Origin of the sequence: Micromonospora mangrovicola (assembly GCF_047200535.1) — a bacterium.
GTDB lineage: Bacteria > Actinomycetota > Actinomycetes > Mycobacteriales > Micromonosporaceae > Micromonospora.
The window spans coordinates 1-54,627 of the sequence record NZ_JBJZOG010000027.1 but is presented as its reverse complement, the minus strand read 5'-3'; the positions used below and the strand labels follow the sequence as shown (position 1 = coordinate 54,627).

Here is a 54,627-nt window from a genome sequence, read left to right as displayed (position 1 = left end):
CGGCTGGTGAATCGTTTGCGACATCAGCTTGAAAGGGGGGCGACGAGCGGATGCCGGCCACACCGACTCGGCGTCAAAGGGCAGCCGTCCGCGCGGTAGCGTGCGACGGAGGACGTGTTCCGCCCGGGGCGAACCGGAATGCGGGAGGATGCCGGAGTGACTGACGAGGTGGACGAGCGGGTCACCACGCCCCTGGTTGACGAGGCGGTGAAGAAGGCCGCCGTCTGCTGGGTGAGCGTCGGCGGCGGACCGGCGTACGCGCTGTGGTGCCTGCCGGCCGACGGTGCGCTCCTGGTGGTCACCGGCCCCGGCGAGCAGTCCGCGCCCGGACTGGCCGACACGGAGGCGGCGGACGTGACCCTGCGCGGCGACCACGGCGGCCGGATCGTCACCTGGCCGGCCCGGGTGACCCGGCTGCGACCGGGCACCGAGGAGTGGGAGACCGCCGCGCCGCTGGTCGCGGCGAAGCGGCTGAACGCTCACGGCCCGGCCGCCGACCTGGTCGCCCGCTGGGTCGCCGAGGGCTGCGCGGTCAACCGGCTGGCCCCGGCCGGTACCCCCGTCGCCGGCACCGGGCTGCCGGCGGAGTCGCTGGCCGAGTCGCCCCGGGAGGCCCCGGTGGTGCGGGCCACCCGCAGGCCGTTCCGCCTGCACAAGGTCCGTCGCCGCTGAGCGGACCCGGCGGGCCAGGCGGCGGCGAGCGGTGCGGCGGCGACCGGATCGACCAGGTCGAGCACCCCGGCCAGTGAGGCCAGCAGCGGGCCGTCCCAGGACCGGTCCGCGTTGAAGACCATGTGGTCGGTCAGATCCGGCGCGGCGAGCCGGACCGCTGTCATGCCCGCCCGTTCCGCGCCGGTCAGCTCCTGGCTGCCGCCGTCGCCGACGTAGAGGCAGTCGGCCGGGGCGAGGTCGAGCCGACGGCAGGCGGCCAGGTAGAGCGCGCGGTCCGGCTTGCAGCGGCCCACCTGCACGGAAAAGACGCGTACGTCGAGCAGCGGCGCGATCGCGAGCTGGGGCAGGAACGCCGGCAGTTCGTGGGTGCAGTCGCTGATCAGCCCGGTGCGTACGCCCAGGTGGCGCAGCGCGGCCAGCACCGGCACCGCCTCGTCGCGCAGCCGCGTGTCGGCGCGAACCGCCCGGTGGCGGGAGGCGACGGCGGCGCGTACCGCCCCGTCGGACGGACGCACGCCGGCCTGCTCGCAGACCCAGCGCAGGGTCGCCTCGGCATTGCCCAGCCGGCCGCTGGCGCGCTGGTAGTAGGTGCGGTCGAGCACCTCGGTCAGGGTGTCGGGTGGACAGCCGAGCAGCTCGGCGGTGGCGTGATGGGCGGAGCCCCGCTGGACGCAACGGGTCAGCGTGCCGAAGAAGTCGAACAGCACCGCCTGGTACCTGGACATGCGGGCGCCTCCGGACGTCGAGGCGAGGGGTCGCCGGGACGGGCATGATCGTAACCGGGTGCTGACGTTCCGTGCTGTCCCCCGGTCGTGTGAGGATTGCTCTCCGTGTCGTCCACTCCGCCCCGGCCGCTCGACCCGCTGACCGTCGGCGCGCTCGTGCTGGCCGTCGCCGCCGTGTCCTCGTCGGCCCCGCTGGTCGCGTTCGCCGCCGCGCCGGCGCTCGCCATCGCGTTCTGGCGCAACCTGCTCTCGGTCGCCGTGCTCGGCCCGTTCTCGCTGGCCCGCCGACGGGCGGAGTTCCGCGCGCTGACCGTGGGCGCCGGCCGTCGAGAGGGGCTGTACTGCGTGCTGTCCGGGCTGGCGCTGGCCGCGCACTTCGCCACCTGGATGCCGAGCGTGCGGCTCACCACCGTCGCCGCCGCCACCGCGCTGGTCGCCACCCAGCCGGTCTGGCAGGGGCTGATCGCCCGGTGGCAGGGGCGGCGGCTGCCGGTGGCGGTCTGGGCCGGCATCGGGGTCGCCGTGCTCGGCGCGGCGCTGGCCACCGGCGCCGACTTCACCGTGTCCGGCCGGGCCTTCGCCGGTGACCTGCTCGCCGTGGCCGGCGGCATGTGCGCCGCCGTCTACACCGCCTTCGGCGAGCGGGCCCGGGCCACCATCAGCACCACCACGTACACCACGATCTGCTACGGGGTCTGCGCGGCGGTCCTGCTGGTGGTCTGCCTGCTCGGCGGGGTGCGCCTGCACGGCTACGACCTGCGTACCTGGCTGGCCGTCCTCGGCCTGGTGGCCGGTGCCCAGCTGCTCGGCCACTCGATGTTCAACTACGCCCTGCACCGCGTCTCGGCGACCACGGTCAGCGTGCTGATCCTGTTGGAGGCGCCGGGGGCGGCCCTGATCGCCTGGGTCTGGCTCGGCCAGCTGCCCCGCCCGCTCGCCCTGCCCGGGCTGGCGCTGCTGCTGGCCGGCGTCGCGGTCGTCATCCTGGGCGGCGCCCGCGCCGGCCGCCGTACCCCGCCGGTCGCCGTGCCCGCCGACCCGGCGCCGCTCAGCGACTGAACCGCCCCGCTCTCACGCAGAGCGCAGCCCCGGATGCGGGCGTGCAGGGCGGATACGGCCGGTGTGTACGCGGTCACCTTGGCGCTGCCGGCGCCGGCCCCGGCCACCGTCCCGCTCGACGTGCTGCTGACAGAGATTCGAAGGCGGGCGCCGTCATCGGCGCCGATCGGGTGACCGTGCGGGAGTTCATGGCGTCGACGGGCAGGATGTTGTCGTCGGCCCACCGCCAGCGGAGCCCGTACGCGCAGCGCCCGTCGGGTTTGTGGACGTCCACCACGTACTCGACCGAGCCGTCCGGGCCGGGCACCTTCTGGAACGGCACCTCACCGGTCTCCTGCCGGCTGCTGCGGGACCGCGCGCTCCACCGCACCCCGACCACCTCCAACGGCACCCGGTCCCAGGTGAACCGGAGCCGGACGATGAGCCGGTCGACCCGTTGTTCCTCCCCGCTTTCCCGGTAGTAGGGCTGCATTCGTCCACCGTCGTCGGAAAAGGTGTGGCGAAGGCCGACCCACACCCGGTATCCCCTGCCGATCGGCCGGTGCAGGTAGATCCAGCGACGAATCCGGCCGTCCTCTTCCGGCGTCCGGCCGTCCAGCAACAACTGATCTGCGTAAAGGCATTCCGGCGTGCTCGGACAGCGGCTACGGGCGCTCCAGTGGGAGCGGATCGGTACGAGGCGGAATCCGTTCCGGCCAGCGCGGATCCGCTGTCGGCGGACATAGTCGTACCGCTGATGGTCGCTCACCCCACTGACCGTCAGTAGCCCTTCCAGTTGTTCGATCACGAAGTCGCCTCGCTCGGTTCGTCGCCTCCGCCGCCCAGCCAGGTAACCGAAGGCGCCGGAACTCAGGGCACCCCCGCCGGCCACTGCCCATCCGGTGGCGTCAACGTCGCCCCCGGCATGACTCAGCCAAGCCCACGCGACGCTGCCCGCAGTGATCGAGACGGTGGCAAAGAACAACATCGCCTGCACCGCCTCCACCGCGGCCCGCAGCATCCGAAATTGCAGCCTGTCCAGTGCTTCTTCCGGTCGCATGGCCACCCCGATCGGTCGAAGATGAGGTACCGGATTTTGAAGCGTAGAGCCATGCGTCTGCGAATTGCATTTCTCTCATCGATTTTCACGATGAATGAGTTCGCGGTCATCATTCATTCCCGCCGTCAGATCCCACTCGATGCCGGCCAGCCGGACAGTCAGACGTCGCGGACCTCCAGGACCTGGGTGGTGGGGGCGGCATCGCCGAGCCCGGCACGGAGCGCGACGCGCTCGGGGTCGGCCATGAATCCGTCGTAGCCGGCCCGTGCGGCGAACCGGATCACGTGCACCTCGGTCCGGCCGTCGCCGGTACGCAGTCGCCGCTCCAGCCGGCCGCCGTGCCGCCCGAGCAGGGCCAGCACCGCGTCCTCGTACCGTCGACCGGCCTCGGCGTCGGCGCTCAGGTCCACCAGCGCGACCAGCCGGACCACACCCGCCGGGTCGTCGACCAGCGATTTCCAGAAGTGGTGGTCGACGTGGCCGCCCGGGACACCGTCCCGGATGCCGGTGTCGGTGTAGCCGTGCCGACGGTAGAACGCGGGCGCCTGGAACGAGAACGACGCCACCGAGATCTCGGTGCAGCCACGCTGCCGGGCCTCCTCCTCGGCGGCCCGCAGCAGCCGGCCGCCCCAGCCCGCGCGGCGACGGTCGTCCCGCACCCAGACGGTGTTGATCCCGGCTCGGCCGCCCCACGTCCAGCCGGTCAGTCCGGCCACCAGCTCGCCGTCGGGGTCGACCACCCGTACCGTCAGATCGGCCTCGTCGTCGGCGCCGGTGGCGGCGTTGTTGAACGCGGTCAGCTCCCGGTCGATCCGGGCGGCCAGGTCGTCGTCCGCGCCGCCGATGTGCAGCCGCGCTCCCTCGTGCTCGGTCATGTGGCGGAGTATCCCAGCGGCGTCGCCCGCCGGTGGGGCCGGCGCAGCGCTCAGGCGTCGACGCCGACGGCCTGCGCGCTGGCCGTCCAGAGCCGGGCGGCCAGTTGCGGGTCGCGGGCCTTGGCGAGCGGCCGGCGCGGGCGGCGGTCGTAGTAGTAGCCACCCGAGGTGAGCCGGGACGGATCCTGGTTGGCCAGCCAGACCAGCGTCTCCGCGCCCTTCTCCGGGCTGCGGAAGGGCAGCAGCCGCATGCCCAGCGAGACCAGCGGACTGTCCGCGCCGAACCGGGTGCGCACCACCCCCGGGTGGAACGAGTACGCCGGCACGTCGGGCCAGCGGCGGGCGGCTTCGGCGGTGAACAGGATGTTCGCCTGCTTGCTGGTGCCGTACGCCCGGTACGCCCGGAAGTCGCGCAGCGTCGCGTTCAGGTCGGCGGGGTCGAGGACGCCGCTGCGGTGGGCGCCCGAGGCGGTCACCACCATCCGGCCGATCCGGTCCCGCAGCAGGTTGCTGAGCAGGAAGGGAGCGAGGTGGTTGGCCTGGATGCTGAGTTCGAAGCCGTCCACCGTGGTGACCGGCTGGAGCACGATCGCCCCCGCGTTGTTGGCCAGCACGTCGATCCGGTCGTACGCGGCGCGCAGCTTCTCGGCGAGCCGGCGGACGTCGTCCAGCACGGCGAAGTCGGCGCGGAACAGTTCCGGGCGCTCGCCGCTGGCCTCCCGGACCCGGTCCCCGGCGGCCTGCAGCCGGGCCGGGTCCCGCCCGACCAGGACCACCTGGTCACCCCGGGTGGCCAGGTCGACCGCCGCGGCCAGCCCGATGCCCGAGCTGGCCCCGGTCACCACCACGATCCGACGCTCAGTGAGATCTTCCACAGGTCCATTCACCCCGGTCACGGCACGAGGTTACCGTGGCGTCACAACGCCCTTTGGGATCGTTAAGTTCTCGATTTCTGAAACTTTTCGCGCCGGCCCCGCCGGACGCTGGAAGGAGCGCACCATGACCGCTGTCGGTCGCCCCCGCCGGTCCTGCCTCGCGGTACCCGGCTCCAGCGTCAAGATGCTCGGCAAGGCCCAGGGCCTCCCCGCCGACCAGGTCTTCCTCGACCTGGAGGACGCCGTCGCCCCGCTGGCGAAGCCGGACGCCCGCAAGAACATCGTCGCCGCGCTGAACGAGGGCGGCTGGGCCGGCAAGACCCGCGTGGTCCGGGTCAACGACCTGACCACGCCGTGGACCTACCGGGACGTGATCGAGGTCGTCGAGGGCGCCGGGGCCAACCTGGACTGCATCATGCTGCCGAAGGTGCAGAACGCCGCGCAGGTGCAGTGGCTCGACCTGACGCTCACGCAGATCGAGAAAACCCTCGGCCTGGAGATCGGCCGAATCGGCATCGAGGCGCAGATCGAGAACGCGGCCGGCCTGGTGAACGTCGACGCGATCGCGGGCGCCTCGCCGCGGGTCGAGACGATCATCTTCGGCCCGGCCGACTTCATGGCCTCGATCAACATGAAGTCGCTGGTGGTCGGCGCGCTGATCCCGGACTACCCGGGCGACCCGTACCACTACATCCTGATGCGCATCCTGATGGCCGCCCGGATGCACGACAAGCAGGCCATCGACGGCCCGTTCCTGCAGATCCGGGACGTGGACGCGTTCCGTGAGGTGGCCAAGCGCTCGGCGGCGCTGGGCTTCGACGGCAAGTGGGTGCTGCACCCCGGCCAGATCGACGCGGCCAACGAGGTCTACTCCCCGGCCCAGGCCGACTACGACCACGCCGAGCTGATCCTGGACGCGTACGACTGGTACACCTCCGAGGCGGGCGGGAAGCTCGGCGCGGTGATGCTCGGCGACGAGATGATCGACGAGGCGTCCCGCAAGATGGCGCTGGTGATCGCGGCCAAGGGCCGGGCGGCCGGGATGACCCGTACCTCGACCTTCACCCCGCCGTCGGAGTGAGTGCTGCCGGACGGGCCGCCCCGGGACGATCGGGGCGGCCCGTCCGCGTCAGTAGCTGCTGGAGCTGTCGGCGATCGCGGCGACGACGATCGCCGCGATGAACAGGACCATCAGGGCGGTGAGGATCCAGCCGATGATGATGCCGGCCTTCGCCATGCCCTCGCCCTGCTCGCCCCGTTCCCGGATCTGCTTCAGCGCGACGTGGCCGAGGATCGCGCCGATCGGGGCGGTGATGCACGAGGTGATGCCGATCAGCGAGAGCGCCAGCGCCGCGATGGCCATCCCGTTGGTCCTGGTCGGTGGTGGGCCGTACGCCGGGTAGGCCGGCGGGTAGCCGCCCGGCGCGTACGGGTCGCCCGTCGGGTAGGCCGGCGTGGCGTACGGGTCGGACGACTGCATCCCGGCGTACGGGTTCGCCGAGGTCGGCTGGGTCGGGATCGGGTTGCCGCCCATCGGCAGCGTCGGGTCGGCCGGCGGGCTCGACGGTTGGGAGGGGTCGTGCCAGCCGCCGGACTGCGGGGGGTAGCTCATCTGCTCATCTCCGTAGCTCTTCGGGTGCCGTCAGGGTAGCCAGCGGCAGGCAAACCGGAGGACCACCTTTCCGGGTGCCGCGTTGCCCGCAACGTCCACAGCGGGCAGGATCTCGGCATGGCACTTGACGCGCGCGGCGGTCGGTCGCGACGGGACGTGAGCCGTCCGGGCCTGGTGCGGCGCAGCCGTCCCGGCATCCCGGCCGGGTCCGCCGACCAGGACCAGCCGGCGCCGCTCGGCGAGCCGGTCACCATGCGACTCGACGGCCGGGTCGCGCTGGTCACCGGCGCCGGCAGTCCGGACGGCATCGGGTACGCGACCGCGCGTCGCCTCGCCGACCTGGGGGCCCGGGTGGCGATCGTCTCCACCACCCGGCGGATCCACGAGCGCGCGGGCGAGCTCGGGATGACCGGCTTCGTCGCCGACCTCACCGACGAGTCCGAGGTCGGTGCCCTCGCCGACGCGGTGGCCGAGCAGCTGGGCGACGTCGAGGTGCTGGTCAACAACGCGGGGCTGGCCAGCCGGGCCAGCCCGGAGGTGCTGCGGCCGGTGGCCCAGTTGAGTTACGACGAGTGGCGCGGTGAGATCGACCGCAACCTCACCACAGCGTTCCTGTGCAGCCGCGCCTTCATCGGCGGGATGGCCGAGCGCGGCTGGGGTCGCATCGTCAACCTGGCCGCCACCGCCGGGGCGGTCAACGCGTTGCCCACCGAGGCCGCGTACGCCGCGGCGAAGGCGGGTGTGGTGGGGCTGACCCGGGCCCTGGCCATGGAGATGATCGCCGACGGCGTGACGGTGAACGCGGTCGCGCCGGGCACCATCTACACCGCCGCCTCGACCGTCGCCGAGATCAAGCAGGGGCTGGGCACCCCGGTCGGCCGCCCCGGGACCCCGGACGAGGTGGCCGCGGCGATCGCCTTCCTCTGCTCGCCGGCCGCGTCGTACATCACCGGGCAGATGCTGGTGGTCGACGGTGGCAACAGCGTGCGGGAGGCGGAGTTCCGCTGACGGGGCCGGTCAGCGGTAGCTGCCGTTGTCGGAGTTCGCCCACCAGGCCAGGCCGATCCAGCCGCAGCAGGCGAGCAGTCCGAGGGCGGTGAAGACGTAGCTGAGGATCAACCCCCAGGTGGCGAGCTGGTCGCCCTCCTCGCCGGTCTGCCGGATCTGGCGCTTCGCCAGATGGCCGAGGACGATGCCGGCGGGGGCGAAGACGAAGGCGAAGACCAGCGAGAGGATGGCCAGCACGTTCGGCCCGCCGCGCGGTCGCGGCCCTCCGCCGGTCGGCGGGCCGTACTGGCCGTACGGGGGCTGCGGAGGGTACGGCGGCGGCGTGCCGCCGGGGGGCTGCTGCCCCCAGGGCGGCTGCTGCGGTTGCCCGTACGGCTGGCCGTAGGACGGCGGCTCGTACGGCGACGGCGGCTCGTACGGCGACGGCGGCTGCTCCGGCTCACCGGGTGGTTGGCTCACGCCGCCGCCTCGCTTCGCTCCCGGCGGCGAGGCGCCACGCTGCTGAGCCGAATGGTTCGTCCGCCCCGCTCGCTCACGGCGCTCGCCCCCTCCGTCGCAGGTCATCGGGCTTCTCTCTTGCGGACGCTACCCGCAGCGGTGAACCTTTTCACAGCGGTTGTGTGGACTGGTCACCTTGGCCTCGCCGGTCGCGGGGCCGATACTGACCGAACGTTCAGTTACCCACGAGTAATGCGCCGATCCCCCGGAGGCTGAGATGGCCCGACTCGCCCAGACGCCCGGCCTGACCGACGTGCAGCGGTCGATCCTGGAAACCGTCCGGGAGTTCGCCGACAAGGAGATCATTCCGCACGCCCAGCGGCTGGAGCACGCCGACGAATACCCCACCGACATCCTCGACGGGATGCGCGAGATGGGGCTGTTCGGCCTGACCATCGACGAGGAGTACGGCGGCCTCGGCGAGTCCCTGCTCACCTACGCGCTGGTGGTGGAGGAGCTGTCCCGGGGCTGGATGTCGATCTCCGGCATCGTGAACACCCACTTCATCGTGGCGTACCTGATCTCGCAGCACGGCTCGGCCGAGCAGAAGGCCCGGCTGCTGCCCCGGATGGCCACCGGCGAGGTGCGCGGCGCCTTCTCGATGTCCGAGCCGGAGTGCGGCTCCGACGTCTCGGCGATCAAGTCGAAGGCCGTCCGCGACGGCGACAACTACGTCATCAACGGGCAGAAGATGTGGCTGACCAACGGGGCGTACTCCTCGGTGGTGGCCACCCTGGTGAAGACCGACACCGGCGCCGACTCGGTGTACGGCAACATGAGCACCTTCCTGCTGGAGAAGGAGCCCGGCTTCGGCGAGACCGCGCCCGGCCTGACCATCCCCGGCAAGATCGACAAGATGGGCTACAAGGGCGTCGAGACCACCGAGATGGTCCTCGACGGCGTCACCGTCCCCGCCTCCGCCGTGCTCGGCGGCGCGGAGAAGGTCGGCCGCGGCTTCTACCAGATGATGGACGGCATCGAGGTCGGCCGGGTCAACGTGGCCGCCCGCGCCTGCGGCATCTCCATCCGGGCGTTCGAGCTGGCCGTCGCGTACGCCCAGCAGCGCCGCACCTTCGGCCAGCCGCTCGCCAAGCACCAGGCCGTCGCCTTCAAGCTGGCCGAGATGGGTACGAAGATCGAGGCGGCGCACGCCCTCATGGTCAACGCGGCCCGGCTCAAGGACGCCGGCCAGCGCAACGACGTCGAGGCCGGCATGGCCAAGCTGCTCGCCTCCGAGTACTGCGCCGAGGTGGTCCAGGAGGCGTTCCGCATCCACGGCGGTTACGGCTACTCCAAGGAGTACGAGATCGAGCGGCTGATGCGGGAGGCACCGTTCCTGCTCATCGGCGAGGGCACCTCGGAGATCCAGAAGACCATCATCTCCCGGGGCCTGCTCAAGGAGTACAAGCTCTGACGTACGCGTCGTTCACTCCGCCGGAACCGGCTTCGGGGCCGGTTCCGGCGGGGTGACCGGCAGCCCCACCGCCAGCATCTCCGGCCGGACCCGGACGTGCTCGATCGCGGCCAGCAGCCGCTCATCCGACACGGTCACGCCGCGCCCGCCGATCACCTGAGGCCAGACCCTGCCAGGGCTCAGGTGCAGCCGCACCCCGTCCTGCCGGTCCCGGGAGCCCGGCCGGGCCTCCCTGACCTCGGACCAGGGATACCAGTCCGCACCGTCCCGGATCCCGCTCGCGGTCAGCGCCAGCCGGCCGGTGAACCGGACCTCCCGGTAGCCGAACCAGCCCAGTCCCAGTGCCCCGGCGGCCAGCAGCACCGGCCGGCCCGCCGCCACCCAGGCCCAGCGGTCGGGCAGGGTCGAGATCACGCCGACCGTCAGCGTCGACCCCGCGGCCAGGCCGGCGACCAGCCCCACCCAGCCGGCGAGGGATCGCCGGGCCACCAGCCCCGGCTCCGTCCCGTGTCGGCCGGCCACCCGGGCGCGCCAGACCAGCCGGCCGGTGCGCCGGGGCCGCCAGTGCCGCTGCGCCAGGTCCACCCCCGTGGCCAGCCACGCCAGACCGCGGACGGCGTCCAGGTCGGACGCCGTCGTCGGCAGCAGCACCCGGGCGGCGGCCGCGGCCACCGCACCGCCGACTACGAGGGAGAACAGCCGCCGGGACCAGAGCCCGTCGCGGCCGGGCTGCGTTGACGCGCGCGCCGGCCCGGAAATCGACACGCCAGCAGGGTATGCGGCACCCGCCAGCCCGCCAGCCCGCCAGCCCGCCAGCCCGCCAGCCCGCGACAGGACAGCGAAGATGGCGGCCGGGCCGCGCCGCCCGTCGGGCAGCGTCCTCGTTCAGCCCTGCCGGCTCAGGCCCGCGGCGGCCCGCTCGATGATCAGGCACCGGTCCTCGACGTAGTCGATCCCCGCCTCCTCGGCGATCCGTCGCGCCTCGGCGGAGAAGATCCCGAGCTGCAACCACACCGCCGGGGCGCCGATTGCCACCGCCTGCCGGACCACCTCCACCGCGTCCCGGGCCGGACGGAACACGTCCACCAGGTCCACCGGGTGCGGGATGTCGGCCAGCGACGGGTACGCCCGCTCACCGAAGAGTTCGTCCACCGTCGGGTTCACCGGGATGATCCGCCAGCCGTGGCGCTGCATCTCCTGCGGCACCCGGTGCGCGGCCTTGCCCGGGTCGCGGGACGCGCCCACGACGGCGATCACGGCGGACTCGGCGAGGATCTGCTGGGCGGAGCGCATCGTTCGAGCCTAACGTCGCCGTCGGCCGCCGTCCCGCTGACGGCCCAGCCAGCCGGACCGTGGCCGGCGCGGCGCGGCGAGTTGCCGGCGCCGGTCGCCGGCCCGGACCCTAGACCTGGCCGGGCAGCCGGTCACCGGCGAGCGCGTGCCGGAGCCGGGCGTACTCCTCACGGGTGCCGACGGCGGCCCAATGCTCAGGATGGGCGGTGTGGTACGCGATCACGGCGGCCGGGAGGGCCGGCGCGACCGTCAGCTCCCGGACGGGAAGGTTGATCTGGTTTCGTCCCCGCCTACGGGACCTGATCAGCTCCGGCCGGACAACGGGCAGTCGCAGGCTGCGGTACCCGGCCGAGGCCGGCGCGGAAGGGCCGAGACCCTCCCACGGGACGACGACCGCGGGCGGTGCGCCCGTGGTGACGCCCTCCGCCGTGACCGTGACCAGCGGCACCCGCCGCCAGTAGACGGCCACTAGTGCCAGGGCGCGCCCGGTGCGGGGCGGCGCGACGAACGCCCGGACGGTCTCGTCGACCTGCAGCTCCGCGGTGCCCGGCGGTCGAACCAGCTCACGGACGGCGACGACGATTACGACCAGCGGCGGCATCAGGCCCAGCAGGGAGAGCAGCGGATGGACCGAGTCGACCCAGCGGGAGAACAGCCCGGCGGCCCCGCCGATCGCCAGCGCGGCGAGGATGATGGTGCGTGACGGCGTAGCGCCGCGTCGACGATCTCCTGCACGGGCCGAAGCGTAAGCCACTGCCGCCCGCCGCGATGTCCTTGTCGTCCCTACAGGAGGGAGAGCTGCTCCGCCCCAGGTGGCGACGGTGGCGCAGCGGGCAGTCGGCGGTTGTCGCCGTCCTCGCCCCGGTGCAGCCCGTGCCGGCGGGCGGCCATCCGCACCCGCGCGGTGACCTCCCGCTGGTACGCCTGCGGCGCGTACGCCCCGGCGTGGTAGAGCTGCCGGTAGCCGGGGACCAGGTGCGGGAACTCGCGGGCCAGCCAGTGCGCGTACCACTCGCGGGCACCGGGGCGCAGGTGCAGCGGCAGCGGGGTGACGCTGGTGGCCCCGGCCGCCGCGATCGCCGCCACGGTGGCGTCGATCGACTCGTCGTCGTCGCTCAACCCGGGCAGTACCGGTGCCATCAGCACCCCCACCGGGAAACCGGCGTCGGTGAACTGGCGGACCGCGTCCAACCGGCGGCGTGGGCTCGGTGTGCCCGGCTCGACCGCCCGCCACAACGCCTCGTCGACGAACCCGACCGAGTACGACAGCCCGACCCGGGTCACCTCGGCCGCCTGGCGCAGCAGCGGCAGGTCACGCAGGATCAGCGTGCCCTTGGTGAGAATGGAGAACGGGTTGGCGAAGTCGCGCAGCGCCTCGATGATCGGCGGCATCAGCCGGTAGCGGCCCTCCGCCCGCTGGTAGCAGTCCACGTTGGTGCCCATCGCGAGGTGCGCGCCGCGCCAGCGCGGGGCGGCCAGCTCGCGGCGGACCAGCTCGCCGGCGTTGACCTTGACGATCACCTTCCGATCGAAGTCCGCCCCGGCGTCCAGGTCGAGGTAGGTGTGCGTGTTGCGGGCGAAGCAGTTGTGGCTGACCACCCCGTTGGCGATGAAGTCGCCGGTGCCGGTGCTGATGTCCCACAGTGGCAGTTCCAGGCCGAGGTCCTCGATCTCGACCACCCCGAGCCGGCCCCGGCACTTGAGCGCGGCGCCTTCGATGGAACGCTTGCGGGTGATCGCCGGGTCGGTCAGGTGGAAGAAGCGCAGCCGCTCGGGCAGGCCACCGGTCAGCCGGAGCTGGCGTAGCCGGTTGGAGCGGCCGGGATCGTCGAGGACCCAGCGGAAGTCGAAGCTGTCCAGAGCGCGGGCGGCGTGCTCGAGCTCCTCGTCACCGGCGCTGATCCGGAAGACGCCCCGGCTGCAACTGCCACCCGCGTCGAAGAGGCCGGCGAGGAAACCCAGTCGCCAGTCGTCCGTCGGCCCGTCCGGCCAGCGGACCAACTCGGTGATCGCCGCCACGTCCCGCTGCCGGCTCGTGCGGAGCACGGTGGCCGCCCGCCGGGCGCCGCGGATCGCGGCGAGGGAGGAACGCCGCGGCTCGACGCCGGCCTCGGCGAGGAACCGGGCCGTGCGGTCGAGCGCCTCCTCATCGGCCAGGGCCAGCCGGAACCGGCTGCCGAGGTGCGCGTCGCCGCGGACCATGCCGCACAGGTAGCCCCGCCGGTAGTCGGTCGACTCCTTGGGCCCGGCGGCGAACCGGCCGGTCCCGATCAGGCGGTTACGGGTGGTCAGGTACGGCCGTTTCCCGGCGCCACCCATCGCGCCGGTGACGTACTTCCAGCCGCGTTCGGTGAGGAACCGGTGGTCGCCGCTGGCGACCAGCGTGGTGCCGTCCTCCAGGGTGACCCGGTACGCCCGCTTCACGGTCGACCAGACGTCGCGGACCGTGGTCACCACGTACCGGCGGTAGGTGCCCTGCCGCTCGGTGCCGTAGATCCGGTCACCCGGGGTCAGCTCACTGATCGGCTTGGTGCGGCCGTCGGCCGTCAGGATCGGCGTGTCTCCGGCGACGCAGTACACACAGGCATGACTGCAGCCGCGGTACGGGTTGATCGTCCACTCGAACGGGACGCGGGACTGGCCGGGCACCCGGTTGATGACCGACTTCGCGCGCACCTCGTAGAAGGTCATGCCGGCGAAGCCGGGGGTGTCGAAGGTGCGGACGATCGCGCCGGGGAGCGCCAGCGGCAGGGGTGGAGTCGCTGGCGCTGCCCCGTCGGGAGTCCCCTCGTCCGGGGGAGCGGAGAGGTTGTCCCAGCGCATGACCCACATTCGAACATGCGTACGAACGAAGCGCAAGTGACGCGCCGGACACCGGGCACCGGAGCGGCCCCCGCCGGGTGCAGGATGGACGCATGGAGACGTCGACCTTCGTCTACGACGGGGACTGCGCGTTCTGCACCAGCTGCGCCCGGTTCGTCGAGCGCCGGATCCCCACCGGCGCCCGGGTGGTGCCCTGGCAGTTCGCCGACCTGGCGGCGCTCGGGCTGACCGAGGCCGAGTGCGAGGAGGCGGTGCAGTGGGTGGGTGCCGACGGCTCCCGTGCCGCCGGCCCGGACGCCATCGCGCAACTGCTCGGGGGCAGCGGCCCGCTCTGGCGGGTGGCCGGTGCCGGCCTGCGCTTCCCGCCGGTCGGGGCGGTGGCCTGGCCGGCGTACCGGTGGGTGGCCCGCAACCGCCACCGGATGCCCGGTGGCACCGCCGCGTGCTCGCTACCCCAGGAGGCCCGCGAACGCCTCTACGGCCCCACCGGCCGCCCCGCCGCCGACGCCTGACCCACCCACCACCCCCGACCCCGGCCACGCACGGTCCGGCCTCTGTTTCACGGAAAGCGGCCTGATCCGTAGCCGAATGGCCACTCTTTCCGTGAATCAGCGCGGGCGAGGGGCGGGGCGAGGCGAGGTGAGGGGCGGGGTTGGGGGTGGGGTCAGCTGGTGGGGGTGGGGCCGATCGCCGGCTCGGGTGCGGTGCGGGGCGGGGGCGGATCGGCGTCGGGGGTGCTGGCCCGGCGGCGGGTGCGGAGCCGGCGCGCCCAGCAGACCGGACGGACCTTCTCCAGCGGCAGGAAGCTGGTCATCGCCACCAGGTGCGGCGCGAACGAGATGGTGATCGTCGCGAACGTCGCCAGGTGGAAGGAGTAGAAGAAGCCCACCGTGGCGAGCCGCCACCGTTCGGGCAGGACGAAGACCAGCGGACTGAGCAGCTCGAAGGCGAGGATGCCGAACTGGGCGACGATCAGCAGGTGCGGCACCTGGGCGATCAGGTCGGCCAGGTCGGTGCCGCGCCGGATGATCGCCCGGGCCAGCACCGACCCGGTCGCCCAGTCGAGGCCGCCGAACCGGAACTTGGCCCAGGCCGCCAGGAAGTACGTGCAGATCACCGCGATCTGGGTGACCCGCAGCGCCCAGCCGCCGGCCTCCGTGCGGGTGGGATCACCGTGCCGGGCCCGTCCGGCGGTGGGTAGCACGGCCAGTGCGACGAGGAGCCCGAACCGGTCGTGGTCGACCTTGCCGTAGCTCATCGCGACGATCATCCACTCCAGGTAGAGGGCGAAGACCGCCCAGCCGAGCAGCCGGGGCGCCCGTCCGGTCGCCGCGAGCAGCGCGAGCACCAGCAGCGCCCAGAAGATCACGCCGACCACCGCCGGGGTGGGGGTGGGCAGCGGGAGGAGCCTCCCGATCAGCAACGGCTGGTAGAGGTCGCCGGGCACGTCGACCCGGCTGCGTACCCACGGGGTGAAGACCGCCAGGTCGGCGGCGACGAAGAGGTAGACGAGGGTACGGAAGGCGGCCACCCGCCCGCGGGGCACCGCCTCGGTCAGCCAGCCGGTCACCGGGCGGCCTGCCAGGTCACCACGGTGCGGTCGGTCCAGCGGCCGGTGGGGCGGCTGCCCTGGATGTCGTACCAGCGGATCACGATGCGCACCTCGACCAGCGTGGGTGCGCCCGGGTGCCGCTCGGCGTACGCCTCGGCGACCCGGCGCAGCCGGTCGGGGTCGGCGACGTACCGGGACTGCTGGCCCTCGATTTCGGCGCGGCGGATGCCGGTCGCGTCCTGGCCCAGTGGGACCACCGCCCCGGTGCGGTCGACGCCCTCCACCCGGGTGTCCGGCGCGGGCGCGTCCGGCGGGTCCGAGGTGGAGTACATCCGGAACGGCCCGAACGGGAAGTCGTCGTCGGTGCCGACAACGGTGCCGGCGAGGAGCAGCGCCAACCCGAGCACGGTGGCACCCAGCCGGATCGTGCGGCCGCGGGTGGTCAGGGTCTCCATCGGGTGTGGACGATACGGGACCAAGCCCCCGCCGGGTGTCGGTCCGTCGTCCATCACTCGCTGACCGTGTCGCCATCGGCAAGGGCCGGAGACGGCGACGGCCGGGCCCCGTCGGGGACCCGGCCGTCGGTGCGAGCGCCTCGGCTCAGTGCTTGTGGCCCTGCTCGGCCATCTGCTTGCGGACCTCGTCCATGTCCAGCTTCTCCACCTGCTCGATCAGGTTTTCGAGCGCGGACTCCGGGAGAGCGCCCGGCTGTGCGAACACGATCACGCCGTCCTTGATCGCCATCACCGTCGGGATCGAGCTGATGTTGAACTTCACGGCCAGCTCCTGCTGAGCCTCCGTGTCGACCTTGCCGAAGGTGATGTCCGGGTGCTTCTCGGATGAGCGCTCATAGACCGGGGCGAACCGCTTGCAAGGACCGCACCAGTCGGCCCAGAAGTCCAGCAGGACGACGCCGTCCCGTTCGGTCACCTCGTCAAAGTTGGCGGTGGTCAGCTCAACCGTTGCCATTGCACTCTCCGATCAGCGCGAATTGCCTACGTCCGGATGGAACCAGGGTGGACGCCCAGGAATTCCCGCGACGGGAGGGATGAAACGCCGCGCAGCCTCTCGCCGTGACGGAGGCGCATCGGGAGTAATCGGCCGCTGCCGGCCTGCGGTGCGCAAGTGCAGGACGCATTTGCGTGACATGGCGTGATGGGAGCGTTTCCAAAGAGATCGACGAGATCGAGCGCTACGGATCGGTAACTTGATGGCTGACAAGCGGGGATCCGGCCTGCAGAGATCGCCTCCCAGAAGATTGCCGGCTACTCAAAGTAATGTCACAAAAAGGTAAATGTGACGCCCGTCTCTGTCGGGTCGGCGGCGCCTGCGGCAGAATCTTGGACATCAGAGCGTGGGCGGCGGGTGCCGGGGAGGGCCCCGCCGCTCATTGCGTCTCCCCCCAGGTCGGCCCCGGTGTGACATTTCCGCGCCAGCAGCGCCCCCGTCGTCGCCTTAACAAGCGGTAAGGCATGCTGTGCCGAACTCCATCGCCGCCCGTCGAAGGGGACAAGGATGCAGTTCGGCCGCTACTACGAGGAGTTCGAGGTCGGCGCGGTCTACCGGCACTGGCCGGGCAAGACGGTGACCGAGTACGACGACCACCTCTTCTGCCTGCTCACCATGAACCACCATCCGCTCCACATGGACGCCCACTACGCCGAGTCGGCGTCCCAGTTCAAGCGCAACGTCGTGGTCGGCAACTACATCTACTCACTGCTGCTCGGCATGTCGGTGCCGGACGTCAGCGGCAAGGCGATCGCCAACCTCGAGATCGAGTCGCTGCGGCACGTCGCCCCGACCTTCCACGGCGACACCATCTACGGCGAGACGACGGTGCTGGACAAGCGGGAATCCTCCTCGAAGCCGGACCGCGGCGTGGTGGCCGTGGAGACCCGCGGCTACAACCAGGACGGGACGCTGGTCTGCGTCTTCCGCCGGAAGGTCATGGTTCCCAAGAAGGAGTACGCGGCCGCCGCCGTGCCCGAGGGTGTCGACCCCGAGCGGCCGAGCTTCCCCGAGCCGCGCTGACCCCGACCCACCGCGAAGGCCCCCTTCCCCGACGTTCCCCCGGAGGAGGGGGTTCTTTTCGCCTTCCGGGGCATATGCTGACGCCGGAGGTCCCGCGATGAGCGAGCGCAGCGAGCGAATCATCAGGCTCAGCGCATCGGCGCCTCATGGCGCCGCGGAGCCAGGCGGAGCGGCGGCATGAGCCACCCCGTCGCCGGAGAGCCGTCCGCCGCCGGTCGTCGTGCCGTACCGCTGGCCAACGCCGGGTACTCCACCACGGAGTGGGACCTGTTGACCGACCTGCCGGGTCGGGTCCTCGTCGCCGCCGCCTCGCCGGGTCCCGGGCGCCCGCCGCGTGGCGTCGCCGCCGGGCTCGCCGGCCTGGACGCGGTGGCGGCCGGGCGGGCCTTCGACAGCGATCTGGTCCGTGCGGTGGTCGCCGCGATCTATGCCCGGCACGACGGCGCCGCCGCCCGGGACGAGCGCCTCACCGACGTCGTCGACCTGCTCGCCGCCTGCCGGGCGGCGGTACGGCTGCTCCGGCGTCGCGCCGACCCGGCCGACGCGGCGGCGTACCGGCAGTGGGTGGAGTCCGTCGCGGCCCGGGTCTGCCAGGCCGGTGACGTCGGATCGAGCCCGGCCGACCGGCGGTTCCTCGACCGGCTCGGCGGCGCTCTGGACCTGCGCTGACCGGGGTGCCGGCGGCCGGCGGCGGCTCCGGGACGTACGCTCTGGAACCCGTGACCGACGACCAGCTCGACGTGGGCGTGGGGCCCTGGCCCGGCGACCCGCCGGACGACCCGCGGTACGACCCGGAGCTGCTCGCCGAGGGCGACCGGCGCAACGTGGTGGACCGCTACCGCTACTGGCGGCGCGAGGCCGTGGTGGCGGACCTGGACCGGCGTCGGCACGACTTCCACGTGGCCATCGAGAACTGGCAGCACGACTTCAACATCGGCACGGTGGTCCGCAACGCCAACGCCTTCCTCGCCGCCGAGGTGCACATCGTCGGGCGGCGGCGGTGGAACCGGCGCGGTGCCATGGTCACCGACCGCTACCAGCACGTCCGGCACCACGCGACCATCGAGGAGTTCGTCGCGTGGGCGGCGGCGCAGGGGCTGCCGGTGGTCGGCATCGACAACCTGCCCGGCTCGAAGCCGCTGGAGACCAGCACCCTGCCCCGCCGTTGCGTGCTCCTCTTCGGCCAGGAGGGGCCCGGCCTGTCCGAGCCCGCCCGGGCCGCCTGCGACCAGCTCTTCTCGATCGCCCAGTACGGCTCCACCCGTTCGATCAACGCCGGGGTCGCCAGCGGCATCGCCATGCACGCCTGGATCCGCGCGTACGCAGGTCCGCCGCCGGCCTGAGCGCCACCGATCCGGCCGCTCGGCTTGACGCCCCGGCGGCGCGGGGTGACCGTGGGAACGTGAGTGTCGCGGTGAGTTGTCCGAGATGCGCGGGTCCGGTCCGGGAACCCGACCTGATGCACGGCGAGTCCCGGTGCCTGCGCTGCGGCCCGGTGCCGCCGCTGCACGTGCCCGAGCACATCAGCGCCGAGATCATGGCGAGCGTGGTGGACCGGATGGTCGCCCGCACCGATCCGTCCGGGCGGCCCGGCGTGCCGCTCTGGTGCCCGTGGCCGCTGCCCACCGGGTGGACCCTGACCGGGGTGGCCTGGGCGGGAGACGACCCGGACGGGTTGCGCGCCACGGCGATCGCCTGCTCCGGTCCGGCCCCGCTCGACGGTGGACCGGCCGACCTCATCTTCGTCGCCGAGGAGCCGGGCGTCGGGCTCGGTTCCCGCTTCGCGGGGCTGCCCGGTCCCGATCCCGGGCCGCAGGTCGCGGCAGCCCTCACCGGTCCCGGACCTGGTCACCCCGAACGGGTCCCGCACGCGAAGATCAGAGTCGGCGGCCACCCCACTCCACTGTGGCTCGTGAATTCGCCGACAGATCGAAGTGCGTACGCCGGCGAGGCTCGGGGAATGTGGCTCCATGCGATAGCCTGGCCGGCGAGTGCGGGTCACCTCCTCGCGGAAGAAGTCGTGCTGCACGACCTCGCCGAGTGGACTCCGCCCGAACTCGTGTACGGCGCTCCATCTCCGTACCTGCACGGGCGGGCCTGACCGGCCGGCACCGGCGGAGCGGGGCACGAACGCAGATATTCACTGTACGACACCATGCTGATACTCTGGGTGCCGCTGCGGTAAACGGACCCGGCGCCGCGCGAGAGGATGGCCCGCTATGGTCAAGAAGGTCCTCACCTGGGCCGGCATCGCATTCTTGATCTTCTTCGTTGCCTACCGGCCGAACTCCGCCGCCGACGTGTTCAAGTCCCTCGGTGGCGGCATCATGGACATCGCTCAGGGCTTCGGCGACTTCTTCACGAGCCTGGTCGCCTAGCCGCCGATGGGAAGCCCCTCCGGTCCGCCCTTCGACCCCGACGACCCGGACTGGTCGCGCCGGGACACCGAACCCATCCCCCGGGTCGGCCCGGACGACGGTCCCGGTTACGGGGCCGGCGCCGGCCTGGGTGACGGTCCCTCCCTTTCAGACGACGCCGCCTTCGGTGACGGGCCGGGCTTCGCCGGTGAGGGCCGCTCCGGACGCGCCTGGATCCGCGACCCGGAGGCCGGCTACCAGCCGCCGCAGATCACCGAGGACGAGCTGGTCGGGCTGCGGGTCGACGCCTCCGGCATGGCCCCCCGCCGGGTGCTGCCGCTGGAGGACGAGCCCAGCTCGCTGGTGGCCCGCTACCTCTTCCCCACCGAGCGTTACCGGGGGGAGTGGAAGCGGCACTGGATCCACCTCTCCACCCCGATCCTGGTGGGCATCGCCGCGACCTTCGTCCTCGGCTACCTCTCCGGCTTCCTCGCCGGGCGGGACGTGGGCGCGCTGACCACCGTCGCCGTGCTGCTCTGGTTCGCCGTCATGGGCTGGGTGGCCTGGCGGGTCGCCGACTGGTGGTACGACCGCTTCATCCTCACCAACAAGCGGGTGATGGTGGTCAACGGGATCATCACCCGTCGGGTGGCGATGATGCCGCTGGTCCGGGTCACCGACATGAAGTACGAGCAGTCCCCGACCGGCCGGGCGCTCAACTACGGCACCTTCGTGCTGGAGTCCGCGGGCCAGGAACAGGCGCTCCGTGAGATCAAGAACCTGCCCAACCCGAACGAGCTCTACCTGCGTGTCGTGGAAGAGATGTACGAGCCGCAGGCCGTCGAGGCGCGGTTGGGCAAGGAGGCGGACGAGGCCAAGGCCGACGACGGGGCGTGAAACTTTTCGTCCGAACATCGGACGGAGTGCGCACCATTTGCCGTCGACTCGACCCACCCGGACATGGCAACCTGCCATGCAGGACGGGTGTGGAGGTGAGCGTTGGCGAGCAGGGACCCGCTGGAGGAGGAGTTCCGTGAGTTCGTCGCGGCCCGCTCGGGCGCGCTCCTGCGCACCGCGTACCTGCTGGCCGGGGACTGGGCGACCGCCGAGGACCTGCTCCAGACCGCGCTGACCAAGACCTACCTGGCCTGGAAGCGGCTCGGCGGGATCGAGGCGCTCGAGCCGTACGCCCGCCGGGTCCTGGTCAACACCTCGACCAGCTGGTGGCGCCGCCGCTGGCACGGTGAGCGTCCGACCGAGGTGCTGCCCGAGCGGGCCGGGGTGGACGAGATCGAGCAGCAGCTCGACCGGGACGCCCTCTGGCGGCACCTCCAGGCGCTCCCGGCCCGGCAGCGGGCCGTGCTGGTGCTCCGGTTCTACGAGGACATGTCCGAGGCGCAGACCGCTGCCCTGCTGGAGATCTCTCCCGGCACGGTGAAGAGCCAGACCTCCCGGGCACTCAACACGCTGCGCCGCCGGCTGGGCTCCGCGGCGGCGCTCGGCCTGCCGGCCGAACCGGCGGCGGCGCCCGCCCGGCCCGCCCCGCGTACGCCGGCCCCGCGGCCGGTGCCGCGCACCCCGGCCCCGCGGCCCGCCGCGCGCCCACCGGCGGTCCGGCCGGCCGCGCCCGAAGCCCCCGCCGCCCGGCCCGTCAGCAGTGTGCCGGTGGAGACCCGATGAGCCGTACGCCGAACCCCTGCGACAACCAGCCCGGCGGCCCGAAGCGTCCATTCGAGGTGACCGAGGACGAGCTGGAGCGGGCGTTGCGCGAGACCTTCGCGGGCCGCGTCGCCACGCCGCGGCCGCTCGCCGCCGACCCGGCCGGGGTGGCCCTCCGCCGGGCCCGGCGCAGCGGGCGACGCCGCGCGCTCACCGGCCTCGCCCTGGCCGGCGCGGCGACCGTGCTGGTCACCACCGGAGTGGCGCAGCTGGGCGGGCCGAGCGGACACGGGGGGACGCCCATCGTGGTGCTCGGGGACCCGCGCGGGTTCACCCCCTCACCGCTGCCGACCGGCGGCACCCCGTCCCGGTCCGCCCAGCCGGTCCGCGCCGAACTGGACCTGATCGTCGGCTCCCGGCTGGACACCAGCGGCGGAGAGCAGCGGGAGCTGACCGGCGTGGCCAGCGTCGAGCGGGCGCAACGCCTCCCCGACTACGGGGGCTGGCTGATCACCTCGGTGCCCACCGCGGCCGGCCGTACCCTCTGGTGGGTGCCGCCCAACGGCAGCGCGCCGCAGGTGCTGCTCGCCGGGGCGGACGCCGTCGCGGTCGCGGCGGACGGCCGGCAGGTCGCCTGGCGCGACGGCCCGGAGATCCACGCCGCCGGCCTGATCGGCGGCCAGCTCCTCGCGACCAGCCGGGCGGCGGCGCCGGAGGGCGCCGTCCCGATCGGCTTCGCCGCCGACGCCGTGCTGGTCCGGCAGCCCGGCCACGGGGTCAGCCTCTGGCGCCGGTCGGCCGGCGGCCAGCCCGGCGGCCCGGCGCGCGACGTGCTGAACGTCTACGGCACCCTCCCCGACGGCCGGGTGGTCGCCGAGGTCTCCGCCGGTACGCCCCGGCGGCCCTGCCTGGCCCTGCTCGACCCGGCCCGGAACCTCGCCCCGGTCCGCACCGGCTGCGGCCCGGAGCTCGCCACCGACGGCACCGCCGCGATCTCCCCGGACGGCAGGTGGCTGCTGGTCAACGGGGCACGAAAGGCGGCCCTCCTGGTCGACCTGCGCACCCTCGGGGCCACCGTGTCGGCCCACCCGGCCGGGCCGGCGCTGGTCGACGGGGCGGCCTGGACCGGGAGCGGCGTCGCGCTGTACGTCGACGGCACCGGCCGGCTGGTCCGGGTGCGCCCCGACCGGGTGGCGGCCGGCGAGCAGCCCACCGGCTCACCGGTCGCCGGGATCGCCGGGGACGAGCGGCTGGTCGTGGTGGCCGACACCGCCCACTGATCCGTCGCGCCGGCCCGACGGCGGGCGTCCCCGGCGGACGGTAGCGTCGGCGGGGTGAGCGCCGCCCGGATCGACCTGCACGCCCACTCCACCGCCAGCGACGGCACCTTGAGCCCCGCCGAGCTGGTCCGGGCCGCCGCCGACGCCGGCCTCGACGTGGTGGCGATCACCGACCACGACACCACCGGCGGCTGGGCGGCCGCGCTGGACGCGCTGCCGCCCGGGCTGACCCTGGTCAGAGGCGCGGAACTCTCCTGCCGCTGGCACGGCGTCGAGCCGGCGATCCCGCTGCACCTGCTCGCGTACCTCTTCGACCCGACGGAGCCGGAGCTGGTCGCCGAGCTGGCCCGGGTCCGGTCGGCCCGCGAGGAGCGTGGCGAGCGCATCGTGCGGCTGCTGCAGGCCGACGGGATCGACGTCGACTGGGCGGAGATTCTCGCCGGCGCGGCCGGCGGCACCGTGGGCCGCCCGCACATCGCCCAGGCGCTGATCCGGGCCGGGCTGGTGGCCACCACCACCGAGGCGTTCGGGCCGGACTGGCTGGGCGAACGGTACCGGCTGCCCAAGGAGGACATCGACGTGTTCCGGGCGGTGGCACTGGTCCGGGCGGCCGGCGGGGTGCCGGTCTTCGCCCACCCCCGGGCCAGCCGGCGCGGTCGGATCGTGCCGGACGAGCTGATCGTGGCGCTGGCGGCGGCCGGGCTGGCCGGCCTGGAGGCCGACCACGAGGACCACACCCCGGCCGAGCGCGCCCACGTCCGGGTTGTCGCCGCCGAGCTGGGGCTGCTGGTCACCGGCTCGTCGGACTTCCACGGCACGCACAAGACGGTCCAGCTCGGCGCGCACACCACCGGCCCGGAGGCGTACGAGCGGATCGTCGCGCTGGCAACCGGGGTGACCCCGGTCGCTTCAGGCTGAAGCGTTCCGGCGGCGCGGCTACCGTGTCCGGGTGGATCTCAAGCTCTTCGGCGAGGTCTTCGTGACCCTGCTGGTGATCGTCGACCCGCCCGGCATGATGCCCATCTTCCTCGCGCTCACCGGGCCGCTGCTCGCGCGTGACCGGAACCGGGCCGCCTGGCAGGCCGTGGCGCTGGCACTCGGGGTGATCGTGGTGTTCGCCGTGGCCGGGCAGACCATCCTGGCCTACCTGCACGTCGACCTGCCCGCGTTGCAGGCCGCCGGCGGGCTGCTGCTGGTCCTGGTCGCGCTGGAGCTGCTGACCGGCAAGGCCGACGACCCGAGCCAGCAGGTCACCTCGAACATCGCGCTGGTGCCGCTGGGCACGCCGCTGCTCGCGGGGCCGGGCGCGATCGTCGCCACCATGCTCTTCGTGCAGCGGGCCGCCGGGTTCGCCGACTACCTCGCCATCGCCGCCGCGATCGTCGCGGTGATGCTCTCGGTCTGGATCGTGCTGCGCTTCTCCGGCGGGATCGTCAAGATCCTCCGGCCGGGCGGCATCGAGGTGCTGACCCGGATCGCCGGCCTGCTGCTGGCCGCCATCGCGGTGCAGCTCATCGCCGACGCGATCGCCGCATTCGTGACCCAGTACGTCACCATGCGCTGATCCGGCCGGCCGGCCGTCGCGCCGCCTGTCGTACCGGGGTGGCAGGATCTGGGGCGTGCGACGACCCTCCCCGACCGGACGACCCACCGGCGGCCGGCCGCCCCGTCCCCGCGCCGAGCAGGCCGAGCAGCTCGGCTTCGAGGGCATGCCGGAGCGGCTCTTCGTCTGCACCCCGAGCAAGCTCGGCGCGTACGCGGACTGCCCCCGGCGCTACCGCTACTCGTACGTCGACCGGCCCGCCCCGCCGAAGGGCCCGCCGTGGGCGCACAACTCGCTCGGCGCCAGCGTCCACACCGCCCTGAAGAACTGGTACGCCCTCGCCCCCGACCGGCGGCGCCCCGAGGCGCTGGGCACCCTGCTCAAGGGCACCTGGGTCCGCGAGGGCTACCGCGACGACGAGCAGGAGCGGGACGCCTTCCACCGGGCTCTGGCCTGGCTGGAGGCGTACGTGGCGGGGCTCGACCCGGCCGACGAGCCGGTCGGGGTGGAGCGGGTGGTCGCGGTGAAGACCGCAGTGCTCGCCTTCAACGGCCGTACCGACCGGATCGACTCCCGGCCCGGCCCGGACGGGCGACCCGAGCTGGTGATCGTCGACTACAAGACCGGCCGCACCGGGCTGGACGCCGACGACGCGCGCGGTTCGCAGGCGCTGGCCCTCTACGCGTACGCGGCCGAGCGGGTGTTCCGCCGGCCCTGCCGCCGGGTCGAGCTGCACCACCTGCCCACCGGCACGGTCGCCGCGCACGAGCACACGCCGGAGTCGCTGCACCGGCAGCTCAACCGGGCCGAGGAGACCGCCCGGGACATCATGGCCGCCGAACGGGCGGTCACCGACGGCGGCGACCCCGACGAGGCGTTCCCCGCCACCCCCGGTCCCCGCTGCGGCTGGTGCGACTACCGGCGCACCTGTCCGGAGGGCGCGCAGACGCCCGGTAAGGACCCCTGGGCGGCCGTAACCCGCCCCACCGGCCCAACCTCCTGACCCACCCCCGCGCCCCCAGCGGCCGGGTGCCCGGCCACACACCCGCGCTGATTCACGGAAAGCGTGGCTATCCGACCAGGAATAGCCACGCTTTCCGTGAATCAGGGCCCGTCGGCGGCGGTGGCCCCGGCGGTGGCCCCGGCGGTGGGACGGTCAGGTGAGGGGGCGGCGGGTGGCGCGGGCCTTTGCGGCTCGCTGCAACGGGCCCTCCCGGTAGCGGCGGGGCACCGCGGTCAGGGCGAGCCGCAGCGCGCGCACGCTCAGGTCCGCCGAGAGCGCGGTGGTGGGCAGGCCGAGGCCCCCGTACAGCCGGTGGGCCCAGGGCGGCATCAGCGCCATGGCCAGGCCGGCCACGCCCAGGTAGGCCCAGCGCGGCGGACCGAGGTTCAGGCCGAGCCGCACCGGCCGGCTGACCTTCCACGGGATCGGCGGGGCGGTCAGGAAGAGGGCGGTCTCCGCCGCCTCCTTGGTCATCCGCAGGTCACACTGGATCCGCCGGTAGTAGTCGGCCACCTCGGTGGCGGTGCCCGGCACGTCGGCCGGGTCGAGCCCGACCAGGGCCGCCGCCCGGCGCTGCTCGGTGTAGTAGCCGTCGACCTCGGCGGCGGTCAGCGACAGCCCCGCCCGGCGGGCGGTGCTCACGAACGACTCGACCTCGGTGACGTGCACCCAGCGCAGCAGCTCCGGGTCGTCGATCCGGAACTCCGCGCCGGTGAGCGGGTCGCGGGCCCGCAGCCGGGCGTGCCGCGCGCGCAGCCGCCGGCCGGCCGCCTCCGCCTCGGCGGTGGTGCCGTAGATGGTCGTCCCCACGTAGGTGGCGGTCCGGGCCAGCCGCCCCCAGGCGTCGGTGCGGTAGTTGCTGTTCTGGGCGACTCCGGCCATCGCCCGGGGGTGCAGCGCCTGCAGGTAGAGCGAGCGGAGGCCGGCGACGATCAGGATCGGCTCGTCGTGCACCTTCCACGTGACCGATCCCGGACCGAACAGGCCGAGGTCATCCGAGTCCACCGCCCAAGGGTGCCACGCGTCGGGCGGCGCCGGTCAGTCGTCGGTGCTGGTCAGTCGTCGGCGGAGCGGCGCGTCTGACAGGTGGGGCAGAGACCCCAGAAGGTCACCTCCGCCTCGTCCACCTCGAATCCGTGCGCGGTGTTCGGGTCGAGGCAGGGCGCAGTGCCGGTCGTGCAGTCGACGTCGGCGATCTCACCACAGCCGCGGCACACCACGTGGTGGTGGTTGTCGCCGGCGCGGGCCTCGTACCGGGCGGGGGAGCCGGCCGGCTCGATACGGCGGGAGAGGCCGGCCCGGGAGAGCGCGCCCAGCACGTCGTAGACGGCCTGGGTGGAGACCGAGTCGAGCCGCTCACGGACCCGGCGGGTGATTTCGTCGACCTCCAGGTGCCCGCCGTCGGCGAGGACGTCCAGCACGGCGAGGCGCGGTCGGGTGACCCGCAGGCCCCTCGACCGGAGCAGTTCCTCGCCACTGGACATGGATTAATGACAGCACGGGGCCACGATGCCGACAAGCGACCGGTGACGGGTGGTGGTCGGGGCCACAGGGTGAACCGGGCCGGGGCCACGTGCGTGGATGGGTGTGACGGAGGCGGCTACGGTCGGGTCGTCGTACGCTGACCGCGCGGTTCGCACCCAGTTGCCGGAGGTGTCGGTGTTCAGGGAATTCAACGGTCTGCCGGGTCACATCCTGCTCGTGCACGCCGCCGTGGTGCTGGTGCCGCTGCTGGCGCTGGTCTCCGTCGCGTACGGCGTGCTGCCCCGCTGGCGGGCCCGGCTCGACTGGGCGGTGGCGGCCCTGGCGGTGGCGACCCCGATCTCCACCTGGCTGGCCACCGAGTCCGGCGAGTCGCTGGAGAGGGTGCTGGAGCAGAAGAACTACCCGGCGCAGATCCTCGACCAGGTGCGCGAGCACTCCGGCTACGGGGAGACCCTCCGGTCGTTCACCTTCGGGCTGGCCGCAGCGGCGCTGCTGCTCCTCCTGGTGACCAGCGGGTACGTGGCGAGGCGCAACCTGCCCCGCTGGCTCGCCCCGGTGGTCACCGGGGTGGTGGCGGTGCTGGCCGTGTTCGCCGTGGTGTACGTCTACCGCACCGGGGACAGCGGCGCCCAGGCCGTCTGGGGCGGCACGCTCTGAGCTCTGCTCAGAAGATCACCCGCGAGCAGAGCAGGCAGGTGAGCAGCACCAACACCACCGCGGCGACCGCCCCGACGCCGTAGGTGAGCCGCTGGGCCTGCTGCTCGGCCTGATCCATCACGGCCATGTCCTGCGCGGGCAGTCGGCGGGGCGGCGGTGGTTGCACGTAGACCGGCGGCCGCCAGCCCGGTGGTGGTGGCGTGGTGGGCGGCGGGCCGGCGTACCCGCCGGGACCGGCCGTGCCGCCGGCTCGGCCACCGGCAGCACCGGTGCCCGCTTCCGGTCCGGGGCGGGCCCAGGGGCTCTCCGCCGAGCCCGGTGCCGAGCCGCCGCTGGTGTGTCCCGCACCGGCCCGCGGCCCGCCTGCCACGCCCGGCGGGCCGGTCCGTTCCGCGCCGGCCGGGCTCGCGTCGCCGGCCGGGCTCGCCTCGGGGCCGGGCGGGGTGTCCGTCCCGGGCCGGTCGCCGCCGCTGCCGGGGGCTGGCCGGTCCGGGGTCGGGCGTCGCCAGAACTCGTCCTCGGGGCTGCCCCCGCTCGGCGTCGTCACGCCGACCGACGCTACCAACGTGCGGGTCGGTCGGCCGCTCCGACGCGACGGGGCGACCCGGCCGGGATGGTCGAGCGGTCTTCCCCGCCGCCGGTATCCTTGCCGCTCGTGAGCGATCCCGGCATGCGTGGCGACGACGACCGCGTGGTCGACCTGAGTGACGACCTCGTGGTGCTGCCCGAGCAGACCACCGACGACACGGACCGTGGCTGGGGCGAGCGGCCCGGCGGCAACGACGACTGGCTGCTGGCGGAGCGGCCGCCGCACTGGGACTGACCCGGCCAGTTCCCGGGCACGTACGGGCCGGTGCGCCGGATCAGCCGCGCACCACGACGGCGAAGCGGCTGTCCGCCGGCACGCCGACGGCCCGCTGCGCCTGCTCCGGCCGCAGCGCCAGGTAGAGGGCGGAGGAGCCGTCGACCGCCCCGACGGCACCCACCACGTCGAGCACCAGCGCCCGTGGGGCGAGCAGGGTCGCCTCCCCGGCCGCCCCGCCGGCCGGCACGACCAGCAGGTCGACCCGGGCGCCCGGGCGGAGCACCGCGAGGGCGGCCGGCTCGGCCAGCCGGACCGGTACGCCGACCGACCCGCTGGGCAGCGGCAGCGCCGTGGGACGACCGGAATCCGGGGTGGCCGGGCTGCCGGTCGGGCGGGGCGGGACCGGGGCGGAACCGGCCCGGCCGGTATCCGGCGGCGGGCAGCCCGCCGGCGTCGACAGGACGGCGGCGGCGAGACCGAGCAGCACGGCGACCAGCCCCACCCGGAGCAGGGTGCCGCCCCGCGGGAGCCCGCGCCAGCGCACCGGCCGCAGAGATTCCTCGCCCACCACCCGCACCCCTCCGGCCGCCCGGTACCGACGCCAGCAGGCTAGGAGTTCAGCCGCGCCCGCGTCCCCGGCCGCCCGCAGCCTGTGGATGACCCACCCAGCTGTGGACAACCCCCCGACCGCGCCCGCCACGTGCTATCCGGGCCTGAAACCGACGACGCACGCAGAAAGAGTGGCCATCCGCGCGGATGGCCACTCTTTTCCGATGCTGCGGGGCGCCGTGGGTGTCAGGAGGAGCTGGTCGCGGCCGGCGTCTTGGTGGCGGAGCCGCCGGTCGAGGCGGACGAACCGGTCGACGAGGGGGTCGACGACGACTCGGACTTGGCCGGCTTGCTCGTGGTGCTCGTCGTGGTGTCGGAACCGGACGAACGCGAGTCGGTGCGGTAGAAGCCGGAGCCCTTGAACACGATGCCGATCGAGTTGAAGAGCTTGCGCAGCCGTCCCTCGCACGCGGGGCACTCGGTCAGCGGCTCGTCAGAGAAGGACTGCACCGCCTCGAGCTGGTGGCCGCACGCGGTGCAGGCGTACTGGTACGTGGGCACGTTCTCCTCCGGATCTGGCACGGCCGGTTGGCACTCGACTTATCCGAGTGCCAATGGTGCGTCATCGGACCCGGGTTCGTCCAGCGGAAGAGCCCCGGCCCACATCCGACACCGCGACCAGCCCGCCGGCGGGGGTGATCACGGCGTGCACCGGAAGGTCGTGCGCCTCTCCGGGCACCGTCCCGAGGAACTCCCCGTCGTGCAGCAGCGCCACCGTCAGGGTCGTCGCCGGCACCCGGGCCAGCGCCCGGTCGTACGAGCCGCCGCCGCGCCCCAGCCGGAACCCGCGGCGGTCCACCGCCAGGGCCGGCACGACCACCAGGCCCGCCCCGGCCACCGCGGCCGGGCCGAGGAGGGGCCCGACGGGCTCCCGCAGGCCCCGCCCGGCCGCCCGTAGTGACCCCGCGCCGGGGTAACCGGCCCAGTCCAGGTCCAGATCGTCCCGGAGCACCGGGAGCAGCAGCTCCGCCTCCGGTGCGAGGGCCGCGCGCAGCACGTCGGGCAGGTCTGCCCCGCCGGGCTCCGAGGCGACCGGCACGTACGCGGTCATCCGGGCCGGACCCAGCCGGCGTACCAGGGAGACCAGCTCGGCCTGGATCCGCGCCGCCGCCTCGGCCCGCTGCGGTGCGGTCAGCGACCGGCGGTGCACGAGACGGGCGATTCGCAAGTCGCGTTTTGCCTTTTGCAGCACATCCGCTTCATCAGAAAATTCCGGCACGCAACACTCCTGACGCAACGCTTGCCTACCCGTCGCTCTGTGTCAGCATCGCAACAAGGGGCGCGGAACTTCCGGGGGGAAGCTTGACGCTACGCGGGCGGTTGACGGCAGCCTTCCTCGCGGTGGTGCTCGGCCCCGTCCTGCTCGGTGCGTTCTTCGTCGGTTCGACGATCGCCACCCTCGACCGCAGCCGCTCCACCGAACGGCTGGAGCTGGCCGCCGTCGGGGTGCGTACCTCCGTGGACGCCCTCTGCCAGCAGCTCCGCGCGGCGGCCGACGCCGTCGCACTGGTCACCGACCCGGCCGCCCGGCCCCGCGCGGCCGACCAGGTGGTGGGGCGCGGCCTGGCCGCCGCCGTGCGGGTCACCGACAGCGCCGGCCGGACCAGCTACGCCACTCCCGGCGGCCCGGCCGGACCCTGGCGGGACTGCGCGGGCGACCCGCCGGCCGGCGGCCCGGTCCGGGCGCTCGCCGTGCGGGTCCAGCTCCGCGACCCCGCCGGCGCCGACCTCGGCGCGGTCGCCGCCGCGCAGCCCGTCGACCCGGCCTTCGTCGCCCGGCTCGCCGCGGCGACCGGGGTCGCGGTCACCCTCCTGGACGACACCGCCGGCACCGAGCGGGTCGCCCACAGCACCGAGACCCGAGCGGTACGCGAGGCGGTGCTGGCCGCCGCCGGCACGGTCGACGGGGACCGGGTCATCGAGTCCGAGGGCCGGTACCTCCGCCGGGTCGGCCCGTCCCGGGGGCAGCCGTTGCCGCTGGTCCTCTCCGTCTCCGGGGAACGACCGCCGGGCCTCTACGCCGCCCTGGTCGGCGCGGTCGTGCTGGCCGCGCTGCTGGCCGTCGCGGTCGCCTGGCGGCTGGCCCGGGTGACCACCCGCCCCCTGGTCGAACTCGCCGGGGCGGTGGACCAGGTGACACACGGCGACCTGACCGCCCGGGTGCCGGTCCGCAGCCGGGACGAGATCGGCCGGCTCGCTGACGCGTTCAACCGGATGACCCGGGAGACCGGCAGCTATGTGGTTGCCCTGACCACCAGCCGGGACCAGTTGCGCGGCCACCTCGCGGTGCTCGGCGACACCCTGGCCAGCACCCACGACCTGCAACGCATCCTGCGGGTGATCCTGCACAGCGCGATCGCCGCCACCGGGGCCCGGGCCGGGGCGGTGCTGCTGCTCGACGGGGACGGCGTCCTCGTCGGCCGGTGCCTCGAAGGGCTGGACGGGCGCTGGCCCGCCGACGACCGCGCCGACCCGGCGACGCTGCGGGTGCCGGTCGGCACCGGGGTGGTCGGCGCGGTGGCCGCCACCGGGGAGCCGCGGTCCGGCCGGTGGGATCCGGCACGGGCCCCGACCGGCGAGCCGGCCTGCGAGACGTACGTCGCGGTGCCCTTCGCCGCTCCCGGGGCGGGGGAGCTGGGCGGGCGTGGCCCGGACCGGCCCGGGCATCCGCCGACCGACGGTGACACCGCTCCGGCCGGCTCCGGGGCGCTCGGCGTGCTGGCCCTCTACGACCGGGTGGGGGCCGGGGAGTTCGACGACGACGATCTGGTCACCCTGCGGACCTTCGCCGGGCACGCCGCGGTGGCGGTGGAGAACGTCCGGGTGCACGAGGAGGCGCAGCGGCTGTCGTTGACCGACCCGCTCACCGGGCTGTGGAACTACCGCTACCTGCGCGAGTCGATCCGGCGGGAGGTGGAGCGGGCGAACCGGTTCGGCCGGATGCTCAGCGTCCTGGCCCTCGACCTGGACCGGTTCAAGGACGTCAACGACACCTGGGGGCACGCCGCCGGGGACGCTGTCCTGGTCGAGTTCGCCCGCCGGGTACGCGGCGAGATCCGCGAGATGGACCTGGCCTTCCGGCAGGGCGGCGAGGAGTTCGTGGTGCTGCTGCCGGAGACCGACGCCCGGGGCGCGGCGATCGTCGCCGAGCGGCTCGGCGCGGTGGTTCGGGACCATCCGGTGCCGGTGGTCGGGCACGGCGGGGAGCCGGTCCGGGTGCCGGTGACCGTCTCCATCGGCGTCGCCGTCTATCCCGACCACGCCGCCACCGGCCAGCAGGTCCTCGACGCCGCCGACGACGCCCTCTACGCCGCCAAGGCCGCCGGCCGGGACGGCTACCGGCTGGCCCGGCCTGCGGAGCCGGCCGTCGCCGAGGAGATGCCCGTGGTGGCCGTTACGGTCAGCCCGTCCGACGGAACGCCCCGGGCCGGCGCGCCGGACGCCGCGGGAGCGGGTCAAGGCGGCGCGTCTTCCGGTCCTCACCCGCCGCGGCAGAGCCGTGGCCGATAGTCTCGCGACATGTCGGAGCACTCAGCGAACCCCTCAGCGGCCGCCGCGACCGGTCGCTCCCGGGCGGTCAAGGCCGTCATTCCGGCCGCTGGCCTGGCCACCCGGTTCCTGCCGGCCACCAAGGCGGTCCCGAAGGAACTGCTGCCGGTCGTCGACCGGCCGGTCCTGCAGTACATCGTCGAAGAGGCCACCCAGGCCGGCCTCAACGACGTGCTGCTGATCACCGGACGTGGCAAGACGGCCATGGTGGACCACTTCGACCGCCGACCTGACCTTGAGGAGCGGCTGGCGAGCAAGCCCGAGCTGCTGGCCGCCGTCAAGCGCACCGAGGACCTAGCCGAGATCTACACCTGCCGGCAACCCGAGCAGCTCGGCCTCGGCCACGCCGTCGGGTACGCCGAGGCGCACGTCGGCGACGCGCCCTTCGCGGTGCTGCTCGGCGACGAGTTCGTCAGGCCGTCCGAGCCGCTGCTGCCGGCGATGCTGGAACTGCAGGCCCGCACCGGCGGCGTCGTGCTCGCCTTCTTCGAGGTCGACCCGGCCGAGACCACCCGGTACGGCATCGCCTCAGTCGAGCCGGCCGAGTCGGAGCTGACCGGCATCGGCGACGTCGTCAAGGTCACCGGCATGGTGGAGAAGCCGAAGCCGGAGGACGCGCCGAGCAACCTGGCCGTCCTCGGCCGGTACGTGCTGCCCGGGCGGATCTTCGACGCGATCAAGCGGACGAAGCCGGGCAGCGGCGGCGAGATCCAGCTGACCGACGCGATGGAGCTGCTGCGTACCGAGGGGGTGCCGGTGCACGCCATCGTCTACCGGGGCACCCGCTACGACACCGGCATGCCGCTCGGCTACCTGCAGACCGTGGTTCAGATCGCCTGCGAGCGCGAGGACCTCGGCGCCGAGTTCCGCAAGTGGCTGACCGAGTTCGTCAACTCCGACGCGTCGGGCGGTCCCAATACATGACCGCGACGGCCGACGCCGAGGCGGCCGCGAACGGGTTGACGCCGCTCGCCGACTACCTGGGCAGCGTGCTGCGCAGGTTACGCGCGCTGCCTCCGCTCGACCTCGACCTCACCCAGGCGTACGGCAACGTCCTCGCCGAGGACGTGGTCGCGCCGCACTCGTTCCCCGCCTTCGACCAGGCGGCGGTGGACGGGTACGCCGCGCGCTGGGAGGACATCTCCGGAGGGAGCCGGGGGCCGGGCTACGTCCCGGCCCCCTCCGGTATTCCCGGTGGCCGCAGCATCCGGCTGAACGTCGTCGGCGACCTGGGCGCGGCGAGCTGGCGACCGGTCCGGCTCACCCCCGGCTCCTGCTTCTCCGTGGCCGCGGGCGCGCCGCTGCCCATCGGCGCCGACGTGGTGGTGCCGGTGGAGTGGACCGACCAGGGCATGGCCGCGGTGGAGATCTTCCGCGCCCCCAAGCGTGGGTACGGCGTCCGCCGGGCCGGTGAGGAGCTGCCCGCCGGCACCCTGCTCGCCCGCGCCGGCACGTACGTCTCGCCCGCCCTGGTCGCCGTCTTCGCCGCCACCGGCATCGGGCACGTGGTGGTCCGGCCCAGCCCGCGGGTGGTCATCGTGGCCACCGGCGACGAGCTGGTCGACGTCGGCCGGGGCAGCCAGCCCGGCCAGGTGGTGGACACCAACTCGCACGCGCTGACCGCCGCCGCGGCCGAGGCGGGTGCGCTCGCGTACCGGGTGGGGATCTGCGACGACGACCCGGAGGGGCTGCGCGGCCTGCTGGAGGACCAGACCCTGCGGGCCGACCTGATCATCACCACCGGCGGCACCGGCACCGGCCCCGGCGACATGGTCCGCCGGATCCTGTCCCGTCGGGAGGGTGGCCGCGCCGGACCGGTGACCTTCACAGAGGTGGCCCTCTATCCCGGAACGGCCCTCGGATTCGGTACGGTCGGCGCCGAGGAGGTGCCGGTGGTGTGTCTTCCAGGTGAGCCCGGCGCGGCGCTGATCGGCTTCGAGGTGCTGGCCCGTCCGGCCATTCAACTGCTGGCCGGTGCCGAGCCGGTGTTCCGGCCCAGCGTCCGCGCGCACCTGCTGGAGACGGTCTCGTCCCCGACCGGGCTGCGCGAGTTCCGTCCGGCGCACGTGGCCGAGCGACGCGGCGGCGGGTACACCGTCCAGCCGCTCGCCGGCGGCCCGTTCACCCTCTCCGGCCTGGCCGAGGCGAACGGCCTGCTGGTCCTCGGCGAGCGGGTCACCACCGCCGCCGCCGGTTCGACCGTGGACGTGCTCCTGCTGGACCGGCGTCGGTGAGCGCGAGGGCCGAGCGGTCCGGGGCGGCCCGCCCGGGACGCGGCCGCGCAGTCGCGGACGGAAGGACGACCCGGTGATGTTCCGGCGGCCGCCCGGCTGGCCGGCGGTGCTGGTGGACGGTCCGGTGGTGCTGCGGCCGTACCGGCGCTCCGACGCGACGGCCTGGTCGGAGATCCGGCGCGCCAACCGGGCCTGGCTGTCCCCATGGGAGTCCTACCTGCCCGGGAGCTGGGACGAGCTGAACTCGCCGTCCGCGTTCCGGTACGTCCACGCCGACCAGCGGCGCTCGGCGCGTACCGGTGAGGGCATGCCGTTCGCCGTCTGCCTGCGCGAGGACGGGCGGGAGCAACTGGTCGGGCACCTCAACGTGGGCAGCATCGTCCGCCGGGCGTTCTGCTCCGGGTACGTCGGGTACTGGGTGGACTCCAGGGTGGCCGGTCGCGGGGTGATCCCCACCGCGGTGGCCCTCGCCGTGGACCACGCCTTCGGCCCCGGCGGGCTGCACCGGATCGAGGTGAACATCCGGCCGGAGAATGCGCCGTCCCGCCGCGTCGTGGAGAAGCTCGGCTTCCGCGAGGAGGCCTACCACGTCCGCTACATGCACATCGACGGTGCCTGGCGCGACCACATCGGATACGCGATGACCAGCGAGGAAGTGGCCGCCGAGGGCGGCCTTCTGGCGCGATGGCACCGCGTGCGTGACAGTCGAGGGTGAACCGTCCCGCCCGCCACGCCCGGCGCGGCTTCCGGGGAACCGGGTCGGCGGCCCGTAACCTCAAGTAACTGCAAGCTGTGGCAAGCGCTGCGGGGACCGCAAGATCTGCGCCATGAACGACGGGCGACGGAACAAGTTGCGGCCAGGCGGCGCTCGCCCCGAATTCGGTGACGGGAGGGGTGAGGGTGCCGACCTCGGTGCTCCTCGCCGTCCTCGCCGCCGCCGGCCTGCTCGCCCTCGCGCCGGCGCTGGTTCGTCGGTACGACGCCACCGAGCGGCTGGTGGCGGAGCGGGCGCAGTCGACGGCGCGGGTGCTCCAGCGCCGCCGTCGGCGGCGCACCGTGCCCGGGCGGCGGCCGCTGCACCCGCCCCGCTCCCTCACCATCACCCTAAGTGAAGACATCGATACGGGGAGTCTGGCCCCGCCGGTCTCCGCGCCTCCGGCGCGCCGCCGCTCGGGCCGGCTCCAGCCCGTCCCGGCCGCCCCGGGCAAGTCCCGCCGACGGCACCCCCCGAGGCGCCGCCACACCCCGGCGATCTACCGCCGCCGCCGGGTGCTCGCCGCGCTGCTGCTGCTCAACTTCGTCGAGCTGATCGGCGTGGTGCTGGTCAGCCCCGGGTTCTGGATCAGCGTCTCGGTCACCGGCACACTGCTCGTGGCGTACGTCGTACACCTCCGGCAGCGGGCCCTGACCGAACGCCGGCGGCGGCGTGCGGAGGCCCGGGAGGCCGCCTGGCTGGCCGCCCGCCAAGCCGAGGTGCGCCGCGAGCAGGCCCGGCGCGCCGCGGCCCGGCGGGAGGCGCAGCGGCGGCTGGCCGCCCAGCGCGAGGCGGTCCGGCGTACCGCGATGGGCCTGGACCGGCCGGCGGACCTGCCGTCCGCGGCGAGCGGCGGCTCGGTCTCCTACCGCCGGTCTGGTGGCCTACGCGGCCGGCCCTACCAGTCCGGCCGCGGCGCCTGAAATTCGCTGCCGCGGGCTGTCGAATCCGGGCGGCGCCGTTCGACGGATTGGTGAAGGCCGGCGCAGGGCCGGCCGCCACCGACGCACAGGGAGCGCATCATGGCCAGGATCGTGTCGAACTTCTTCATCTCGCTCGACGGTGTCGTGGAACGGCCCGACCAGTGGCACTTCCCCTACTTCGACGACGAGATGGGCGCCGCCGTCGGCCACGGGGTGGAGCGGGCGACGGCGTTCCTGATGGGGCGCCGGCAGTACCAGGAGTGGGTGGAGTACTGGCCAAACCACGCCGGGGGCTTCGACTCCGACTTCGCGACATTCATCAACTCGGTGCCGAAGTACGTCCTGTCGAACACGCTCACCGAAGCGACCTGGCAGAACACCACCCTGCTCTCCGGCGACTCCGTCGCGGCGCGGCTACGGGAGATCAAGGAACAGCACGACGGCGAGATCGCCATGTCGGGCAGCACCACCACCGTCCGGTGGCTGCTGGCCAACGGCCTGCTGGACGAGCTGCGGCTGCTGGTGCACCCGATCGCCGTGGGGAGCGGCCAGCGGCTCTTCGAGGAGATGCCCACCTACCCGCTGCGCCTGGTGAGCCACGAGACGTTCAAGAGCGGCGTCCTCAACCTCGCCTACGTTCCCGCCTGACCGTCTTGGCCGGTGGCGGCGGGCAGCGGTTTGGAGATTTTGGTAGGTTTCGGCCCTCCTGGGGGCCTTCTCCTGCCAAGATCTCCACATCCCGTGGGTCGGTTCGCGTGGGAGGGACCGGACCTGTTAGCCTTGTCGCCGGCCCGCCCGGTGCATGCCGGGTGGGACCGACGCTGGTACGCCAGCGGAGGGGCTGTGGCGCAGACCGGTAGCGCACCTCGTTCGCATCGAGGGGGTCAGGGGTTCAAATCCCCTCAGCTCCACCCAGTTGAGAGGCCGTTTTCCGTGTAGGGGACGGCCTTTTTCGCCCTGTACGGCAGCTCGACCCAGGGCCAAACCAAGCCACGACTCTGTTCACCCGCCGGGTGCGGGGGCGGTGCCGCAGATGTATGTCGCGGTTTCCAGCAGCTCCGGCGTGAGTCGGACTCCGGTCAGGTGCTCCGCGAGGGCGAACGCCGCCTCGGTGTGCAGCTCGTAGCTGGCGTCGTCATCCTCGCTGAGATCGAAACCCACCTGCCGCATCACCTCCACCAGGCCGTCGGGGTCGCTTCCGTCCCGGCTCGTCGGGAACAGCGGCTCGAAGTGCAGGCGAAGGTCCCCGTCATCAAGCCAGAAGAAGTGATCGACCGCGTTGACGTTGCGGAAGTGGGACACGAGCCGGGTGCCCTTCGAGAGCGGAATGATCGCCTTGTCGAGGGTGCCGAGGTAGCCGTTGGGTTCGACGACGAGTACCCACTCACCGATTGCGGTCACGGCGACGAACATCCGGTCGCTCTCATGCTCCTCCCACGCCTGGTGCGCGGGATCGAGCAGTGCCTCGGCACCAGTGACGCGGCACTGGTATCTTGCGCCCAGCCGGTCCAGCAGCCCCGCAGGCGTCAGCCCTTTGACGAGGGTCAAGCAGTATGCCTCCGCCAGGCCGGGAAGGCGATCGGAGAACCAGGTGTAGTCCGAGGCTGTCGCACCCATGTCCGGATCTTCGCAGGGGCCACCGACACCGCTGGGCCTTTCCACCCTCGGGGCACCGGTTCCGGCGAGGTCCACTCAGGATGTCGATCGCGCGCCACGGGTCCGGACCGCCTCCAGGTGAGGAGGCGGTGTACCTGATGGGCAGCGCCCGGGGACGCCGGCCCGGACCGGATGGCGGACGCCATCCGGTCCCGGACGCCGATCTTGGTGCCCCTGATCGGCGGCCCGGCCGCCGGTCGCGCTACCAGGCCGTGTTGATCACGTACGGGGCCGGGTTCGGGACGCTGTGCCACTCCTCGATGCCGGGCGGAATCTGCACCCAGTCGCTCTCGCCGACCTCGCACTCCTGCACGGTCGGGAACCACAGCACCTCGGGCGCCGTCCGGTCGATCAGGAAGCCCAGACCGTAGAGCTGGACGTCGTGGTCGGGCAGCGGGCCGCCGACCCACGCCACCTCGGTGATGCGGCCGAAGCCGACGCCGCTGCCGTACTCCCGGGTCACCTGGACGGTCCAGCCGGGCACGGGATCCGGGGTGACGAGGTGCACGCCCTCGGGAATCTGCACCCGTACGGCGGTCGTCGGCGAGCCGGCGCACCCGTGCCCGACCCGGAAGGCGGTGTGGAAGAACATCGTGTCCGCGGTGTTGGGCGTGGTCACCACGTGCGCGCTGGCCGGCACCGCCGCGACCCCGACCGCCACGGCGGCGGCCACCAGCACGACACCGGCACGTCGCATCAGTTTGATCACTCGTCTCCTCCAGACGCTCTGGATGCTCGTCGCCGTCGACCCGTCGGCTCCCGGCCCGGCACCGGACCTCAGGATGGTGGGGGTCCAGGGCGGTGTCTTCGCGCAGATTGCTGCTTTGGGTCGGGCTGGCGGTGACCGGTCGCCGCGGTGCCGGCCCGCCGGTGCCGGCTGTTTCCGTGGCGCTGCCGGAAGTGCCTCTACCAGCAGGAACGGGGCCGCCATCGACTCGGCCGCAGCCGATGTGACCCCCGCGACCGGCGGGGTCCGCGACCCCAGAAGCAGCCCGGCCGCACCACGATGCGGCCGCGTTCCCGGCTAGGGGGCGGGGGTCGGGTCCGGCAGCCACCCCGAGGTGGGTGGACGGTCGGTGGCTCCCCCGGCGACTTAGAAGATCTTCGGTCGGCTTCCCCTCACGCCGGCCGCCCCCTACGCTCGTCTCGATCTTGTTCAACGGGGGGAGGCGGGACGTGCGGAAGTTCATCGCGCGCCTGATGGTCGCGGCGCTCGGTGCCGCCTGCGGCGTCGTGTCGCCGCTGGGTGCCGGGGCGGCGTACGCCGACGGCGCGACCGGGCTCGGCATCGAGACGTACGCGGAGATGATGGTCGACTCGGCCCACGGTCACCTGTTCTTCAGCCTCGGGCGCCAGCGGTCGGGTGTCCGGGTGACGGATCTGTCCGGCGGCGCGCAGCGGACCATCCCGGACCTGCCGGGCGCCAGCGGCATGGCGTTGAGTGTGGACGGCTCGAAGCTCTACGTGGCCCTCGCCGACGCGGGCGCGGTCGCCGCGATCGACACCACCACGCTGGCCGAGACGCAGCGTTGGAGCATCGGCGCCGGCAGCTGCCCGACCTGGCTGACGCCGGCGGGCGGGAAGCTCTACCTCGGGTACGGATGCCAGTCCGCAAAGGGCAAGCTGGGATCGCTCGACCTGCGCGGGGCGACGCCGGTGCTCGCCCTGGACCTGCCGCTCGCCGGCACGTACTACTACCCGCCGCTGCTCCGCAGCACGCCGGCCAGCCCGAACCTGCTGCTCCTGGTCAACCGCTCCAGCGTCTCCTTTCCGATCTCGGGCGAACCCAGCCTGTACGACGTCTCGTCCGGCACGCCGTCGCAGGTGGCGTCGCTGGCGGGAGAGACCTGCACCGGTCTGCACAACGCCGCGCTGACGGCCGACCGGGTGATCCTGGGCTGCTCCTACCTGTGGGACCCGCAGACGAGTTCCCGCCTGGTGGCCACCGAGCATGTGGCGTACTCGACGACGGACCTGTCGCCGGCCGGTACCTATCCTTCGGGAAGCTGGGCGACCGCCGTGACGACGTCCCCGGACGGCGCGTTCGTGGTCCTCGGCGCGAGCGAGAGCGGCACGATCCACGTCGAGCGGCCGGACGGGACCCTGGTCCGGCGGTACGTCCTCCCACCAGGCAGCCACCTCGACCGGCAGGGGCTCGCCGTCAGCGCCGACAGCCGCACGCTCTACGTCGTCAGCACCGATCCGGACGGGAAGAACCCCGCCCTGCGTCGACTGAGCGACTTCGGCACCGGCGGAACCTCGCTCCTGCTGTCCGCGCCGCCGACGAGCACCCGTACCGCGCCGCTCACCGTCAGCGGCACGTTGACGTTCCCCGACGGGACCGGGCCGTCGACGCTGCGGGTGGTGCAGCAGGACCTTCTCGGCAGCCGCCCGTTGCCCGAGGTCAGCACCGCTGCGAACGGGACGTTCTCCTTCTCCGACGCGCCGCAGGTCGGTGGGGCCAACACCTACACGGTGACGTTCCCCGGCGACACCACGCGCCCGGGGGCGAGCCAGTCGGTCACCGTGCAGGTCTCGCTCCCCGGCACCACGCCGACCGCCAGGACGACGGTGACCCCCCGGGCGTCGGTCCACCGCAGCAGCACGGGGACGGCCTACCTGGGCCCGACCTACGACAACCAGGACGCCTGCTCGTCCGCCCAGCCGGGTGACGCCGCCCTCCCGACGGACAGCTGCGGCCCGGTCGACGCGTACGGCGAGCTGACCGCGACCTTCCCGACCGACGAGGAGGCCACGTTCAGCGCGAACTCCGCCGGCGGCCACCGCGAGGCGCCCGCCGAGGATCCGGTACGTACGTACGGGTTCCCGGTGGACCTCGGGGTGTTCCGGGGCTACTGACGACCTGAGGGCGGGGCCCGGCCGGGACCGACGATGGTCAGCCCCGACCGGGCCCGGATGTGTCGACGTGGCGGACGGTCAGGTGGTGAAGTCGTCCCGGGCGTCCCGGGCGTCCTTCTGGACGTGCTCGCCCGGCTGTTCGCCCCGGATCTCGTCCAACTGCATCACCTGTTCCGCCTCGGCCCGTTCGGCCCGGGTCATGTCGCCCATCCGCGCCCGGGCCGGCCCGGCCACCTCTTCGAGTTCGTCCTTGGTCCGCTCGGTGGAACTCATGTCGCCTCCTGCCGTCTCAGGCGATCGGGATACCGCTCCTGACCCGCGTCCCCACCGTGCACGGGGAGAAACCCGTCACCCGCGCAGGGCCGCCGCCAGCAGTTCGTACGTCGCCTCGTCGAAGGCGACCGGGCCGACCTGCTCGACGTTCGTCGGCGCAGCCGATCCAACTGTCGGCGGTCGCGCGCACAATGACGCGATGGCCGGGACGTACGAGCACACCGACGACTTCCGTGACGCCCGGTTCACCGACGTCGACCTGGCCGGCGCGCGGTTCCTGGCCTGCGACCTGAGCGGGGTCAGGATCCGCGGCGCGGCGCTCGTCGACGTCCGGATCTCCGGCGACCTCGACCGGCTCGTCGTCAACGACGTCGACGTCACCGCGTACGTGGCAGCCGAGCTGGACCGGCGGCACCCGGAGCGGGTGCGGGTGCGGCGGATGAGCACCGCCGACGACCACCGCGCGACGTGCCCGGCGATCGAGCGGCGCTGGGCGGAGACGGTGGCCCGCGCCGAGCGGCTGCCCGAGACGGCCCGGCACGAGCGGGTCGACGAGGAATGGTCCTTCGTGGAGACCCTGCGGCACCTCGTGTTCGCCACCGACCTCTGGGCCAGGCACATGATCGTCGGCGATCCGGAGCCGTACCACCGGCTCGCCCTGCCGCCCACCGACTATCCGGCCGAGGACGAGGCCGCGCTCGACCTCGACCGGGACGCCCGCCCCTCGTACGCGGCGGTGCTGGCGGTGCGCGCCGGGCGGATGGCGCTGGTGCGCGGCATCGTGGACCGGCTCACCGACGAAGAACTGGACCGGATCTGCCCGGGCCCGCTGCCGGCCGCCTGGGAGGAGTCGCCGCAGCCGGTCGGCGAGTGCCTGCGGGTGATCATGCAGGAGGAGATCGAGCACCGCCGTTACGCCGAACGTGACCTGGCGGTACTGGCGGCGCGGTAACGGCGGCCGCCGGCGGCGTTGAATCGCTGCGACATCAGGTTCGTAGCCGCCCGAGAGACCCTTGGTCCGGGCGACGACGAGAACCGACTCAGGCCGGATGGTCACGGCGGAAGGCTGCCGCCGTCGCGGCGCGGATACACCGCCCACCGGGCCCTGGCAAGCCCGGTTGCCGAAAGTCGCAACGGATGCCGGAGCCGGCTCGCTTGTGCGCCAGAGTCACTGCGAAGGTGTGCCGGCCAACTGGGACCACGGCTACACCTCGAAGGTCTGCTGATCCGCCCCCGCGCGGCTGCCGGTGCCTGGGGGCGGCAGCCGCGCGGGGGCTCAGCCGCGGTCGTGGGCGGCGGCGCGCAGCGCCGCGACGCAGGCCGCCACCGCCGGGTGGTCACCCGCCCCCTTCCGGTACGCGATCCGGGTGCGTCGCCGCAGGTCGAGCGGGACGAGCCGGACCCCGTCCGGCGGCCGGCCGGCGGCGAGCTCCGGGACCAGCGCGACGCCCTGGCCGGCGGCGACCAGGGCGAGCATCGCGGTGAAGTCGTCGGCGTGGTGCCGGACGGTCGGCGGGTAGCCGGCGAGCCGGCAGGCGTGCAGCGCCACCGTGTGGCAGAGGGTGCCGGGGCTGCCCAGGATCCAGTCCGCGTCCCGCACGTCCGACAGCGTCCGGCCCGCCACGGCGGCCGGCAGGGCCAGGTAGACGATCTCCTCCAGCAGTGGCGTGGAGTCGAGCGCGGGATCGGGGGCGGTCGGCACCACGTCGTAGTCGTGCGCGAGGGCCACGTCCAGGCGGCGGTCGCGCAGCGCGTCCGGCACGTCGACCGGGTCCAGTTCGGTGACCATCAGGTCCAGCGCGGGGTGGTCGCGGGCCAGCGCGACCAGGGCCGGCGGCAGCAGGGTACGCACCGCGCTCGGGTACGCCCCGATGCGTACCGTGCCGGTCAGGCCACCCCGGGCGGCGGCGAGGGTGGCGTCGGCGGCCTCCAGCGCGGCGAGGACCACCTCGGTGTGCCGGACCAGCGCCTCGCCGGTGGGGGTGAGGGTGACCCGGCGGCCGGCCCGTTCCAGGAGGCTCACGCCGGCCTCCCGTTGGAGGGCGGCGAGCTGCTGGGAGACGGCCGACGGGGTGTAGGTGTGCGCCTCGGCGACGGCGGCGATGGTGCCGAGCCGGGCCAGGTCCCGCAGCAGCCGCAGGCGGCGAACGTCGAGCATGCAGTTGAGCTTACGTATTCGTTCAGCAATCGGAACTGGTCCTAACGGGTCCGGTGGGCGCAGCCTGGAGGCATGACGCTGCACGGGTTGTACGTACCGCTGATCACGCCCTTCGACGAGCGGGGCGGGGTGGCCCGCGACGGTCTCGCCGCCCTCGCCCACGAGGTGCTCGACGCCGGGGCCGCCGGCCTGGTCGCGCTGGGCACCACCGCCGAGCCGCACGCCCTCGGCGAGCGGGAACGCCGGGCGGTGCTCGACGTGGTCGCCGGGGTCTGCCGGGAACGCCGGGCCGCGCTCCTGGTCGGCGCGCACACCGCCGAGGCGTTGCGGGAGCTGGGGGATGACGAGGCCATGGCCGCGCTCTGCCTGGTGCCGCCGTTCCTGCGGCCGGGCGAGGAGGCGGTGCTGGCCCACTTCGCCCGGCTGGCCGAGGCGTCCCCGGTGCCGCTGGTCGTCTACCACGTGCCGTACCGGACCGGGCAGGAGCTGTCCGCGGAGGCGCTGCGCCGGCTGGCCGAGCTGCCCGGGGTGGCCGGGATCAAGCACGCGGTGGGCGGGATCGACGCGGACACCATCGCCCTCCTAGCCGACGTACCCCCCGGCTTCGCCGTGCTCGGCGGCGACGACGCGTACGTCTCGCCGCTGCTGGCCCTCGGCGCACACGGCGGCATCCTGGCCTCGGCGCACGTCGCCACGGCCGACTACGCCGCGCTGGTCGCGGCCTGGCGGGCCGGGGAGGTGGCCCGCGCCCGGCCGCTCGGTCACCGGCTCGCCACCCTCTCCCGGGCGCTCTTCGCCGAGCCCAACCCGGCGGTGATCAAGGCGGTGCTGCACGCCCGGGGTCGGATCCCGACGCCGGCGGTCCGCCCACCCCTGCTGCCCGCCACGCCGGCCGCCACCGCGCGTGCCCTCCGGTACGCGGACGAGTTCGCCGCGGTCCCGGCGTGAAAGATCACCGCGCGCTGGTCCGGGACCTGGTGCGCCGGATCGCCGTCGCGGGGTGGCTCGGCTCAGGGCTTCCAGGAGCCGGCGGGCCGGAAGTTGTGCTGGTACTCGACCACGCCGTTCGTGTCCTTCACATCGAGGACGAGCTGGCCGGTGCGCTTGGTGCCGGCCCGCAGGTTGTTGCCCGAGCTGAGCAGCTTGCCGCAGCCGGAGAACGCGCCGGAGATGCCGCTCTCCTCGCTGCCGTCCGCGCCCTTCCAGCGGAAGTAGAACGGGTTGATCGAGCCGGTGCCCTTGGTGACCTCGGCGGTCACGTCGGCGATCAGGAACATGCCCTTCTTCGGCCCGGGCATGAACTCCTGGCAGGCGTCCTTCTTGGTGCGGAAGTTGCTGAGCGTGATCTCGACGGTGCCGTCGTCGTCGTTGATGATCAGCGTGTCGCCCGGCTTCATGTTGAAGGTCTCGCCGTCGGTCGGGCGGGTTTCCGGCGTCGCGTCGGACTCGACGGGGGTGGGGGTGTCGAACGGGTCGGCGGTGGCCGCCGTTGTGGGCAGGCTGTCGATCGCCTCCTGCGCCTTCTTGCCCCCGCTGTAGACGGCGAAGACGCCGCCGCCGCAGCAGAGCAGCAGCAGGACCAGCGCCCCGACGCCCAGCCCGATCCAGAGGCCCTTGTTGGACTTCTTGACCGGCGGCGCGCCGAACGGCTGGCCCGGCGCGGGCGGGTACGCCCCCGGCGCCGGCGGGAACTGTCCGGGCGGCGGGTACGGCGCGCCGGGGGCCGGCGGCTGCGGCGGGTACCCGCCACCCGGGGCGGCCGGCGGCGGGTACGGCACACCGGAGGTCGGCGGCTGCGGCGGGTACGGGGCCCCAGAGGTCGGCGGCAGCGGCGCGAACGGATCCGGCTGGGTCGGCGGCTGCGGCGGGTACGGCGCGCCCGACGTCGGCGGCGGCGCGTAGGGGTCAGCCGGCGGCGGCGCGTACGGGTTGCCGGGCACTGGAGGCATCGGCGCGGTGGGGAACGGCTGCGTCGGCGGTTCCTGGGGCTGCTGGTTCGGGTCCTGCGATCCGAACGGAGGCTGAGGGTGGCTCACCGTACTCCTTGGGCGCCTTCGAAGATCTTCAGTCGGAACGACGGTACAAGCTGCCGCCAAGCTGACCGCGTGGCCCTCACTCCCGTACCAGAACGGCGGCGCTGCGCACCAGATCGGCGTCGACGGCGAACCGGCCGTCGATCGATGCCGGACAATCGGCCACCGGTGCGGAGTGGAGCCGGGCGGGCGCGATCCGGGCGGTGAACGTGCCCGCGTCGGGGTCGAGGGTCACCCGCGCGTCGTGGAAGTCCAGCCAGGCCCCGACGATCGGCCACCAGACCTTGTAGACGGTCTCCTTGACGCTGAACAGCACGGTCGGCCAGGGAATCCCGGCGGGCAGCCGGGTCAGCTCCGACTCCTCCTCGGGCAGGCAGACCTTCCGGCGTACGCCCGGGCTGAGGGCCCGGTGGCGCTCGGCGTCCATGCCGACGGAGCGCAGCTCGGTGGCGCGGGCGGCGGCCGCCGCGCAGTAGTCCCGGGTGTGGGTGATGGTGCCGACCACGCCCGCCGGCCAGGCCGGGGAGCGGTCGGGCGCCGAGGGCACCGGCGAGGGCGGCAGGCCGAGCCCGGTCAGCGCCCGGCGGGCGCACGCCCGGCCCGCGGTGAAGTCACGGCGCCGCCCGGGTGTCGCCCGGTCGCCCAGACACGCATGCTCGGCGGGGAGCAGCTCGCCGGACCAGTCGTCGGGGCCGGCCACCGCCACCGCGACCGCCGGCGGCAGGAGATCACGCACGGAGGTGAACGTACCGCAACGACGTAACGCCGGAGAGTTTCGGGGCGCTTCAGGGGGATACGGGGGTTCGGTCCGTCCACAGGCGAGAGGGAGTGCGATGACGCGTGGTGCCGAGGCGATGGAACCGCGGCCGGACGAGCACGCTCCGGTCACTCCGGACTGGACCTGCGGTTCCTGCGGCCAGGACTGGCCCTGCGCCACGAAGCGCAGCCGCCTGCTGGACGAGTACCAGGCGGATCGGGCCTCGCTGAGCGTCTACCTCGGCTCCTGCCTGGCCGCCGCCTCCGACGACCTGCGCTCCGCGCCGACCGCCATGCTCCAGGACCGGTTCATCGGCTGGGTGCCGCGGCGTCCGCGTACCGCCTGATCGTGGCCGTCGGTGGCCGCCGCGCTCGGGTTCGCGGCGGCCACCGACGGCGGGTCAGGGCCGGCGGGGTCGCCGGGTGAGGGCGAAACCGACCACGCCTGCCACGGCGGCGAGCACGCCGCCGACCGTGGTCCAGACCCAGCGCGAGCCGGCCTCCGGCAGCCAGGCGGTGAGGTCGGTCCGCTCCTCGGCGACCGGCTCCGGCGTCGGTTCGGCGGTGAGCACCGTCCCGGCTCGGGTGTTCGGCACCAGGGGTGCCGCCAGCCGGCCGTCGTCGCCCGACGTGCCACCCTCGCCGTCCGCGTCGACCAGCAGGTCCACGTCGATCGGCAGGCCCAGGTCCGACTCGGGCAGGTCGGTCACCGAGAGCCGGACGTAGTAGGTGCCGGGCAGCGGGTCACCCGACCAGGGCTCGGCCCAGGGGCGTACCCGGCGGAGCGTGCAGCCCAGAGCGACGCTGGTCGCCGAGGCGTCGGCGGTGGGGGTCTGCGCCCCGGCGGTGCACGCCTGCCGGCGGCGCAGCCCGTCGAAGACGTCCACCGTCCAGGTCGACGCGCCGGTGCGGCCCTTCGGGAACGAGACCGCCGCGGCGATCTCGTGTACCTGACCGGCCTCGGCACGGAACGACCAGTAGAGGTGGTCACCCGTCGAGGCGCCCACCCGCACCGGCTGCCCGGCGGTGATGGCGGTGGCGGTCAGGAACGAGGTGCCGGCCTTGGTGACCGTGGCCGCGCCCGGCGACGGGGTGGGTGCGGCCGAGGCGGCCCCCGGGGCGAGGGCGAGCCCGGTGGCGGCCAGTGCCGCGGCGGAGCGGATCAGCGTACGCATCCTCAGTTCTCCCTCCAGGTGGCGACCCACCAGCGGGTGAGCAGCCCGGCGACCAGCCCGGTGACCAGCCCGGCCAGGGTGAGCAGGAGCAGCAGGGCCCAGCCGCGGCCGAGATCCGGCCCGTCCGGGGCGGGGGACGCGGCGACCACGTCGACCGTCAGCTCCACGGGCAGGCCCGGGGTGGCCTCGGTACCCGGCCGGGCGGCGAAGGCGTTGCTGACCACCAGGCAGACGGTCTGCGCGGTCACCGTGCCACTCGGGGTGGGCTCGGGAGTCTCCTCCGTCCCCGACCAGCGCAGGCCGGCGGAGATCACGTCGGTGCGCCCGCTGCCGGCGTCGACGCCCCGCACGAGTTCCCGCCCGTCCGGCGCGGTGGCCCGCAGCAGCACCCCGTAGTCGGGATTGACCGGTCGGTCCAGCGCGATGCTGACCGAGGCCCGCAGCTCCTGGCCGGGGCGGACCGGCACCCGGTACCAGCGGTGCTCGGAGAACGCCTCCCGGTCGGTGTAGACGCCCGGGCCGAGCAGCGGCGCGTTGCCGCACTCGGCTGATCCGCCGACCACGGTCGGGGCGGCGGTGTAGGTGTCCCGGGCCCGGTCGACGAGCTGCTTGATCCGGCCGGTCAGCTCGTCGGCGCTCTGCGCCGCCGTGTACGTGCCGCCGGTCGCCCCGGCGATGCAGAGCAGCTGCCGGCGTACCTTCTCGTCGGGGGCGAGGCCGAGGGTGTCGACGACCAGCTTGGTGCCCTGCGCGGCCAGTTCCCGGGCCACCTCGCAGGGGTCGGGTGGGGCGCAGGTGTCCTCGCCGTCGGTGATCAGCACGATCCGGCGCGCGGTGCTGCCCGTGCCGAGGTCCTGGGCCGCCGAACGCAGCGCCAGCCCGACCGGGGTGAATCCGGTCGGCCGCAGCGTGGCGACCGCCGCCTTGGCCTGGGTCCGGTCCACCGTCCCGACCGGCACGATCTGCTGGGTGTCCAGGCAACCCTGCTTCTTGTCCTTGCCCCGGTAGGTGGCGCCCAGCACCCGGATGCCGAGCTGGGTCTCGTCCGGCAGCGCGTCCACGACCTCGTTGAACGCCTGCTGTGCGACGGAGATCCGGCTGCGTCCGTCGATGTCCTGGGCCCGCATCGAGCCGCTCACGTCGAGGACGAGCTCCACCTTGGGTGGTTCGGCGGGTGGTTCGGCGGTTTCGTCGGCCCGGACGGGGGTGGGACCGATCAGCGCGGTCGTCGCCAACAGTCCGAGAAGGACGGCTGTCGATCGTCTCTTGTTGATCACCGGGCGAAGTGTAGTGAGATCCACTTTGGAAGATCATCCGGGTGGGGTCCCGGCGGCCAGATCGAAGTCACCCGATGCGTTGGCGGCGTGATCAGGGGCTGCGTTCCGGGTGCCGGTCCGCCCGCGGAATCGTAAAGAGTTCGCAATGTCTCGGCGGCGTAACCCACCGTTATCTGCAAGGTGTAAACCATTTGTGGGGTGGTGCATTCGTCGGAAATCTGACCCAAGGCCACCCGTTGTGCGAGTGCGAGAGTGTGGTTAAGCTCTTCTTGCGCGCCCCAATCGCCCGCTTCCCCCGTGGCAGGCGATCGGGGCGCGCTTTTTCGTGCCCGCCGGCCGGCCGCGGATGCGCCCCGCCTGCCCCTTCCGCCAAGCAGTGCGGCCCGGTGGACGTGCCACCGGGCCGCGACGTGCGGTTCCGGGCGCGGGTCAGATCCAGCGCCCGTCCAGCCACATCCGGGCGGACCAGTCCGCGTACGTCATCAGCCGGCCCACGAAGATCGGGTAGAAGTAGCCGAAGCAGAGGGCGACCAGCAGCACGTACGCGCCGACGATGATCCCGCCCACCAGCCGCCGGTCGGAGACGTCCTGCTCGCTCGGCGGCGGTGCCGCCGTGCCGGTGACCGGTGCGGGCGTGACGATCGCCCCGAGCACGTAGACCACCGCCAGCACCAGGAACGGCACCGCCGGCGCGGCGTAGAAGGAGAACATCGTCCGGTTGTCGAGGGCGAACCAGAACCACGGCAGCAGGCCGGCGGCCACGCTGAGCAGGATGGCCCCGGCCCGCCAGTCCCGCCGGGCCAACCCCAGCCAGGCCGTCACGGCCAGCGCGGGCAGGAACGACCACCACAGCAGCGGGGTGCCCAGCAGCAGCACCTCCGAGGCGCAACTCGGCGCGCCGCAGTTGCCGTCGCCAGACCAGTAGAAGGCGACCGGGCGGCCCAGCAGCAGCCACTGCCACGGCCAGGACTGGTACTTGTGCGGATCGTCGAGCTGGGTGTGGAAGCCGTACGCGGCCCTGTGGTACTCCCACAGGTTGATCAGCGCGCCGATGACCGGGGTGTCGCTCAGCCCCGGGGTGTTCGGGTACCGGCTGGCCAGCCGGTAGTAGCCGTCGTCGCTGAGCAGCCAACCCGACCAGGTGGCGACATAGGTGCCGACCATCAGCACCCCGGCCAGCAGCAGCCAGGGCAGCTCGTCGAGCAGGGCGTCCCGCCACGGGTGGCGTACCCCGGCGGACCGGCGGACGCCGACCTCCCAGAAGATCACCAACAGCGCGAAGGCCGGTACGAAGTACAGCCCGCTCCACTTCACCGCGCAGGCGCAGCCGAGCAGGACCCCGGCGGCCAGCCGCCACCACGGCCAGTCCCGCCAGGTCGACGGGGGCCGGCCGGCCCGGCCCGGCACCGACGGGTCGAGCCCGGCGTCCAGCGCCCGCGACCAGCGGCGGCGTCGGGCGTCCCGGTCGAGGACCAGCGCACCGAACGCGGCCAGCACGAACAGCAGCAGGAAGATGTCGAGCAGCGCGGTGCGGGAGAGCACCAGGTGGAAGCCGTCCAGGGCGAGCAGCAGGCCGGCCGCGCAGCCCAGCGTGGTGGACCGGAACATCCGCCGGCCGATCCGCACCAGCATCAGCACCGACAGGGTGCCCGCGATGGCCGCCGCGAACCGCCAGCCGAACTCGGGGGCGGTGGTCGTCAGGTGCCCCGGCACGGAGATCTTCAGCTCCGCGTCCTGGTAGCCGAAGGCCCACTCGCCGAGCCCGATGAGCCACTTGCCCAGCGGCGGATGCACCACGTACGACGGGCCGCCGTCCTTGTAGTTCCACTCGACGCCGCGGTCGATCAGCCCGTACGCGTCCCGGGCGTAGTAGATCTCGTCGAAGATCTTGCCCGGCGGGCCGCTGAGGCCGACGAAGCGCAGGATCGCCGCGATCGCCACGACGACCGTGGTGGCCAGCCAGGCGTGCCCGTCGAGGCGGGCGTCGACCGTGGCGAGCCGCCGGCGGACGACGGCCGGAACCCCGCCCGCGCCGGTGGTCACGGTCCCGGCGCCCTGGTCGGCGGTGGTCTGGTCGGCGGTCGTCCGGTCCGATCCGGCCCGACCCGCGCTCGCGCTCTGTGCTGTCGACGCACTCGTCACCCGGCGATCGTAGGCTGCGAAGGTGCCCGGTGGCGCCTGTCGTCCCCGAGATTGGTACCGCTGTCGATGAAGGAGCGCACTGGAGTGGGTGAAATGTCCGAGGTCGGACGCCTCGTGTTGCTCGGCGCCCCGCTGGGCAACCCGGCCGACGCCTCGACCCGGTTCCGCGAGGTGCTCGCCACCGCCGACGTGGTCGCCGCCGAGGACACCCGGCGGCTCACCCGGCTGGCCCGGGACCTGGACGTCACCGTGCCCGGCCGGATCGTCTCCTACTTCGAGGGCAACGAGGAGCGGCGTACCCCGGAACTGGTCGACGTGCTCGCCGCCGGGTACACGATCGCCCTGGTCACCGACGGTGGCATGCCCAGCGTCTCCGACCCCGGCTACCGGCTGGTCCGGGCCGCGATCGACGCCGGGCTCCCGGTCACCGCGGCTCCCGGGCCGAGCGCGGTGACCACCGCGCTGGCGCTCTCCGGGCTGCCCTGCGACCGGTTCTGCTTCGAGGGCTTCCTGCCCCGCACACCCGGCGCCCGGCGGTCCCGACTACGCGCCCTCGCCGCCGAGGAACGCACCCTGGTGCTGTTCGAGGCGCCGCACCGGATCGCCGGTGCGCTGGCCGACCTGGCCGCCACCTTCGGCCCGGACCGGCCCGCCGCGCTCTGCCGCGAGCTGACCAAGACCTACGAGGAGGTGGTCCGTCGGCCGCTGGGCGAGCTGGCCGAGTGGGCCGCCGAGGGGGACCCCCGGGGCGAGATCACCCTGGTCGTGGCCGGCGCGCCGCCGGCCGCCGCGACCCGGCCCGACGACGACACGCTGCGCGCCGCAGTGGCCGAGCGGGAGGCGGCCGGGCTGTCCCGCCGCGACGCCGTCACCGAGGTCGCCACCGAGTACGGGCTACGCCGCCGTGAGGTGTACGGGGTCGTGCACGCCTGACGTGCGTCGCCACCTCGTCGGCCTGGCGGGCTTCGGCGCCCCGGGACGCCGCCCACCTGGCCGACCTGGCGTGCGCGGGCGACCCCGGCGGGCCGGATCACCAGGCGGCGGCCAGGAAGCCGGCGGTGATCAGCAGTGGGCCGCCCAGCGCCGCCCCCACCGCCCAGCGCCGGTGCCGGGGGTCCGGCAGCCGGGTGGCGCCGGTCCACCGGGCGATCCCGGCGGCGCAGGCCGCCACCAGCAGCAGGCCGAGCAGCCAGCGGAGGTGCCCGCCGGCGCCGGTGTCCGCGTACGCGATGCCGCCGTCCGGCCCGGTCATCCGGGCCGGCAGCGCGGTGCCGGTGGCACTGCGCTCGGCCGGCACCCCGCTCACCCGTACGCCGTGCGCGACGAAACGCTCCGCGTCGGCGACGAAGACGCCCCGGCAGCGCTGGGTCAGGCCGCCGCCCGAACAGTCCGCGATCAGCACGGTCCCGTTCGTCGAGTGCCCCACCGCCAGCCAGAGCGGCCCCGCGCTGACCCAGGCGAAGAAGGCCGCCAACAGGCTCAACGTCATCAGCGCGGCCAGCCCGCGCAGCGGATCCGGCGGGTGGCCGCGCCGGGTCCGGGCCCGCCGGCACGCCGGGGTCGGTGACCGGTCCGCCTTGCGGGGTTGCTGCCGCAGCGGGGCGCCGTCCCAGTGCACCTTCTCGATCGGCGCCCAGAAGACCTCGCCGCCGCCGTCCGGCGGGCCGGCGGGGGAGGGCAGCCGCCAGCGGGTTTGCCGGACCGGCACCCGGCGGGGCACCGCGTCCACCGGCGTCCCGGTGGTCGGCTCCACCTCGACCGGTGGGCCCTCCGGGTCCAGCCGGGGCTGCGGGGCGACCGAGCCGCCGCGCGTCGCGCCCGGGTGGGCCGCAACGCCAGCCTCGCCGGTCGCCGCGGCGGGGGGCCCGTCCTGGCCCGGTGCCGCTCGTCTGCTGGTCACGCCGTTCATTTCACACCGGTAGGCGGAGCCGGCCGGGCAGCTCAAGCCGCGTGTCGGCGACAAATCGGACGGGCCGTCGGGAGCGGGTCGTGGGACGCGCCCTATTGGTTCGCGGGCGGCCCGAGGCAATCACTAGGCTTGACGCTCATGAGTCACGTTCTCGCCGCGGTCGCCTGGCCCTACGCCAACGGCCCGCGCCACATCGGCCACGTATCCGGATTCGGCGTTCCCTCCGACGTCTTCGCCCGGTACATGCGGATGGCCGGTCACGACGTGCTCATGGTCTCGGGCACCGACGAGCACGGCACGCCGATCCAGGTGCAGGCCGACGCCGAGGGGGTCACCCCGCGCGAGTTGGCCGACCGGTACAACCGGGTGATCGCCGAGGACCTGCGCGCGCTCGGGCTGTCGTACGACCTGTTCACCCGCACCACCACCCGCAACCACTACGCGGTGGTGCAGGAACTGTTCCAGGGGCTCCACCGCAACGGCTACATCGTCCCCAAGGTCACCACCGGGGCGATCTCCCCGTCCACCGGGCGTACCCTGCCCGACCGCTACATCGAGGGCACCTGCCCGATCTGCGGCTACGACAGCGCCCGCGGCGACCAGTGCGACAACTGCGGCAACCAGCTCGACCCGATCGACCTGATCAACCCCAAGTCGAAGATCAACGGGGAGACGCCGGAGTTCGTCGAGACCGAGCACTTCTTCCTGGACCTGCCCGCCCTGGCCGACGCGCTGCGGCAGTGGCTGGACACCCGGGAGGGTTGGCGGCCCAACGTGCTGCGGTTCTCCAGGAACCTCCTGGACGACCTCCAGCCCCGGGCCATCACCCGGGACCTGGAGTGGGGCGTGCCGATCCCGCTGGACGGCTGGCGCGACCGGCCCGACAAGCGGATCTACGTCTGGTTCGACGCGGTCATCGGCTACCTGTCCGCGTCCATCGAGTGGGCCCGCCGCACCGGCGACCCGGACGCGTGGCGCAAGTGGTGGTCGGCCGACGCCGAGGGGAAGGACGCCCGCAGCTACTACTTCATGGGCAAGGACAACATCGTCTTCCACTCGGTGATCTGGCCGGCGCTGCTCGGCGGCTACTCCGGCGAGGGCTCCCGGGACGGCGAGCCGGGCGAGCTGGGTCGGCTCAACCTGCCCACCGAGGTCGTCTCCAGCGAATACCTGACCATGGAGGGGCGGAAGTTCTCCTCCTCCCGCAAGGTCGTGATCTACGTCCGGGACTTCCTGGCGCGGTACGACGCCGACGCGCTGCGCTACTTCATCGCGGTCGCCGGCCCGGAGAGCAACGACACCGACTTCACCTGGGCCGAGTTCCTCCGCCGCAACAACGACGAGCTGGTCGCCGGCTGGGGCAACCTGGTCAACCGCTCCGTCTCGATGGCGGCGAAGAACTTCGGCGCGATCCCGCCGGTCGACCCGGCCGGGCTCACCGAGGCCGACGAGGCGCTGCTCGCCACCGCGAAGGCCGGCTTCGCCGCCGTCGGTGACCTGATCGCCAAGCACCGGCAGAAGCAGGCCATCGGCGAGGCGATGCGGGTGGTCGCCGAGGCCAACAAGTACCTGTCGGAGCAGGCCCCCTGGAAGCTCAAGGGCGAGGACGACAAGCCCCGGATGGGCACCATCCTGCACGTCGCCCTCCAGGTGGTCAGCGACGCCAACACCCTGCTCACCCCGTTCCTGCCGCACTCCGCGCAGAAGATCCACGAGCTGCTCGGCGGCACCGGCGTACACGCGCCGATGCCGGTGATCGAGGAGGTCGAGGACCTCGACGGCGGGCCGGCGTACCCGGTGCTGACCGGCGACTACACGGTCGGCGCGCGCTGGGAGTCCGTACCCCTGGAGGTGGGCCGGCCGCTCGCGGCGCCGAAGCCGGTGTTCCGCAAGCTCGACCCGTCGATCGTCGACGAGGAGCTGGCCCGGCTGGCCGGCTGAGCCCGACGCACGCCGCGGGGGGCCCAAGGGGAGGCCCCGGGGGCGCCCCGCCCCCCACGGTTCGGGGCGGGGCAGCGAAGGGGTGTCGACGGACTTCCATGTCTTCCTTGTTGG

Annotated in this window: 59 protein-coding genes, 1 tRNA gene and 1 pseudogene; 32 read left to right on the top strand and 29 right to left on the bottom strand. The window is 73.6% G+C overall.

Translation table 11 applies throughout. The features are described from left to right. The first annotated feature begins 138 nt into the window (after positions 1–138). Positions 139–672: a hypothetical protein gene (locus ACL02O_RS13755; RefSeq protein ID WP_412818434.1), complete on the top strand. Its 534-nt coding sequence runs from the start codon at positions 139–141 to the stop codon at positions 670–672. Positions 673–704: 32 nt separating this feature from the next. Here the strand turns inward: ACL02O_RS13755 and ACL02O_RS13750 are convergent. Continuing rightward, positions 705–1,397: pseudogene (locus ACL02O_RS13750) on the bottom strand (HAD family hydrolase); the annotation flags it as partial. A gap of 96 nt (positions 1,398–1,493) precedes the next feature. Between ACL02O_RS13750 and ACL02O_RS13745 the strand changes: the two are divergent. After that, on the top strand, positions 1,494–2,456 hold the full coding sequence (locus tag ACL02O_RS13745; protein ID WP_412818433.1) for a DMT family transporter: 963 nt from the start codon (positions 1,494–1,496) through the stop codon (positions 2,454–2,456). Between the two features lie 73 nt (positions 2,457–2,529). On the opposite strand, the gene ACL02O_RS13740 is transcribed toward ACL02O_RS13745, so the two are convergent. The 3 genes from ACL02O_RS13740 to ACL02O_RS13730 all read right to left on the bottom strand — a co-directional run bounded on the left by ACL02O_RS13740 (position 2,530) and on the right by ACL02O_RS13730 (position 5,245). Beyond that, positions 2,530–3,495, bottom strand: coding sequence for a hypothetical protein (locus tag ACL02O_RS13740; RefSeq protein WP_412818432.1), 966 nt, complete (start codon positions 3,493–3,495; stop codon positions 2,530–2,532). 158 nt (positions 3,496–3,653) lie between these two features. Beyond that, positions 3,654–4,370, bottom strand: a complete 717-nt coding sequence (locus ACL02O_RS13735) for a GNAT family N-acetyltransferase (RefSeq protein WP_412818431.1) — start codon at positions 4,368–4,370, stop codon at positions 3,654–3,656. 50 nt (positions 4,371–4,420) lie between these two features. Next, entirely contained in the window at positions 4,421–5,245 is an 825-nt protein-coding gene (locus tag ACL02O_RS13730) for an SDR family NAD(P)-dependent oxidoreductase (protein WP_412818430.1), read from the bottom strand. A gap of 124 nt (positions 5,246–5,369) precedes the next feature. Here ACL02O_RS13730 and ACL02O_RS13725 point away from each other — a divergent pair, with 124 nt between their 5' ends. Further along, the gene (locus ACL02O_RS13725; RefSeq protein WP_412818429.1) at positions 5,370–6,326 is read left to right on the top strand and encodes an HpcH/HpaI aldolase/citrate lyase family protein; all 957 of its coding nucleotides are present in this window, start codon (positions 5,370–5,372) and stop codon (positions 6,324–6,326) included. A gap of 48 nt (positions 6,327–6,374) precedes the next feature. Here the strand turns inward: ACL02O_RS13725 and ACL02O_RS13720 are convergent, their stop codons facing one another. Beyond that, positions 6,375–6,857, bottom strand: a complete 483-nt coding sequence (locus ACL02O_RS13720; protein ID WP_412818428.1) for a DUF4190 domain-containing protein — start codon at positions 6,855–6,857, stop codon at positions 6,375–6,377. A gap of 117 nt (positions 6,858–6,974) precedes the next feature. Here ACL02O_RS13720 and ACL02O_RS13715 point away from each other — a divergent pair, with 117 nt between their 5' ends. Continuing rightward, positions 6,975–7,865: an SDR family NAD(P)-dependent oxidoreductase gene (locus ACL02O_RS13715; protein ID WP_412818427.1), complete on the top strand. Its 891-nt coding sequence runs from the start codon at positions 6,975–6,977 to the stop codon at positions 7,863–7,865. Between the two features lie 9 nt (positions 7,866–7,874). Here the strand turns inward: ACL02O_RS13715 and ACL02O_RS13710 are convergent, their stop codons facing one another. Next, the gene (locus ACL02O_RS13710) at positions 7,875–8,324 is read right to left on the bottom strand and encodes a DUF4190 domain-containing protein (RefSeq protein WP_412818426.1); all 450 of its coding nucleotides are present in this window, start codon (positions 8,322–8,324) and stop codon (positions 7,875–7,877) included. Positions 8,325–8,580: 256 nt separating this feature from the next. On the opposite strand from ACL02O_RS13710, the gene ACL02O_RS13705 reads away from it, so the two are divergent. Next, positions 8,581–9,777, top strand: coding sequence for an acyl-CoA dehydrogenase family protein (locus ACL02O_RS13705; protein WP_412818425.1), 1,197 nt, complete (start codon positions 8,581–8,583; stop codon positions 9,775–9,777). Between the two features lie 12 nt (positions 9,778–9,789). Here ACL02O_RS13705 and ACL02O_RS13700 read toward each other — a convergent pair whose 3' ends face one another. From ACL02O_RS13700 to ACL02O_RS13685, 4 genes are all read right to left on the bottom strand, one after another. Continuing rightward, positions 9,790–10,542, bottom strand: coding sequence for a hypothetical protein (locus ACL02O_RS13700; protein ID WP_412818424.1), 753 nt, complete (start codon positions 10,540–10,542; stop codon positions 9,790–9,792). 120 nt (positions 10,543–10,662) lie between these two features. After that, positions 10,663–11,070, bottom strand: coding sequence for a CoA-binding protein (locus ACL02O_RS13695; protein ID WP_412818423.1), 408 nt, complete (start codon positions 11,068–11,070; stop codon positions 10,663–10,665). A 109-nt stretch (positions 11,071–11,179) separates the two neighbouring features. After that, positions 11,180–11,824 carry a hypothetical protein gene (locus ACL02O_RS13690; RefSeq protein ID WP_412818422.1) on the bottom strand — a complete coding sequence of 215 codons (645 nt, stop codon included), beginning with the start codon at positions 11,822–11,824 and terminating at the stop codon, positions 11,180–11,182. A 29-nt stretch (positions 11,825–11,853) separates the two neighbouring features. Continuing rightward, entirely contained in the window at positions 11,854–13,893 is a 2,040-nt protein-coding gene (locus ACL02O_RS13685; protein WP_412818421.1) for an intein-containing Rv2578c family radical SAM protein, read from the bottom strand. A gap of 92 nt (positions 13,894–13,985) precedes the next feature. Between ACL02O_RS13685 and ACL02O_RS13680 the strand changes: the two genes are divergently transcribed. Beyond that, positions 13,986–14,405 carry a thiol-disulfide oxidoreductase DCC family protein gene (locus ACL02O_RS13680; protein ID WP_412818420.1) on the top strand — a complete coding sequence of 140 codons (420 nt, stop codon included), beginning with the start codon at positions 13,986–13,988 and terminating at the stop codon, positions 14,403–14,405. A gap of 152 nt (positions 14,406–14,557) precedes the next feature. Here ACL02O_RS13680 and ACL02O_RS13675 read toward each other — a convergent pair whose 3' ends face one another. The 3 genes from ACL02O_RS13675 to trxA all read right to left on the bottom strand — a co-directional run bounded on the left by ACL02O_RS13675 (position 14,558) and on the right by trxA (position 16,414). Further along, complete coding sequence (locus ACL02O_RS13675; protein WP_412818419.1) at positions 14,558–15,463, bottom strand: MFS transporter permease; 906 nt, start codon at positions 15,461–15,463, stop codon at positions 14,558–14,560. Continuing rightward, entirely contained in the window at positions 15,460–15,900 is a 441-nt protein-coding gene (locus ACL02O_RS13670) for a hypothetical protein (protein WP_412818418.1), read from the bottom strand. The genes ACL02O_RS13675 and ACL02O_RS13670 overlap by 4 nt, the downstream gene beginning before the upstream one ends. 145 nt (positions 15,901–16,045) lie before the next feature. Further along, complete coding sequence (gene trxA / locus ACL02O_RS13665; RefSeq protein WP_412818417.1) at positions 16,046–16,414, bottom strand: thioredoxin; 369 nt, start codon at positions 16,412–16,414, stop codon at positions 16,046–16,048. Positions 16,415–16,960: 546 nt separating this feature from the next. Here trxA and ACL02O_RS13660 point away from each other — a divergent pair. The 11 genes from ACL02O_RS13660 (at position 16,961) to ACL02O_RS13610 (ending at position 25,318) form a co-directional block, all read left to right on the top strand. After that, positions 16,961–17,476: a MaoC family dehydratase gene (locus ACL02O_RS13660; protein ID WP_302768842.1), complete on the top strand. Its 516-nt coding sequence runs from the start codon at positions 16,961–16,963 to the stop codon at positions 17,474–17,476. Positions 17,477–17,653: 177 nt separating this feature from the next. Continuing rightward, complete coding sequence (locus ACL02O_RS13655) at positions 17,654–18,145, top strand: hypothetical protein (RefSeq protein ID WP_412818416.1); 492 nt, start codon at positions 17,654–17,656, stop codon at positions 18,143–18,145. A 50-nt stretch (positions 18,146–18,195) separates the two neighbouring features. Then, positions 18,196–18,819 carry a TrmH family RNA methyltransferase gene (locus tag ACL02O_RS13650; protein WP_412818415.1) on the top strand — a complete coding sequence of 208 codons (624 nt, stop codon included), beginning with the start codon at positions 18,196–18,198 and terminating at the stop codon, positions 18,817–18,819. A gap of 71 nt (positions 18,820–18,890) precedes the next feature. After that, complete coding sequence (locus ACL02O_RS13645; RefSeq protein ID WP_412818414.1) at positions 18,891–19,577, top strand: DUF6758 family protein; 687 nt, start codon at positions 18,891–18,893, stop codon at positions 19,575–19,577. A gap of 118 nt (positions 19,578–19,695) precedes the next feature. Continuing rightward, positions 19,696–19,854, top strand: a complete 159-nt coding sequence (locus tag ACL02O_RS13640) for a hypothetical protein (protein ID WP_007455302.1) — start codon at positions 19,696–19,698, stop codon at positions 19,852–19,854. A gap of 6 nt (positions 19,855–19,860) precedes the next feature. Next, complete coding sequence (locus ACL02O_RS13635) at positions 19,861–20,730, top strand: PH domain-containing protein (RefSeq protein ID WP_412818413.1); 870 nt, start codon at positions 19,861–19,863, stop codon at positions 20,728–20,730. Positions 20,731–20,832: 102 nt separating this feature from the next. Then, positions 20,833–21,513 (top strand): SigE family RNA polymerase sigma factor, encoded by a 681-nt coding sequence (locus tag ACL02O_RS13630; RefSeq protein ID WP_412818412.1) that lies wholly within the window; start codon positions 20,833–20,835, stop codon positions 21,511–21,513. Further along, positions 21,510–22,772 (top strand): WD40 repeat domain-containing protein, encoded by a 1,263-nt coding sequence (locus ACL02O_RS13625; RefSeq protein WP_412818411.1) that lies wholly within the window; start codon positions 21,510–21,512, stop codon positions 22,770–22,772. The genes ACL02O_RS13630 and ACL02O_RS13625 overlap by 4 nt, the downstream gene beginning before the upstream one ends. A 54-nt stretch (positions 22,773–22,826) precedes the next feature. Then, positions 22,827–23,690 (top strand): PHP domain-containing protein, encoded by an 864-nt coding sequence (locus tag ACL02O_RS13620; protein ID WP_412818410.1) that lies wholly within the window; start codon positions 22,827–22,829, stop codon positions 23,688–23,690. Positions 23,691–23,721: 31 nt separating this feature from the next. Then, positions 23,722–24,336 (top strand): MarC family protein, encoded by a 615-nt coding sequence (locus ACL02O_RS13615; RefSeq protein ID WP_412818409.1) that lies wholly within the window; start codon positions 23,722–23,724, stop codon positions 24,334–24,336. A 145-nt stretch (positions 24,337–24,481) separates the two neighbouring features. After that, on the top strand, positions 24,482–25,318 hold the full coding sequence (locus ACL02O_RS13610; protein WP_412818453.1) for a RecB family exonuclease: 837 nt from the start codon (positions 24,482–24,484) through the stop codon (positions 25,316–25,318). Between the two features lie 153 nt (positions 25,319–25,471). Here ACL02O_RS13610 and ACL02O_RS13605 read toward each other — a convergent pair whose 3' ends face one another. Beyond that, positions 25,472–26,323, bottom strand: a complete 852-nt coding sequence (locus ACL02O_RS13605) for an oxygenase MpaB family protein (RefSeq protein ID WP_412818408.1) — start codon at positions 26,321–26,323, stop codon at positions 25,472–25,474. Positions 26,324–26,373: 50 nt separating this feature from the next. After that, positions 26,374–26,802, bottom strand: coding sequence for a Fur family transcriptional regulator (locus tag ACL02O_RS13600; RefSeq protein ID WP_412818407.1), 429 nt, complete (start codon positions 26,800–26,802; stop codon positions 26,374–26,376). A gap of 175 nt (positions 26,803–26,977) precedes the next feature. Here ACL02O_RS13600 and ACL02O_RS13595 point away from each other — a divergent pair, with 175 nt between their 5' ends. Next, complete coding sequence (locus ACL02O_RS13595; protein WP_412818406.1) at positions 26,978–27,460, top strand: DUF2231 domain-containing protein; 483 nt, start codon at positions 26,978–26,980, stop codon at positions 27,458–27,460. 7 nt (positions 27,461–27,467) lie between these two features. Here the strand turns inward: ACL02O_RS13595 and ACL02O_RS13590 are convergent, their stop codons facing one another. Further along, positions 27,468–28,007, bottom strand: a complete 540-nt coding sequence (locus tag ACL02O_RS13590; protein ID WP_412818405.1) for a hypothetical protein — start codon at positions 28,005–28,007, stop codon at positions 27,468–27,470. Positions 28,008–28,115: 108 nt separating this feature from the next. On the opposite strand from ACL02O_RS13590, the gene ACL02O_RS13585 reads away from it, so the two are divergent. Beyond that, on the top strand, positions 28,116–28,283 hold the full coding sequence (locus tag ACL02O_RS13585; protein WP_412818456.1) for a hypothetical protein: 168 nt from the start codon (positions 28,116–28,118) through the stop codon (positions 28,281–28,283). A 40-nt stretch (positions 28,284–28,323) separates the two neighbouring features. Here the strand turns inward: ACL02O_RS13585 and ACL02O_RS13580 are convergent, their stop codons facing one another. The 3 genes from ACL02O_RS13580 to ACL02O_RS13570 all read right to left on the bottom strand — a co-directional run bounded on the left by ACL02O_RS13580 (position 28,324) and on the right by ACL02O_RS13570 (position 30,093). Next, a complete protein-coding gene (locus ACL02O_RS13580; protein WP_412818404.1) occupies positions 28,324–28,833 on the bottom strand; it encodes a flagellar biosynthesis protein FlgA in 510 nt (169 codons plus the stop codon). A 227-nt stretch (positions 28,834–29,060) separates the two neighbouring features. After that, a complete protein-coding gene (locus ACL02O_RS13575; protein ID WP_459560884.1) occupies positions 29,061–29,396 on the bottom strand; it encodes an FmdB family zinc ribbon protein in 336 nt (111 codons plus the stop codon). 40 nt (positions 29,397–29,436) lie between these two features. After that, positions 29,437–30,093, bottom strand: a complete 657-nt coding sequence (locus tag ACL02O_RS13570; RefSeq protein WP_412818403.1) for a 5-formyltetrahydrofolate cyclo-ligase — start codon at positions 30,091–30,093, stop codon at positions 29,437–29,439. A gap of 83 nt (positions 30,094–30,176) precedes the next feature. Here ACL02O_RS13570 and ACL02O_RS13565 point away from each other — a divergent pair, with 83 nt between their 5' ends. From ACL02O_RS13565 to ACL02O_RS13535, 7 genes are all read left to right on the top strand, one after another. After that, positions 30,177–32,384, top strand: coding sequence for a diguanylate cyclase (locus ACL02O_RS13565; RefSeq protein ID WP_412818402.1), 2,208 nt, complete (start codon positions 30,177–30,179; stop codon positions 32,382–32,384). A 9-nt stretch (positions 32,385–32,393) separates the two neighbouring features. Further along, a complete protein-coding gene (locus tag ACL02O_RS13560; RefSeq protein WP_412818401.1) occupies positions 32,394–33,347 on the top strand; it encodes a UTP--glucose-1-phosphate uridylyltransferase in 954 nt (317 codons plus the stop codon). Beyond that, a complete protein-coding gene (locus tag ACL02O_RS13555; RefSeq protein ID WP_412818400.1) occupies positions 33,344–34,657 on the top strand; it encodes a molybdopterin molybdotransferase MoeA in 1,314 nt (437 codons plus the stop codon). Before ACL02O_RS13560 ends, ACL02O_RS13555 begins: the two co-directional genes overlap by 4 nt. Positions 34,658–34,733: 76 nt before the next feature. Next, positions 34,734–35,372, top strand: coding sequence for a GNAT family N-acetyltransferase (locus ACL02O_RS13550; protein ID WP_412818451.1), 639 nt, complete (start codon positions 34,734–34,736; stop codon positions 35,370–35,372). Between the two features lie 179 nt (positions 35,373–35,551). Next, complete coding sequence (gene sepX, locus ACL02O_RS13545) at positions 35,552–36,334, top strand: divisome protein SepX/GlpR (RefSeq protein ID WP_412818399.1); 783 nt, start codon at positions 35,552–35,554, stop codon at positions 36,332–36,334. 99 nt (positions 36,335–36,433) lie between these two features. Then, positions 36,434–36,982 (top strand): dihydrofolate reductase family protein, encoded by a 549-nt coding sequence (locus ACL02O_RS13540; protein WP_412818398.1) that lies wholly within the window; start codon positions 36,434–36,436, stop codon positions 36,980–36,982. 189 nt (positions 36,983–37,171) lie between these two features. Further along, positions 37,172–37,245 (top strand) — tRNA-Ala (locus ACL02O_RS13535). Positions 37,246–37,336: 91 nt separating this feature from the next. Here ACL02O_RS13535 and ACL02O_RS13530 read toward each other — a convergent pair. Then, positions 37,337–37,951, bottom strand: a complete 615-nt coding sequence (locus ACL02O_RS13530; RefSeq protein WP_412818397.1) for a DUF6461 domain-containing protein — start codon at positions 37,949–37,951, stop codon at positions 37,337–37,339. Positions 37,952–38,192: 241 nt separating this feature from the next. Next, entirely contained in the window at positions 38,193–38,699 is a 507-nt protein-coding gene (locus tag ACL02O_RS13525; RefSeq protein WP_412818396.1) for a DUF1775 domain-containing protein, read from the bottom strand. Between the two features lie 467 nt (positions 38,700–39,166). Here ACL02O_RS13525 and ACL02O_RS13520 point away from each other — a divergent pair, with 467 nt between their 5' ends. Then, positions 39,167–40,849, top strand: a complete 1,683-nt coding sequence (locus ACL02O_RS13520; protein ID WP_412818395.1) for a hypothetical protein — start codon at positions 39,167–39,169, stop codon at positions 40,847–40,849. Between the two features lie 78 nt (positions 40,850–40,927). On the opposite strand, the gene ACL02O_RS13515 is transcribed toward ACL02O_RS13520, so the two are convergent. Then, entirely contained in the window at positions 40,928–41,122 is a 195-nt protein-coding gene (locus ACL02O_RS13515) for a general stress protein CsbD (RefSeq protein ID WP_412818394.1), read from the bottom strand. A 199-nt stretch (positions 41,123–41,321) separates the two neighbouring features. Here ACL02O_RS13515 and ACL02O_RS13510 point away from each other — a divergent pair, with 199 nt between their 5' ends. Next, complete coding sequence (locus ACL02O_RS13510) at positions 41,322–42,074, top strand: DinB family protein (RefSeq protein ID WP_412818393.1); 753 nt, start codon at positions 41,322–41,324, stop codon at positions 42,072–42,074. 324 nt (positions 42,075–42,398) lie between these two features. On the opposite strand, the gene ACL02O_RS13505 is transcribed toward ACL02O_RS13510, so the two are convergent. Next, positions 42,399–43,280 carry a LysR family transcriptional regulator gene (locus ACL02O_RS13505; protein ID WP_412818392.1) on the bottom strand — a complete coding sequence of 294 codons (882 nt, stop codon included), beginning with the start codon at positions 43,278–43,280 and terminating at the stop codon, positions 42,399–42,401. Positions 43,281–43,352: 72 nt separating this feature from the next. Here ACL02O_RS13505 and ACL02O_RS13500 point away from each other — a divergent pair, with 72 nt between their 5' ends. Continuing rightward, positions 43,353–44,228 carry a dihydrodipicolinate synthase family protein gene (locus ACL02O_RS13500; RefSeq protein ID WP_412818391.1) on the top strand — a complete coding sequence of 292 codons (876 nt, stop codon included), beginning with the start codon at positions 43,353–43,355 and terminating at the stop codon, positions 44,226–44,228. A 62-nt stretch (positions 44,229–44,290) separates the two neighbouring features. Here ACL02O_RS13500 and ACL02O_RS13495 read toward each other — a convergent pair whose 3' ends face one another. Continuing rightward, the gene (locus ACL02O_RS13495) at positions 44,291–45,316 is read right to left on the bottom strand and encodes a DUF4352 domain-containing protein (RefSeq protein ID WP_412818390.1); all 1,026 of its coding nucleotides are present in this window, start codon (positions 45,314–45,316) and stop codon (positions 44,291–44,293) included. 76 nt (positions 45,317–45,392) lie between these two features. Beyond that, positions 45,393–46,049: a 4'-phosphopantetheinyl transferase family protein gene (locus ACL02O_RS13490; RefSeq protein WP_412818389.1), complete on the bottom strand. Its 657-nt coding sequence runs from the start codon at positions 46,047–46,049 to the stop codon at positions 45,393–45,395. 97 nt (positions 46,050–46,146) lie between these two features. Between ACL02O_RS13490 and ACL02O_RS13485 the strand changes: the two genes are divergently transcribed. Beyond that, on the top strand, positions 46,147–46,416 hold the full coding sequence (locus tag ACL02O_RS13485; RefSeq protein WP_412818388.1) for a hypothetical protein: 270 nt from the start codon (positions 46,147–46,149) through the stop codon (positions 46,414–46,416). A gap of 54 nt (positions 46,417–46,470) precedes the next feature. Here the strand turns inward: ACL02O_RS13485 and ACL02O_RS13480 are convergent, their stop codons facing one another. From ACL02O_RS13480 to ACL02O_RS13470, 3 genes are all read right to left on the bottom strand, one after another. Next, complete coding sequence (locus ACL02O_RS13480; protein ID WP_412818387.1) at positions 46,471–47,244, bottom strand: peptidase; 774 nt, start codon at positions 47,242–47,244, stop codon at positions 46,471–46,473. A gap of 2 nt (positions 47,245–47,246) precedes the next feature. After that, positions 47,247–48,521, bottom strand: a complete 1,275-nt coding sequence (locus ACL02O_RS13475; protein ID WP_412818386.1) for a VWA domain-containing protein — start codon at positions 48,519–48,521, stop codon at positions 47,247–47,249. A 429-nt stretch (positions 48,522–48,950) separates the two neighbouring features. After that, positions 48,951–50,663 (bottom strand): dolichyl-phosphate-mannose--protein mannosyltransferase, encoded by a 1,713-nt coding sequence (locus ACL02O_RS13470; protein ID WP_412818385.1) that lies wholly within the window; start codon positions 50,661–50,663, stop codon positions 48,951–48,953. Positions 50,664–50,729: 66 nt separating this feature from the next. Between ACL02O_RS13470 and rsmI the strand changes: the two genes are divergently transcribed. Then, on the top strand, positions 50,730–51,596 hold the full coding sequence (gene rsmI / locus ACL02O_RS13465) for a 16S rRNA (cytidine(1402)-2'-O)-methyltransferase (RefSeq protein WP_412818384.1): 867 nt from the start codon (positions 50,730–50,732) through the stop codon (positions 51,594–51,596). A 97-nt stretch (positions 51,597–51,693) separates the two neighbouring features. On the opposite strand, the gene ACL02O_RS13460 is transcribed toward rsmI, so the two are convergent. Next, complete coding sequence (locus tag ACL02O_RS13460; protein WP_412818383.1) at positions 51,694–52,572, bottom strand: hypothetical protein; 879 nt, start codon at positions 52,570–52,572, stop codon at positions 51,694–51,696. Between the two features lie 138 nt (positions 52,573–52,710). Between ACL02O_RS13460 and metG the strand changes: the two genes are divergently transcribed. After that, positions 52,711–54,513, top strand: a complete 1,803-nt coding sequence (metG, locus tag ACL02O_RS13455; RefSeq protein WP_412818382.1) for a methionine--tRNA ligase — start codon at positions 52,711–52,713, stop codon at positions 54,511–54,513. Positions 54,514–54,627 lie beyond the last annotated feature (114 nt).

What these genes read in the sequence shown, in the direction of transcription:
- ACL02O_RS13460 (WP_412818383.1), bottom strand. Translation starts at nt 52,572, where the DNA reads ATGAACGGCGTGACCAGCAGACGAGCGGCACCGGGCCAGGACGGGCCC.
- ACL02O_RS13705 (WP_412818425.1), top strand. Translation starts at nt 8,581, where the DNA reads ATGGCCCGACTCGCCCAGACGCCCGGCCTGACCGACGTGCAGCGGTCG.
- ACL02O_RS13735 (WP_412818431.1), bottom strand. Translation starts at nt 4,370, where the DNA reads ATGACCGAGCACGAGGGAGCGCGGCTGCACATCGGCGGCGCGGACGAC.
- rsmI (WP_412818384.1), top strand. Translation starts at nt 50,730, where the DNA reads ATGAAGGAGCGCACTGGAGTGGGTGAAATGTCCGAGGTCGGACGCCTC.
- ACL02O_RS13625 (WP_412818411.1), top strand. Translation starts at nt 21,510, where the DNA reads ATGAGCCGTACGCCGAACCCCTGCGACAACCAGCCCGGCGGCCCGAAG.
- ACL02O_RS13515 (WP_412818394.1), bottom strand. Translation starts at nt 41,122, where the DNA reads ATGAGTTCCACCGAGCGGACCAAGGACGAACTCGAAGAGGTGGCCGGG.
- ACL02O_RS13505 (WP_412818392.1), bottom strand. Translation starts at nt 43,280, where the DNA reads ATGCTCGACGTTCGCCGCCTGCGGCTGCTGCGGGACCTGGCCCGGCTC.
- ACL02O_RS13660 (WP_302768842.1), top strand. Translation starts at nt 16,961, where the DNA reads ATGCAGTTCGGCCGCTACTACGAGGAGTTCGAGGTCGGCGCGGTCTAC.
- trxA (WP_412818417.1), bottom strand. Translation starts at nt 16,414, where the DNA reads ATGGCAACGGTTGAGCTGACCACCGCCAACTTTGACGAGGTGACCGAA.
- ACL02O_RS13480 (WP_412818387.1), bottom strand. Translation starts at nt 47,244, where the DNA reads ATGCGTACGCTGATCCGCTCCGCCGCGGCACTGGCCGCCACCGGGCTC.
- ACL02O_RS13560 (WP_412818401.1), top strand. Translation starts at nt 32,394, where the DNA reads ATGTCGGAGCACTCAGCGAACCCCTCAGCGGCCGCCGCGACCGGTCGC.
- metG (WP_412818382.1), top strand. Translation starts at nt 52,711, where the DNA reads ATGAGTCACGTTCTCGCCGCGGTCGCCTGGCCCTACGCCAACGGCCCG.
- ACL02O_RS13740 (WP_412818432.1), bottom strand. Translation starts at nt 3,495, where the DNA reads ATGCGACCGGAAGAAGCACTGGACAGGCTGCAATTTCGGATGCTGCGG.
- ACL02O_RS13555 (WP_412818400.1), top strand. Translation starts at nt 33,344, where the DNA reads ATGACCGCGACGGCCGACGCCGAGGCGGCCGCGAACGGGTTGACGCCG.
- ACL02O_RS13540 (WP_412818398.1), top strand. Translation starts at nt 36,434, where the DNA reads ATGGCCAGGATCGTGTCGAACTTCTTCATCTCGCTCGACGGTGTCGTG.
- ACL02O_RS13485 (WP_412818388.1), top strand. Translation starts at nt 46,147, where the DNA reads ATGACGCGTGGTGCCGAGGCGATGGAACCGCGGCCGGACGAGCACGCT.
- ACL02O_RS13685 (WP_412818421.1), bottom strand. Translation starts at nt 13,893, where the DNA reads ATGCGCTGGGACAACCTCTCCGCTCCCCCGGACGAGGGGACTCCCGAC.
- ACL02O_RS13510 (WP_412818393.1), top strand. Translation starts at nt 41,322, where the DNA reads ATGGCCGGGACGTACGAGCACACCGACGACTTCCGTGACGCCCGGTTC.
- ACL02O_RS13725 (WP_412818429.1), top strand. Translation starts at nt 5,370, where the DNA reads ATGACCGCTGTCGGTCGCCCCCGCCGGTCCTGCCTCGCGGTACCCGGC.
- ACL02O_RS13530 (WP_412818397.1), bottom strand. Translation starts at nt 37,951, where the DNA reads ATGGGTGCGACAGCCTCGGACTACACCTGGTTCTCCGATCGCCTTCCC.
- ACL02O_RS13670 (WP_412818418.1), bottom strand. Translation starts at nt 15,900, where the DNA reads ATGGAGACCCTGACCACCCGCGGCCGCACGATCCGGCTGGGTGCCACC.
- ACL02O_RS13550 (WP_412818451.1), top strand. Translation starts at nt 34,734, where the DNA reads ATGTTCCGGCGGCCGCCCGGCTGGCCGGCGGTGCTGGTGGACGGTCCG.
- ACL02O_RS13635 (WP_412818413.1), top strand. Translation starts at nt 19,861, where the DNA reads ATGGGAAGCCCCTCCGGTCCGCCCTTCGACCCCGACGACCCGGACTGG.
- ACL02O_RS13695 (WP_412818423.1), bottom strand. Translation starts at nt 11,070, where the DNA reads ATGCGCTCCGCCCAGCAGATCCTCGCCGAGTCCGCCGTGATCGCCGTC.
- ACL02O_RS13640 (WP_007455302.1), top strand. Translation starts at nt 19,696, where the DNA reads ATGGTCAAGAAGGTCCTCACCTGGGCCGGCATCGCATTCTTGATCTTC.
- ACL02O_RS13610 (WP_412818453.1), top strand. Translation starts at nt 24,482, where the DNA reads ATGCCGGAGCGGCTCTTCGTCTGCACCCCGAGCAAGCTCGGCGCGTAC.
- ACL02O_RS13720 (WP_412818428.1), bottom strand. Translation starts at nt 6,857, where the DNA reads ATGAGCTACCCCCCGCAGTCCGGCGGCTGGCACGACCCCTCCCAACCG.
- ACL02O_RS13600 (WP_412818407.1), bottom strand. Translation starts at nt 26,802, where the DNA reads ATGTCCAGTGGCGAGGAACTGCTCCGGTCGAGGGGCCTGCGGGTCACC.
- ACL02O_RS13655 (WP_412818416.1), top strand. Translation starts at nt 17,654, where the DNA reads ATGAGCCACCCCGTCGCCGGAGAGCCGTCCGCCGCCGGTCGTCGTGCC.
- ACL02O_RS13755 (WP_412818434.1), top strand. Translation starts at nt 139, where the DNA reads ATGCGGGAGGATGCCGGAGTGACTGACGAGGTGGACGAGCGGGTCACC.
- ACL02O_RS13715 (WP_412818427.1), top strand. Translation starts at nt 6,975, where the DNA reads ATGGCACTTGACGCGCGCGGCGGTCGGTCGCGACGGGACGTGAGCCGT.
- ACL02O_RS13680 (WP_412818420.1), top strand. Translation starts at nt 13,986, where the DNA reads ATGGAGACGTCGACCTTCGTCTACGACGGGGACTGCGCGTTCTGCACC.
- ACL02O_RS13500 (WP_412818391.1), top strand. Translation starts at nt 43,353, where the DNA reads ATGACGCTGCACGGGTTGTACGTACCGCTGATCACGCCCTTCGACGAG.